This is a genomic window from Nitrospira calida, assembly GCF_976986435.1.
This window is the reverse complement of record NZ_OZ335950.1, coordinates 2,732,501-2,788,153: the sequence shown is the minus strand read 5'-3', so window position 1 is coordinate 2,788,153 and position 55,653 is coordinate 2,732,501. Positions and strand designations below refer to the sequence as shown.

The window sequence follows — 55,653 nt, the reverse complement described above, 5'->3', positions numbered from 1 at the left end:
TTCTTCTTGCTGAACTTGGGAGATGGTTCCGCCGGAACCCGGCAGGCGTAGACCGATGTGACCGTCTTTGGCGCGCCCAATGTGCTCCTGTCCGCCTTCTTGCTACCTAGGCTAGGCCTGCTACCGCCTGCTGATGGCTGACGGCCTGTAAGAATGAAGAATGATGTGTGAATATCGGGATCTGACTATGCACCTGCGCTCGGAATGGGATCAAGGCCGGTCGACCCTGCCATTCGACAATGTTCATGCGATCCCGTTGTTTTTCCCCCCGGCCGCCTACCGAAACCTGAAGTTACAAATCGCCTCCGACTTGCTTTTGCGCATCCCGTGCGTTAGAGTGAGGTCGCTCGGTTGTCATGGGCCCGGCAGCGGAGCGGGAAAGCAGGAGGGCCTGAACCGATGTTGTTTTGGTAGTGTCCGGGATCTGATTGGAAGCCAGACCTAAGTCGCCGCAGTGGTCGCGTCTTCGGGCCGTTCCTTCCTTCGTTCGTTCTCGCATCCAAGACAATATCACTTTCGCAAAGGAGGAACCCGATGGGTTCGAAGATCTATGTTGGGGGGTTGCCGTATTCCACGACCGAGCAGCAGTTGAGCGAGCTGTTCGCTGCGCACGGGAACGTGCAATCGGCGCGGATCATCACCGATAAATTTACCGGTCAGTCTCGGGGCTTCGGCTTCGTGGAGATGGCCACGGACGAAGAAGCCAGGGCCGCGATTGCTGCGCTGCACGGCACCCAACTGGGCGGCCGCACCCTGACCGTCAACGAAGCGCGCCCCCAGGAGCCGCGTTCGGGCGGCGGCCGAATGGGCGCGAACGCCGGCGGCAGACGCTGATCGAAACGGTCCTCGCAGCCTCCGGGGTCGCCTTCCGCGTCGGATGGCGGCCCCGTTTTCTTTCAAGCGTTCCGACTGGAGGAGAGAAGAACGAATGAGGCGGGCGGTGTGGGGGGTGCTCGGCGTCGCCGGCTTTCTGGGTGTCCTCCCCGGGAACAGTTGTGTCCGCGCCGAAGACGGCTTGGCCGTCGCCGACGGGCTCGTGGTCTCCCTGGAGTATACACTGACACTGCCGGATCGGACGGCGGTCGATTCAAACGTGGGCAAAAGCCCGCTAACGTTTGTCCAAGGCGCGCATCAGATCGTCGCTGGACTGGAAAAGGCGCTGGTCGGTATGAGGGCCGGGCAGAGCAAGCGGGTGGAGGTGTCGGCGGTGGAAGGCTTTGGCCCATACAGTCTGCGGGCCAGGGTGGAGGTTGAGAGAAGTCACGTGCCGACCGACGTGAAGCCTGGCACGTGGTTGCAGTCCGCTGACGGCCGGCCGGTGAAGGTGTTGGAGGTGAAGGAGAAAACCGTCGTGCTCGATCTGAATCACCCGCTCGCCGGCAAACATCTCGTCTTCGACGTCACGGTGCTCAAAGTGGAGAAACCAGCGTCTGAAGGACAGGGTGAAAAGCCTTAGCTACCCGGCCAGCCCTGATCCCTGGACGTCTGCTTAGACGCGCGCCTGAACAAGATCCTGCCAGTGCGTCGTGTAGGCAGGCGAACGGTACGCGAACTTCGCATGCCAGGATGGAGCCAGTCCGACGGCGGCATAACGGATCGTCCCCGCACCCATCCGTTGATTCAGACGATCTAGGGTCTGCATGAGGCGGTGGGATTTCTCGCGATCGGTCGGATCAAACAGGTCGAGCTGTCGTCGATCCGCAGGCGTCAACTCTGTCAGCACCACGCCCACTTTTTTGTACCGGCATCCGGACGTGAATGCGCGCTCGACTCCGTGCAGGGCGCAACGAATGAGATCGCCGGTATCCTCGGTGGGAACCGGCAGATCGAGAAACACGGACTGCGAGTCGCGCAAGTCGTCCGTGGGCCGGGTTGTCGTCAGGAATACCCACAACCCTCCGGCGAGCAAGCGTTCCCGACGCAACTTTTCCCCAGCCCGCGCCGTGTAGGCCGCGACGGCTTCGCGGAGTTCTTCCAAGGATTCGAGGGGACGCCCGAACATGCGGGAGACGGCGATGCTCTGTTTGGGCGGAGGAACGCGTTCCACCGAAAAACAGGCCAGCCCGCGCAGCTCCCGCACGATCCTGAACCCGACGACGCCCAGATGTGTTCCGATCCACCGTTCGTCCGCGTCGCGTAACTGCAAGGCCGTACAAATGCCGTGTGAGTCCAGCAGGCGGGCCATGTGCTCTCCCAGCCCCCAAATGTCCCGGACCGCCGTGGCAGCGAGAACAGGTTCTCGATTCGGCGCGTCGATGAGGTCCAACACTCCAGCGCTTTCAGCGGCTCGTTTTGCGAACCGATTGGCTAGCTTGGCCAACGTTTTCGTTTCCGCGATGCCGACCGAGACCGGCAGACCCGTCCATTGCTTCACGGTCATGAGAATTCGGCGGCCGTACTCGGTCCGGTTGATGCGGGACAAGCCGGAAAGATTCAGGAACGCCTCGTCGATCGAATAGACCTCTACCTCCGGGCTGAATTGCTCCAATGTGTCCATCACCCGTCGGGACATGTCTCCATACAAGGAGTAGTTGGAAGACAGGAGTTTGACACCGTGAGTCCGGATGAGCGCGCGAATCTGATAGACCGGAACACCGACCGTGATGCCCAAGGCCTTCGCTTCGTCGGACCGGGAGACGACGCATCCGTCGTTGTTCGACAGCCGACCACGACGGGTCGGCCTTCGAGCGACGGGTCGAAGACGCGTTCGCACGAGACGTAAAAGTTATTGCAGTCGACCAGGGCGAAGACCGGTTGCATCAAGGAGTCAAACCTTGTGGATGACGTAGGTTACCACGCCCCAGATCTCGAAATTCTGATGCTCGCACGGTCGGATCGGGGGATAGCGTCGATTGCCCGCCGTCAGCACCGGTTTACCGTCGACCCGCTCCAGGCGTTTCACCGTCAGCTCTCCGTCGAGCGCCGCGATCACGACATGGCCCTCGGTCGGCCTCAGTGCCCGATCCACGATCAAGAGATCGCCCGGATGGATGCCGGCGTCGATCATCGAATCACCGGTTGCGCGGACAAAGAACGTCGCGGCCGGGTGCGTAATCAGATGTCGATTGAGATCGAGCGTTCCCTCGACGTAATCGTCGGCCGGCGAAGGGAATCCCGCGGGAACTGCGGCGACGAACAGCGGTCGTTCGCAGGCAATGGATCGGTCTGGCTCAGACGTGTACATGGCAGCGACCTCCGGCAGCATGATGCTGCAGGATGACCTTTGACTCGAAATGGTAATCGGAACGGCGATCGGGTGCAACGGGCGTCGTCGCGCCTTGCAGGGATGAAACGCGGTACCCTATAGTGAGCCAGGCAGTGCATGGGTGACGAGACGGATGTTGACAGCCTTGCGCGGTGGGCATTGGCCGTCGCTGATTGGGGCCTGGCTGCACTTCGAGGTCAGCTTTATGACCTGGCTTCTGATCGGCGCGCTTGGGGTGTCGATCGCGGAGGAGTTCGCGCTCTCGCCGGCGCAGAAAGGGTTGCTTGTGGCGGTTCCCCTACTTGGCGGCGCGCTGCTTCGGGTGGCGGTGGGCTTCTTAAGCGATCGTTTCGGCGCGAAACGGACCGGCCTTGCGCTGCTGGTCGGCGAGTTGATTGCGGTGATCATGGGGTGGTTGGGTGCGGTTGGCTATGGACAGATCCTGGCGGTGGGTCTGCTCTTGGGCGCCGCCGGAGCCAGCTTCGCAGTGGCCCTACCCATCGCCAGTCGCGCCTATCCGCCTGCGCACCAGGGTTTGGCGATGGGTGTGGCGGCCTCCGCCAACAGCGGAACCGTGCTGGCTATGCTGTGTGCGCCCAGACTGGCGGAACTCGTCGGCTGGCGCGGCGTATTCGGGACCATGATTGTGCCCATTCTGCTTGCGCTGATCCTGTTCGCGGCGCTGGTGCGCAACGACACCGTGACCCTCTCGCGGATCGAGTGCCGAGAAGACTGCTGGGCGCCGATGAGGGAACTGCTCCGGCGGCCGTCGATCTACTGGCTATGCTTCGTCTACGCCGTGACATTCGGTGGATTTGTGGGATTCTGCAGCGTGCTGCCCATCTTCTTGCATGACCAATATGGGTTGAACCCTGTGGCGGCCGGTTCGGCGACGGCCCTGTGCGGGCTGATCGGGAGCGTGATCCGGCCGCTCGGCGGGTATGTGGCGGATCGCAAAGGAGGGCTCGGAGTCCTACGCGTGACGTTCCTGTTGATCGCCGGGTTCGTCGCCGCTGTCGGGGCACTGCCGGTCGTGTCGTGGGCCCTGCTGCTCTTCGTTCTGGCTGTGGCCGGTATGGGATTCGGGAACGGTGCCGTCTTTCAGGTGGTTTCGGATCGGTTTCCCAAACAGATCGGTATGGCTTCCGGATTGATCGGCGCGGCTGGCGGCTTGGGCGGCTTTCTCCTACCAGTCTGGCTGGGGAGCTTGAAGGAGGCGACAGGCTCCTTTCAACCCGGGCTGTGGCTCTTTGCGGTCTTGGCCGGGGGCGCGGCGGTGAGCGTGACGGAGGTCATGAAACGGCAACGGACGACCGTCCAGCCATAGGACGATTCCGGCCGGGATTCCATTGACAGAGGTCCCGTAAAGAAGGTTACTTGGAAACCGCATTTCTGGTAAGGTATGACCGCGACTCACAACTCAGAACCAGCATTCAGAAGTAGGCTTCCAGAAGTAGGCTTCCGCCATGTCATCTCCCTTCGATACCATCGAACAGGCGATTAGAGAGATCAAGAAGGGCCGCTTTGTCATTCTAGTCGACGATGAGGACCGGGAGAACGAAGGCGACCTCGTCATTGCGGCCGAAAAGGTGACGCCCCAGGCCATTAACTTCATGGCCAAGCACGCGCGCGGGCTGATCTGTCTTGCCTTGACGCCCGAGCGTGTCGAAGAGCTCCAGCTTCCGCCTCAATCCCCCGAGAACACAGCGACCTTCGGCACGGCTTTTACCGTGTCGATCGATGCACGACGGGATATTACTACCGGCATCTCGGCCGCCGACCGTGCGACCACCATTCATGTCGCGATCGATCCCAAGACCAAGCCGTCCGATCTGGCCAGGCCGGGGCACGTCTTTCCGCTGAAGGCGCAGAAGGGCGGTGTGCTCAAACGAGCCGGGCAGACCGAGGGCTCGGTCGATCTGGCGCGGCTCGCGGGACTGTATCCGGCAGCGGTGATCTGCGAAATTATGAACGAGGACGGCACCATGGCGCGGGTGCCGGAGCTAGCCCGGTTCGCCAAGGCCCACAAGATCAAGATGGTGACGATCAAGGCGCTGATCGAGTACCGCATGCGCCGCGAAACGTTCGTGAAGCGGGTTGCCAGCGCGCGGTTGCCGACGGTCTTCGGGGAGTTCGAAGCGGTCGCGTTCGAAAACGAAATCGACGGCGGGAACCATATTGCGCTCGTCAAGGGGCGGGTGGATGACGGGGCGCCGACGTTGGTCCGGGTTCACTCCGGATGTTTGACCGCGGACGTGTTCGGCTCGCTGCGCTGCGATTGCCGCGACCAGCTTCATCGGGCGATGGAAGTTATCGAGAAAGAAGGACGCGGCGTGCTGCTCTATCTGAATCAGGAAGGGCGCGGCATCGGGCTGCTCAATAAGATCAGGGCCTATCATCTGCAGGACCAGGGAAGCGATACCGTTGAAGCCAACCTCAAGCTCGGATTCAAAGCCGATCTGCGCGACTACGGCATCGGTGCCCAGATTCTCGTTAACCTGGGCCTTCGGCAGATCCGGCTTATCACGAACAATCCGCGCAAGATCGTCGGCATTGAGGGCTATGGCCTCCGCGTGGTCGAGCGGGTGCCGATCGAAATCCCGCCGCGCGCGCATAATGAACGGTACCTGCGCACCAAGAAGGCCAAGCTCGGGCACATCTTAAAGAAAGTCTGAACGGCGCGAGGCGAACGGCTGGAGGCTATGGGAAAGGACAACGCGAAGGTCTCATTTGCCCGACCTATCGCCCATTGTCTTGCGCCCATGACCCGTTGGTATGAAACGACGTGAAGGCTCGCACGATGCGACCGGCCTGCGCTTCGCGATCGTGGCCAGCAAGTTCAACAGATTCGTGACCAACCGGTTGCTGACCTCCTGCGTGCAGGCGCTGACGAAAGCGGGGGCGAAAGGCAACGCGATCGAGGTGGTGTGGGTGCCGGGGGCGTTCGAAATTCCCTTGGTCGCTCGCACCTTGGCGAAGTCCGGTCGGTTTGATGCGGTGATTTGCCTCGGCGCCGTCATCCGAGGCGACACGCCTCATTTCGACTACATCAGCGCGGAAACCAGCCGGGGGATTATGCAGGCCGGTCTTGACGCCGACATGCCGGTGGTGTTCGGCGTGCTCACGACGAATACGGTGGCGCAGGCGATCGAGCGAGCCGATCCGGATAAGCATAACCGCGGGGCGGAGGCTGCGAAGACGGCCATTGAAATGGCAACGGTGATGCGACAACTCAAAGGCAACGGCCGGCCCGCGGTCAGGGAAAGGTCGGGCGCGCGCGTCGTCTCGCGCCGTCGAGGCGGTTGATCGAAGCTATGGGTTCCCGGCGCAAGGCCCGCGAACGGGCCATCCAAGTGCTGTATCAATATGACGTTCACGGCAAGGGCGGTGAGTGGCTGGACGAATTCTGGAAGCACTATCCGGAAAAGGAAGACGTCCGGGCGTTCGCTGACCGGTTGATCGAGGGCGTGTTGAGTCATCGGGAAGAGTTGGATGTCCTCATCGGTGCGTACGCCGCCAACTGGAAGGTCAGCCGGATGCCGATCGTGGATCGGAATATTCTCCGGACCGGCCTCTTCGAGCTGCTCTGGTTGCCTGAAGTGCCGGCCAAGGTCACCATCAACGAAGCGATCGAATTGGCCAAAAGCTTCGGCGATGAGGAAGCTTCAAAATTCGTCAATGGCGTGCTGGATCAGGTCCTGAACAAGGATCCGCGTCTTGAAGCCAAGCGGACGGAAGCGGCGGCCGCGGGCGTAAAGCGTGAAGCATGAAGCGTATCTTGCAAGAATGTCCCACCGAGTCTAAGCGAACCACGCGTCACAAAATACGAGCCACGGGTTAAGAGATGATTGACCGCTACACCTTGCCGCGCATGAAAGCCGTTTGGGATCTTGCACACAAGTACGAAATCTGGCTGGAGGTCGAACTGCAGGCGTGCGAGGCGCTGGAACGCGCCGGCCGGGTGACGCGCGGCACCGCCGCCCGCATCCGGCGCGCCGCGCGGATCGATCCGGAACGAATTGCGGAGATCGAAAAGGTCACGAAGCATGACGTCATCGCCTTTTTAGAATCGCTTGCGGATTCCGTGGGACCGGAAGTCCGGTTTCTCCACATGGGCCTGACCTCATCGGACATCGTAGACACCTCTCTGGCCGTTCAAATGGCCGAGGCGCTGGACATCATTCTGGAGGATCTGGACGCGTTGCTCGACGTCTTGAAAAGACGGGCATTGGAGCATCGCGACACGATCATGATCGGGCGTTCGCACGGCATCCACGGCGAACCGATTTCCTTCGGCTTCAAGCTCGCCATCTGGTATGAGGAAGTCCGCCGCCATCGCGATCGCCTGCGGGCAGCCCGCGAGGACATCGCGGTCGGGAAACTGTCCGGCGCGATGGGAACCTTCGCCCATCTCGGGCCGGAGGTGGAGGAGTTCGTCTGCAAGCGGCTCGGGCTCAAGCCCGACCCGGTGTCCAACCAGGTGGTCCAGCGGGACCGGCACGCGGCCTACATGTCGGCGTTGGCGCTGCTTGCGGCGAGCATCGAGAAGTTCGCGACGGAGATCCGCCATCTGCAACGGACCGAAGTGCTGGAAGCCGAGGAGTTGTTCTCGGAAGGACAGAAGGGTTCCTCGGCCATGCCGCACAAGCGCAACCCGATCGCATCGGAGAATCTCTGCGGCTTGGCGCGCGTGGTTCGGGCCAACAGCTTGGCGGCGATGGAGAATGTGGCGCTCTGGCATGAGCGGGACATTAGCCACTCGTCGGTCGAACGAGTCATCCTGCCGGACAGCACGATCCTCATAGACTACATGCTGGTCCGGTTCACGGACCTCATCAAGAATCTGCTCGTTTATCCGGATCGCATGCGGAGGAATCTCGATCTGACCGGCGGGTTGGTCTATTCACAGCGGCTGCTGTTGGCACTCGTGGACAAGGGCGCGCAGCGGAAGGAGGCTTACGAGGCGGTGCAGCGGAACGCGATGGAAGGCTGGAAAGGCGGCGCCGGCTTTCAGGACTTGGTCGGGAAGGATCCGTTCATCACGAAGTACCTCAGCCAGGCGGAGATCAAGGCCTGTTTTGACCCCAGGTATTATCTGCGGCATCTGGATACGGTGTATCGGCGAGTGTTTGGACGGGCGTCGACGCGGCGGCCTCGTCGGAGAATACGGCGCGCATAGGTGGGAAGGACATGGTTACCAAAGGAGAATTGATCTACGAAGGGAAAGCCAAAAAGTTGTTTGCGGCGGATCACCCGGATCGGGTGATCCAGTACTTCAAGGATGACGCCACGGCCTTCAACGCGCAGAAGCGCGGCACGATCGTCGGGAAGGGCGTGGTCAACAACAAAGTCTCGGAGCGGCTGTTCCGGTTGCTGGAGGAAGGCGGCGTACCGACGCACTTCATCGAGCGGCTCAGCGACCGCGAGATGCTGACCAAGCGGGTGGTGATCGTGCCGATCGAAGTGGTGGTGCGGAACATCGTCGCCGGTAGCCTGGCGAAACGGCTCGGGCTGAAAGAAGGGGACACGATCGACCCGCCGCTCGTCGAGTTCTATTACAAGAACGACGCGCTAGGCGATCCGCTGATTACTGACGACCACGTGCGGTTGCTGAAGTTGGCGACGCCGGCGGTGGTGCGGGATCTCAAAGACCTGGCGCTTAAGGCCAATCGCATTTTGACGCCGTTTTTCAAAGAACGGAAGATGCTGCTGGTGGATTTCAAGCTGGAGTTCGGTGTGTACCACAATAAGCTGATCCTGGCCGACGAGATTTCGCCGGATACCTGCCGATTCTGGGACATGGCCACGGGAGAGTCGATGGACAAGGATCGCTTCAGGAAGGATTTGGGAAAGGTTGAGGAGGCATATCAGGAGGTGCTCCGCCGTGTGTGCGGGACTGAAGCAGGGTGATGAGGTTTGTTGCGTTTAGTTTGGTTGCCTTGTTCGGCCGTGGATTCAGAAACCAATAAACCGGAAACCCAAACAAACCGGATACACCGGAAAGACCATGAAAGCCAAAATCCACGTCACGCTCAAACAGGGTATTCTCGATCCGCAGGGGAAGGCGATCGAGCATGCGTTGGAGACCTTGGGCTTCAAGTCGGCGAGCAATGTGCGGGTCGGAAAATACTTGGAGTTGGATCTGAATGAGAAGGATAAGGCCAAGGCCGAAGCTGACGTGAAGGCCATGTGCGAGAAGCTGTTGGCGAACACGATCATTGAAGAGTATCGGTACGAGCTGCAATGAGTGATGGTAAAGGCACGGGGCGACAGGACTTGTCTCCGTGCTCGCAGAACGCGCACTCACGTTATTTGGATTGTTATCGATAAGGTTGGAGTGCTCGTTCGATGCGCGCAGTAGAGCCAAGTCCTGTTGCCCCGTTACCAAGGTGCCTGATCGTGGAGGCTTGGTGAAGAGGAGATGAATATCGGAGTGGTGGTGTTTCCCGGTTCTAATTGTGATCACGATTGCGCGCATGTCCTCGGTGACGTGTTGGGGCAGTCGGTCGCGATGGTGTGGCATAAGGAGACCTCGCTGGCCGGCCTCGATGCGGTGATTCTGCCCGGCGGGTTTTCGTACGGGGACTATCTGCGAACCGGCGCCATCGCCCGTTTCTCGCCCGTCATGGAGGCGGTGAAGGACTTCGCCAAGGGCGGAGGGCTGGTGCTCGGCATCTGCAATGGGTTTCAAATCCTCCTGGAGGCCGGGTTGTTGCCTGGCGCGATGTTGCGGAATATCTCGCTCCACTTCATTTGCAAGGACGTCTATGTCCGCGTTGAGAACGCCGCCACCCCCTTTACCGGCCGCTGCGAGCCCGGCCAGGTCCTGAAGATTCCCATCGCCCACGCCGACGGGAATTACTACACCGATCCCGTGACACTCGCCGCCTTGCAGGCTAACGCGCAGATCGTCTTCCGCTACTGTACGCCGGACGGCAGGGTGACGTCTGAGGCGAACCCCAACGGCTCGCTCGACAACATCGCTGGCATCTGCAACCCCGAAGGCAATGTGTTGGGCATGATGCCGCACCCGGAGCGCTGCGCGGAAGCGGCGCTCGGCAACGAAGACGGCCGGCTAATTTTCCTGTCGATGCTGGATGCGCTGAAGAAGGCGAAGATGCAGCCGAAGATGGTGGGGGCATGACGGTATGCGACCCAGACGCGAGCTAACTGTTTTCGTTCATGGAATGGTCAATTTCTCCCACAATCGTACCAAGCTGGACATTGGAGAGAAGGAGGCCCAAGAGCGATTGATTCAGGAGAAGCTTGGTTCTCATCATAATTTCATCGGGGCATTTGACGACTCGGGCAATTTTGCATTTCTGACGGAGCGCGACCCGATGCAACTGAAGACCGACGTTCTTGCGGTCCTCAATACTGCGTACAAGGTCAAAGAAGCTGTGGTTGTTGAAAGGTGCCGAGTTTAAGAGGCATTTGAAGCGGTGGCTAAGTTATGCCGCCAAATCTATGGTGAGGAATTCCGACCCCGTAAATTATCTAGTTCGGAAGGATTGCCAGCCGTGGCGACTCGGCATGGTGTTTGTCCAGGAGCTTTATGATGAGCGCATCGGTTGTGTGGAAGAGATCACTAACTGTCACGATGCTCGTATTGAAGTTCTCAGTTTGCATGACGGATTTATTGGACTTTTGAATTTGACCCAAAGAAGCCGCGAGTGCCTTGGGGCGAACCGGCGCAGACTGTAGAGGGTATCCTTGCTAGGCGCGGCGACAAATGGCTTGCTACTGGCCGGTCCGCTAGAACTATCAGAGGAATTCTAAGAAGGTTCTCTTGCCCGACAAAGTCATTACGAACTGGCTGAACTTACGTTCGCAAGGGATGACAACGACCTCAGCGCCAACCGCAATCTCGCCGGTGATCACTACAAGAAGATTGTCGAGATTTTGGAGCAGGGCAAAATCTGACGGAGTTCGGCACGTTCTCGGTGATGCGGAGAGGATGACTATGGAAATCGTTCCCGCCGCCGATGAGCGTTTCGAGGCGGTGCAGAAGGCCTATTCGATTACCCGCGAGCAGATTCTTGCCGCGCTTCGCTATGCGGCGCATGTGGCCGAGCATGTGCCTCCGGCGTCGAGCAAGCCCCTTGAAGATTCTGTTGGATGAAAACGTTCCGCTGCTGCTCTTTTATCGGCCCCGGTCAGCGGGATATGCTGTTGAGCACATCATTGTCCTTGGTCAGTGCGGGATCAAAGATTCAGAGCTTCGGAAGCGTGCGTGAGATACAATGACGCCTCAATCGCAGTTCATCACCAGAGACCTCATCGCGCAGCATAATCTCACCGACGACGAGTACAAGAGGATCGTCGAGATTCTGGGGCGGGAGCCGAACCTGACCGAGTTGGGAATGTTTTCGGTCATGTGGTCGGAGCATTGCTCCTACAAGAGTTCCCGCGTCCATCTGAAGCGGTTGCCGACGACCGGGCCTCGCGTCGTCCAGGGACCCGGCGAGAACGCGGGTGCGGTGGATATCGGAGACGGGTTGTGCGCTGTGTTCAAGATGGAGTCGCACAACCATCCCTCGTTCATCGAGCCCTATCAGGGCGCGGCGACCGGTGTGGGCGGGATTCTGCGCGACATCTTCACGATGGGCGCGCGGCCGATCGCGTTGCTGAACTCGCTGCGGTTCGGCTCGTTAAACAATCCCAAGAACCGGTATCTGTTCAGAGGCGTGGTGGCTGGAATCAGTTTCTACGGGAATTGCGTGGGCGTGCCCACCGTCGGCGGCGAGGTGGTCTTTAACGACATCTATTCGTTGAATCCGCTGGTCAACGTCTTCTGTCTCGGCATCGCCGAGAAGGACAAGCTCTTCAAGGGCAAGGCGGCCGGCGTCGGCAACCCTGTGATCTACGTCGGCTCGAAGACCGGGCGCGACGGCATCCACGGGGCGACAATGGCGTCCGATGCCTTCGATGCAGCATCCGAATCCAAGCGGCCGATGGTGCAGGTGGGCGATCCCTTCACGGAGAAACTGCTCCTGGAAGCATGTCTGGAACTGATGGCCGACGATCTGCTAGTCGGCATTCAGGACATGGGGGCGGCGGGCTTGACCAGCTCGTCGTGCGAGATGGCGTCGCGTGCAGGGACCGGCGTCGAGTTGGATCTTACCCAGGTCCCGCGCCGCGAACCGGGCATGACCCCCTATGAGATCATGCTTTCCGAGTCGCAGGAGCGCATGCTGATGGTGGCGAAAGCCGGCAAAGAAGACGAGGTCATGCGGATCTGTCGCAAGTGGGACCTGGATGTGGCCGTGGTCGGCCGGGTGACGGACGATGGCCTGTTGCGTGTCAAGGAGAACGGACAGGTGGTAGCCGAAATTTTGGCCAAGGCGCTCGCGGATGAGGGGCCGCGGTACGAGCGGCCGAGCGCGCCGCCGTCCTATCAGGACTGGCTCCAGGCGCTCAACTACGATGCGCTGCCCGAGGTGAAGGATCCGCAGGGTGCGCTGCTCGCCTTGCTGGAGTCTCCGAACATCGCGAGCAAGCGCTGGGTATACGAGCAATACGACCACATGGTGCGGACGAACACGACGGTCCGTCCCGGGTCGGATGCGGCGGTGCTCCGCATCAAGGGTACGAACAAGGCGCTGGCGGTGACGACGGACTGCAACAGCCGGTACTGTCTGCTGAATCCGTATGAGGGCGCCAAGATCGCGGTGGCGGAGGCGGCCCGCAATCTCGTCTGCTCCGGCGCCGAGCCGATCGGGCTCACCGATTGCCTGAACTTCGGCAATCCCGAACGGCCGGACATCATGTGGCAGTTCGTGCTCTCGATCGAAGGACTGAAAGACGCCTGCGAGGCGCTCAGCATTCCCGTTGTGAGCGGCAACGTGAGTTTTTACAATGAGACGAACGGCCTCTCGATCTACCCAACGCCGATCGTGGGCATGGTGGGCTTGATCGAGCCGGCCGATCGGGCGACGACGCAATGGTTCAAACAGGCCGGCGACGAAATCATCCTGCTCGGCACGACCAAGGATGAGCTGGGTGGAACCGAATATCTGCGGGTAGTCCATTCACGCGAGCAGGGCTCTCCGCCTCTGTTGAGCCTGGAGGCCGAACAGGCGCTCCATGCCTGTGTGCGGCGACTGATCCGGGAAGGATTGGTGCGTTCGGCGCATGATTGCTCCGACGGTGGGTTGGCGGTCGCGCTGGCCGAATGCACAATGTCTTCACACGCCCGGCTCTTGGGTGCTGTGGTAAGATTGAACGCGCGCAGGCTTCGCCTGGACTCGCTGTTGTTTGGGGAGAGCCAGTCGCGGATAGTACTGTCGGTCAGCCCCGACCAGAGGGATACGGTCTTGCGTGTCGCCTCGGAATCAAATGTGCCGGCCGAACTGATCGGAACGGTTGGCGGGGATCGGTTGGTGATCGAGGTGACGGCAGAAGGCGGGCGGTCGGGTTGCAGGATCGACGTGCCGGTCGAGACGCTCTATACCCGCTGGGCATTTGCGATTGAGCGGGCGGTCACGCAATCGTGATGCGGTCGCATTAGGGAAAGGGAATGGCCAACACACACAAAATTCCTCCTGCACTGTCACGCGTCACGGGTCACGCGTCACGTCTGCCTTTGATCACTCCCGACAAATTCCACGACGAGTGCGCTGTCTTCGGCATCTACGGCCACAAGGAAGCGTCCAACCTCACCTACCTTGGCCTGTATGCGCTTCAACACCGCGGGCAGGAGGCGACCGGCATCGTGTCCGGCGACGGGAACCATTTCTATGTCGAAAAGGGCATGGGACTGGTTGCGGACATCTATACCAAGTCCGTCCTCAAGCGCTTGCCCGGGCACATGGCCATCGGCCACAACCGGTATTCGACCGCCGGCGGGAGCGATTTTAAGAACGTCCAGCCGCTGATCGTCAATTTTGCCTTCGGCAATCTGGCGCTGGCTCATAACGGCAACCTGATCAACGCCACCGTGTTGCGGCACGAACTGGAAGCCTACGGGGCGATCTTCCAATCCACATCGGACAGTGAAGTCATCATCCATCTGATCGCCCACTCGCGGGCGGATACGCTGCTCGCGCGGGTCATCGACGCGTTGAACCAGGTGCGCGGGGCGTTCTCCGTGGTCCTGCTGACGGACGATGGCGTGATCGCCGCGCGCGATTCCTACGGATTCCGGCCGCTGTGCTTGGGGCGCCTGCGCGACAGTTGGTTGGTGGCGTCCGAGACCTGCGCTTTTGATCTGCTCGGCGCCGACTATGTGCGGGAGATCGAGCCGGGAGAATTGATCGTCCTGGATGAAAAGGGCATGACCAGTTACAAGCCGTTCCCACCGACCAGGCCGGCCATGTGCGTCTTCGAGTACGTGTACTTCGCGAGACCGGACAGCCGGATCTTCGGCGCGAACGCGGTCTACGCGACGAGAAAGGCGTTGGGCCGGCAGTTGGCGCAGGAGGCCTGGGTGGAAGCCGATGTGGTGATCCCCGTGCCGGACTCCGGTGTGCCGGCGGCGCTAGGCTACGCGGAAGGGTCCGGCATTCCATTCGAGAACGGCTTGATCCGCAATCACTACGTGGGGCGGACGTTCATCGAGCCGGAGCAGTCGATCCGGCACTTCGGCGTGAAGATCAAGCTGAACGCCGTTCCCGAGGTACTGTCGGGCAAGCGGGTCGTGGTGGTGGACGATTCGTTGGTGCGCGGCACCACCAGTCGGAAGATCGTGAAGATGATTCGCCATGCCGGCGCGAAGGAAGTGCATATGCGGATCAGCTCCCCGCCGATCATTTCCCCCTGCTTCTACGGGATCGATACTCCGACGAAAAGGGAGCTTATCGCGTCCAGCCATACGATTCAGGAAATCCGCAAGTACATCACCGCCGACAGCCTAGCCTATCTCAGCCTGGACGGCATGCTGAAGGCCGCACCCGGCGTGCCGCAGCAGTACTGCACCGCCTGTTTCACTGAGCGCTATCCCATCTCTTTCACCCGCGCGGAAGAGCTGCAACTTGGGCTCTTCGACCCTTCGCACTGAAAGCTGTCGATCGTCGCGGGAAAGTTCGAACGATTGGATGTTTCCGCTCGGCGACCGACATGCGTTCCGGCCTGTTGCTCCTGAAAAAAACCGCGTGCTAGGATAGGCGCGAACGGAGGAGTGAGAAACGTGGAACGCTGAGATCCGAAGCGTCTCCACACCTTGGAACTCGGAACTTCCGTTGGGTATGGAGGCCGCCATGAATCGAAAACTGACTGCTCTTCTGGTCGCTGTGGTCTGCATGGCTGGAGCGGCGATTGCCGCCGCCGCCGGGTTTTTCAAGATCGGCGAGAAAGCTCCGTCCTTTACGTTGACCTCGCTCACCGGTGAAACCGTTTCGCTGGAAAGCCTGAGGGGCAAGGTCGTCGTGCTGGGGCTTTTCCATATCTGCGAGCCCTGCATGATTCAAGGAACGAATCTGCAGAAAGTGTATGAGGCGACGAAGGGCAAGGACGTAGTGGTGATCGGCGTGAACTCCGCTGGCAACTCCAAGAAAGACGTGAGCGAGTTCGTCGCCTCCTTTCCCGTCAAGGTCACCTATCCGTATCTACTGGACCCGAACAAGGTTACGGACAAACTGTACGGTGGAGGGAAGTTCATCCCGAACGTGTACGTGATCGACCAGCACGGTGTCATCCGCTGGCAGCGGGTCGGCAACATGGATCTCGCGGGGGCGGAGGTGATCATTCAGGAAGTGGAGAAGTTGCTGGCGAGCGGGAGCAAATCGATGTGAGCGGGACCTGTCACTGGCTAGCCCGTCCGTCCTCACACCTTACCCGGTGTAGGAACTCCGCTTCGGGCGGATGCGGCGTCCAGGGCAGTGCCGCCTGCGAGTTTGCTTTCGGCTCTTAGAAAGAGAAAACGTGAAAATAGAGTAGACATGGACGAACTGGAAGCGGGGAAGCGGAAGTTTCTCGATCTCGTGAAGGAGATCGACGCCGCCGTGCAGGTGGTGATCCCTGTTGCGCCGTCGAACAGCATGTTTCTGATTTCTTTGACCAAGGGCCCCAATCGTAAATTCATCACTATTCTCGAAGACGATATCATCGATCTTCCCAACGAAGCGGACATTCTAGCGAAAGTGACGAAGGTGGTCAAAGACGCCGTGGCGGTGCTCTGAAGCGGCGTGATGTGAAACAAGAAGAGGAAGCAAGTGATTTCCGCGACGAGTCTTGTTCTTCGAACCCGTCTCGCCAGTCATGCGGTTCTACCATGAAGCAGCTCTTCCCCGGCATCTGGCAGTGGTCCTGGTTCTCGCAGGAGAAGCAACTTGACTTCAACGGGTTGTTGCTGGACGTCGGCGAACATCGGATCCTCGTCGATCCTCCCCCCCTGGTGCCGGACGATCTGGAACAGGTCAAACGCGGCGGGGCGATCGATTACATCGTTGTCACCAATCGGGACCATGAGCGCGAGGCGGCAGCCTATCAGGCCGAATTCAAGTGCCAGCTCTACGTGCCGGAGATTGATGCGCCGCAGATGCAAGTCAAGCCCACCAAAACCTTCCGGGGCGGCGAATTGTTGCCCGGCGGCATCTGGGTCGTGCATCTCAGAGATCAGAAATCGCCGGGAGAATGTGCGCTCTTTATCCCGCAGGGGAAGGGGATTCTCATTGTGGGGGATGCGTTGATCGGAAAACCGCCGGGCTCCCTCAGTATGCTCCCGGCGGACAAATATGCCGATGCCGCCAAAGCTAAGGAAGGTCTCCGCCGCTTGCTGCGCTACAATTTTGACGCGATTCTGGTCGGCGACGGCGTCTCCATTCTCGGAGGGGCCAAACCAGCCCTCGAGCGCGTCATACAGAGCTGAATCCGCCGCTATGCGCAACGGGCTGTCCGAAGAGCTGAACCGCCAGGGCAACGAGCACTTTTCGCGAGGCCATTATACCGAGGCCTATCTTTGTTACGCGAAAGCGCTGGAGTGCGACCGTCTCACCGGCGACCGTCGCGCGCTGGTGGCCACGCTCGGCAATCTCGGCAACATTTGCGCGGTCAGCGGACGGCGCGAAACGGCGCAGGCCTACTATCAGGAAGTGCTCGAACTGCAAAAGATTCTCGGCGACGAACGGGGTATCGGGACGACGTTGGCCAATCTCGGGAACCTGCGCGCGGACGCGGGGGAATGGGACCGGGCTCGCGCCTACTACCTCGAAGCCTTGGACATCATGACGCGTACACATGACGAGGCCGGCAAGGCCGTGTTGTTTTCCGACCTCGGGCTGGTGGCCAAGGAGACGGGACAGTTTGAAGATGCGATCCGCTACTACGAACAATCGCTGGTCTTGATGCGGCGTTTGGGCAATCAGGGCGGAGTTGCCGACGCGTGGCGCATGATGGGACGGACCTACCTGGCTCAGAAACGCTATGACGAAGCTATTGCCTGCTGTCAAACCAGCCAGGCCGTTGCCGAGCGGGCCGGAGATGAACTGCGGATCGGCGGCGCCCGCTATGTGCTGGCGCAGTGTTACGAAGAGTTGGGTCGGCTGCAGGAGGCTGCCGACCTGCTGGAGCAGGTTGTCCGTATGGACCGGAAGCACCGCTTGCCGAAACTCGAGGAGAATGAGACACGCCTGGCGACCATCCGGGCCCGTCTTGCCGGCGAAGTCCGATCCCACTCTGAACCGCAAGAGATCTCCCGATGACCAGCGCCTCCTCGTTCACTTCGTCCTGGGAACAGGCCCGCTCCTTGCTGTACCGGATCGCGCCGGAGTTTTACGAACTGGAACCGGGCGGAGCGCTGGTTCTGGACCTCGGCAGCGAAGGGTGGATACTGGAGGTCACGCCGGACGGGCGCCTGATCTGCCAGAACGGCCTCGCGATGGAAGACATTCAGCGCCTGATGTCCGACGGCACGACGGAAGATCTCGGGACGGACGAGTTGGCGAAACAGGCCAAGTACTATCTCCAGCCGGCCGTCGCCAAGTGCCGCGCGTTTCTCCTCGGCGCCGGCTTCCAAGAGGAAACCGAGATGACGAACCAGTACGTCGCCGTCATCTTCCACAAGACGATGGACTTGCAGAAACTGGACGATCTCAAGGAGATGGTCCTGTGGTGCCGCCGGCAATTCGCGTGACCATGCCGCGTGAACGGTGATGCCCATCCGTTCCTTTGAAGACTTCCGCGAGGCGGTGTTTGCCTACCGTTTGCCGCGAATCATCCTCACCGCGCTGGACCTTGACCTCTTCACCGTCGTCGGTTCCCGCTCCTGGACGATCGCCGAGCTCTCGAAGGAGGTGGACGCGAGTCCGCGCGGGATTGACATTCTCTGCCGTAATCTGGCCGCTGCCGGCCTGCTCCGCAAGCGGAATGGGGTTTACCGGAACAGTCGGCTGGCCGCCGACGCCCTCAATGCGAACAGCCCGCACTATCGCGGCGCGTATCTGCAACTGTTGCGTGAACAGTGGAACGACTGGTCGCAATTGACCGCCTGCGTGAAGCGTGGCAAGCCGGTGGCTCGTCAGGACCCGGATGACCCGGCGTATCGCCGCCGATTCACCTGGGCGATGCACCACCGGTCAACGGCGATCGCGCCCAAGGTCGCCGCGCAGGTGAATCTTCGAGACGCCCGGACACTGTTGGATCTGGGGGGAGGGCCGGGCACCTATGCGTTGGCGTTTCTGGCCCGCAATCCGCGCTTGCACGCGACGGTCTGCGACCGGGCGCCGGCGTTGGGCGTGGCACGGAAGATCGCAGCTTCCCACCGAGCAGGCGATCGGCTTTCCTATCTCCCTCTCGACTTCATGCGCGAACCTGTGCCTGGGCGCTATGATGTCATTTGGTACTCCAATGTTCTGCACATTTACTCGCCGGAAGAGAACCAGGCGCTCTTTCGACGCCTGCTCCCGGCGCTCGCCCCGGGAGGGAGGCTGCTGGTTCAGGATGCGTTTCTGCTGGATCGTGAAGGAATCTATCCGGTAGAGGCGAGTCTTTTCGCCGTGACCATGTTGCTGTTTACCGAAAGGGGCAACACGTACTCGATCGCGGAGACGAGCCGATGGTTGCGGGAAGCCGGGTATGTGCGGGTCCGGCGCGTGAGGATGAAAAAGGGAGCCGAAGATTGGGAGGGCGGCCTGCTAGAGGCCTCTCGTCCGGCCGCACGTCGAAAGACCAGCGCCGCCCCGGGCAATCAAGAGGAAATTCAACCGGCCGGTTGACTTGTTGAGCACGAGGACGGATGGCTGGGTTTCTGGTCTGATTGCCTCCGTGGCCGGCGACTAAACAGAAAAACCGTTCCAGATCACCTGCGTGGGTGAGCGAAAGCGCTGCGGTTGGATGTGCAACGCGTGACAGGGCGGCCAGGCTCATCAACGCGACGAGCAGCCCCAACATGAGTGATACTGATTCGTGGAGCGGGAGTCTCGCACTGATGGCCAACGCCAGCACGCCGGGGCTTGCAGGAGCGCCGGTCCGGTGCGAGGGTCGGTCGTCTCGGTCTGTCTGAAGGTTGTTTTGCTGATGAGTCGGCATCCTGCACAGCCTGAAGTGCCGTGTGTACTGATTTACGACGGCCAATGCCGTCTGTGCGTGACGGCCAAGGCGGGAATCGAGCGGCTGGATCGGAACACGGATCATCGATCGCCCGTCCGGTTCGTTCCGTATCAAAGCGAGGAAGCGGCACGGTACTTGGGCGCGGAATACCGTCCGGGCCGTCCTGATATGGCCTTCCTGGTGGAGGCCGACGGTCAGCTTCGCCGGGGGCTCGATGCCTTTCTTCCTCTCTTGCCCGGCCTGAGGGGCGGCCGTCTTTTGCTGGCTTTGATGCGGGTACCTCTGCTCAAGCCCCTGGCTTATCTGGGTTATCGGATCATCGCCCGAAATCGGTATCGCTGGTTCGGCGAAATCCAGCCACGCTGATTTCATCGATCCTGCTTCCTTCCCGAAAATGTCCTTGCTGCTCCCCCCTTTTCGAGGGGTTGGCCTGTCCTAAGCAGAATTTACTCCAGCTGCTCGCACAGCCAGAATTCCTTAACACTCACCCTTGGAGTTCGTGACATGAAGAGCTTGCCGCGCAATGTTTGGATCGCTTGGTTGATGGCAGGAATTGGACTGCTGCTGTGGGCCGGACTGGGATGGGGCGGCGAGCAGCCGTCGGGCGTTCATGCCGACGTTCCCGTGCTTGCGGCCGGATTCGGGTTTCAAGCCGGCGGCGAGTCGATCATCATGATCAGAATCTACAACGCCCGGACCGGCGAAGTGCTCTCGGAAGAGTCCTTCGACTTGGCGGTGATCGAGGACGGAGCACCGACCTCGGACCAGACGACCGGACGCATCTTTGCCGGCGGTGTCGGCGACGGGGATCACGTTGGCAGGGAGGGGCTGTCGCGATTCCTTCTACGCGTCTATGATGCTCAAACCGGAAACTTTCTGTGGGAAGGCCAATTGAATCTGACGATCAAGGGTGAAGGAGAAACAGCCAGGCCTGTCGCGCGGTTGGTCCGGCCCGCAGTCACGCTCAGGCGGGCTATACAGGAAAGCGGCCCGACCGTACAACCCTATTACCTCGTTCGAGCCCTCGATCCGAACACGGGATCCATGGTGTGGCAGGACCAATTCGTGCTCAACGGAAGCGGTCGTGGCTTCAGCAAGCCGACAGGATATCGGCTGCTGCGGCCGGCTTCGTTCCGCGACCTCGGCCAAGAGTTTGAAATGATGGTGAGCGCGTACGACCGGACAAGCGAAACCCTGTTGTGGGTGGACACCTTCGACTCTTTGGAACAAGAGGCGGCGTCGGAAGAAGAGGCGCGCGCCGGCGTGTTGCCCTCGTGGCCGGGGAGGCAACGGAATGCAGCTGTCAGCCTTGTGGTCTGGAACCACGCCGACTCTGCGCCCCGCCGGTTTTCCGCTTTGCGGTGAGATGCTCCGCCCACTGACGTTGAAATTGGTCATAGGAAAGGGACAGTTTGTCGTGCATCGCCGCAGCCAGCGTGTGTTTCGCCTTGAGCAGCGCGAGCATCTCCCCGATCCGGTGCATGCCGAAGCGGTCAATGAGATAGCGCACGGCGGAATTGGCTTCCAGGTAAGCCACCGCTGCAGCCTCTGTTGACAACCCGCCCCAATTTCCTTCCAGCGCGGTCAGAGGCAAGACCTTCGTTTCGTCCAAGATGACCTGATCCAGATCGGGCCAGGAATCGTCCGCCAATTGCATAGCCAGTCCTTCGTTCAGCCAGGTGGGAACGGTGTCGGCTTCGATGCCCATGCGTTCATGGAGCAGCGCGTGCACGAATTCATGGCGCAACACGCGGGTCAGCCAGACCTGATCGGTCAGGGCGCCCTGGGTCGGGATCTGGATGCGTCCCAGGACCGGATCGAACAGCCCGTCCGCCCACAGCGGACTGCCGGTCACGCTCTGAAAATAGTCTTTCGTATGGAGCACGACAATAATGGGCTTCGATGGAAAATAGCTGAACTTCTGGCCGATGTCCCGGTAGGCCTCCTCCAGAATCTCAAGCACGCTGAACCAGGTCGTCTGGTCTTCTCCGCCCTCGAACTTCACCGTGAAATGGGCGCTGCCGCGGGCGGTCATCTGTTGCTCCGCTTTCCCCATCCGCTTGACCTTGGCGGCGACGGCCTGCAGATAGGCGCGCAGCGTGGGATCGTGCCCGGCGCGGTCGGCGGCTTGGTCCAGGTGACGGGCAGCGGCCGCTAAGTCGTCTTGTTCCTGCAGCAGGTCGGCCATTGCCAGGTGGGGAAAGGGTTCGCCGGGAGCCAGGCGGATGACCGTTTCCAGGAAATCCGGTGTGAGCGCAGGATCACGCAACTCCCAGTAGGCATGGGCAAGATTCAGATGGGCCACAGGGTTTGCGGGGTCCAACGCCACCGCGGTTTTGAACGCCTTGACGGACACCTCGGTGCCGCCCGACTTTTCTTGCTGAACGCCTAGATTGTTCCACAGGACGGCGGCATATCGGCGAATCGGCGGCTGGGCCAACGCCTTAGGAGAAAGGGCGGCAAGCTTCGCCTCCGCTTCGGCGTAATTGGCTTTCTCCAATTCTTCGTGCGCGGCCTTGAGCGTCTCGGCGAATTGCACATCCGGGATATGGCCCGGATCAATCGTGCGGGCCTGTTGGCTTTCTCCGGGCGCCGGCGTCGCCGCGGCCGGTTCGGGCGGTCGCGGCGCCGGTGCCTCGGTTTCCTGCGCTGGGGGCAGCAGCGGCGGTTGGAAGGTCGGCTTGAACCACGCGTGATAGCCGACGAAGACCGCCAGTAGGAAGGCAAGCGGGCCGAGAATATGGGAGATGTTGCGGCGATACATGGTATTCCCTATCGTCGGGAAGTGTAGCATTGCCGATCAGAGACTCCAAAATTGTTCTAAAAATGGGCGCGAAATTGGAAACCCGCGGCGACAGGTCGGAGGCTTTTCCACCCTGACTCCTCGCCCCTCGCCTCACGCCCAGCCATCATCGGCGTCCTACGCCGTGAAAACCTATGGCTTGCGAAGACCGCATGAAATTCATGCTGAAAGGCAAGGCGTCGTCGTTGTCCCGCTCCGGGGCCTGTGTTACCATCTGATAACCTCGCAAACCTGCAGTGCCTTCGCCCCGGATCAGGGTGCGCGGTGGTCAGCGGGTATCATGCGGGGTCGGGGATGCCTGATTCATGCCCGCCTCACCTTCGGCCGCTACCGGCGCCGACCCAACCGATCGCCTGCGGAACTTCGTGCGGCGCCTCGCCCGCCCTCTTGACTTCGCCAGTCGGGATGCCTACGCGCATCTGACCACCGTGAAAAATCTTGGCTCGTTTGTCTCGGCTCAGGTGGTCAAAGCCCTGGCCGAAGCGGTCTATTCGCCCCAGGTGGAAGGGGAGCTGCTGGCCCTTCGCCAACTGTTCGCCGACTTTCACGCGAAGCTGGCCCCCGCCGAGCAGAAGCGTCGCCTGGAACAGGCACGGGCGATCCTTGCACGGCTGGCGAACGTTGAGGTGACAGGCGCGGACGTCACCCATTGCACCGAGAAACGCAACGGACACCCGGAAGAAAGTCCGCTCTCCCCTGGCCCATCCACATCCACCCGGATCGAATTGTGCGCTCTCCCCATCCGGTTCGCCAAAGGGGTCGGGCCCAAACGGACCATGGCGTTGGAACGGCTGGGTGTCAACACTGTGGAGGACGCCCTGTGGTTCTTGCCGTGGCGTTATGAAGACCGGTCGGTGGTCACGCCGATCCGACGGCTTCGCCCGGGCCAGCGGGTCACCGTGTGCGGAACGGTTATCGCCGCCTCGCTGACGCGCATTCCACACCGCCGGCTGACTGTGCTGAACGTGACGCTCGCCGACTCGACCGGACGACTCCACGCCGTGTTCTTCAATCAGGCGTATCTAGAAGAAGTGCTCGTGCCCGGCGTCCGCGCGATGCTGCTCGGACGCGTCCAGATCGGCCGGAAATCCTGGGCCGGCCTGCAGCTGGACGTCGAGCAATACGAACTGCTGGAGAAAGAGGGTGACGTTCCGCTGCATGTCGGCCGCATCGTTCCGATCTACCATGAAACCAAGGGGTGGACGTCCCGGCATATGCGGGTGCTCATCAAGTCGCTGCTGGACCAGTACGCGGCGGCCATGCCGGACATTTTGCCGGAACCCGTTCGCCGTCGGGTGAACCTGCCTCGTATGGCGGAGGCGATCCAGGAGGTTCATTTTCCCAGTCCTGGCACCGACCCCGTGGCCCTGGAACGCGGGACAACGCCGGCGCGTCGGCGGCTGGCCTTCGAAGAATTATTCGTGCTCCAGTTGGCGCTTGGGAGCCGTCAACGATCCGTCAAGGAAGAGATCAAGGGCATTCGGTTCGACACCGGAACGCCGTTGCTCGGCCGCCTGCGCGCGGCGCTTCCCTTCTCGCTCACCCCGGCGCAGGAGCGGGTGATTGCCGACATCAAACGGGACATGGCGTCGCCGCGGCCGATGAACCGGCTTATTCAGGGCGATGTCGGATGCGGGAAAACCGTCGTGGCGTTGCACGCTCTGGTTATGGCCTGCGGTTCCGGTTATCAGGCGGCGCTGATGGCCCCGACGGAGATTTTGGCCGAGCAGCATTATCTCACTCTGCGCGGACTGCTTCAGGAATTGGGATTGAAACCGGTGCTGCTGAAGAGCGGGGGACGGACCAAGGCGCGGATAGCGACATTGCAGGCGATCGCTTCCGGCGAGGCCCAGATCGTCATCGGTACTCATGCCTTGATTCAGAAGGAGGTTCGATTCGCGAACCTGGGCCTGGCGGTCATCGACGAACAACACAAGTTCGGCGTTCTGCAGCGTAAGACCTTGCTGGACAAGGGGTACCATCCCGATGTGTTGGTGCTGACCGCGACGCCGATCCCGCGGACCCTAGCCATGACCGTGTACGGGGATCTTGACGTGTCGGTCATCGACACCCTGCCCCCCGGCCGCAAACCGGTCTGCACCTGGCTGTTCACGGAATCCCAGCGCCGGAGGGCTTATCGGATTGTGCGGGATGAGATCGAGGCCGGTCGCCAAGCGTACATCGTGTATCCGCTGGTCGAAGAGTCGGAGAAGATCGATCTTCAGGCGGCCATTCAGGGGATGGAACGACTGCAAGCCGGAGAATTCCGCGACTGGCGCATCGGGTTGCTGCATGGCCGTCTCAGTACGGACGAAAAAGAGCGGGCGATGGCGGCCTTTAAGGCCGGCGAACTTCATATCCTGGTAGCGACGACTGTCATTGAAGTGGGAGTGGATGTGCCGAATGCCACGGTGATGGTAATCGAGCATGCCGAGCGGTTCGGGCTGGCGCAATTGCACCAGTTGCGCGGGCGCGTCGGGCGTGGAGGACAGCAGTCGTATTGTCTCCTCATCACCTCAGGTCGCTCTAGCGCCCCCTCTTCGGAGGCCCGGCGGCGCCTAGAGGCGCTGGTGCAGTCCAACGACGGTTTTGTGATCGCGGAAGAGGATCTGAACATCCGGGGGCCTGGAGAATTTTTCGGCGTACGGCAGTGGGGCACGCCGGAGTTTCGGGCGGCCAGCTTGATCCGCGACGCGGACCTGCTCCAGCGGGCAAGGCAAGAGGCCTTTGCGCTGCTCGAACAGGACCCCCATCTGGCCAAACCCGAGCATCATGCGCTCCGAGCGGCGATGTTGCGGCGTTGGCAGACGAAGTTAGAACTGGGATCAATTAGCTAATCAAACAGAGGGCTGGGGGCATAAGGGATTTTGAGTGATGAGTCTTGAGTTTTCAACTCAGCACTCAACTCAGCACGCGTAACTGATGCACCCGTTGCTCCTAGCGGGAAGCGAAGCGACCGTGAGCCTTCTACAACGACTGAAACATGATTTGAAAGCCGGATGGGCGACAGTGCGGCGAGGGACGGCCGAAGCGGCGAATCGCGCGATGGAAGAGGCGGAGTTGCTGCGACTGCGGCTGGACCTGCGCAAGGTGGACGAACGGATTCGGGACCTGTGCGGAGACATCGGCGAGCGAGCCGTGGGACTACACGAACGGGGCGAACCAATCGAGCGTGTGTTGAACGACATGGAGATCGGTCGGATGGTCAAAGAAGTCTGGTCGCTTCAGGAGCAACGGAAGAAGATCGAGACGGAGATGGACGCCATCAGGAGCGGCTTGTGACCGCCGTGCCTCCCAAGCAGTCGGACGGTAAAGTGCTGGCTGGGGTGGATATTGGGACCCTGACGTGCCGGCTGCTGATCGCCCGTGTGTCCAATGCAGGACGACTGAGCGAGTTACGCTCAGACCGGCGCATTCTGCGGTTGGGCGAAGGCGTCGATCAGGCTCGTACGCTGCGTCCGGACGCGATGGATCGCGTCATCAGCACGTTGCTGGAATGGAGGAAAGTCATCGAGACCTATCCGGTTGAAGGGCAGATCGCGGTGGCGACGAGCGCTGTCCGCGACGCAAAGAACCGAGACGAGTTCCTTGGACGAGTCAAACGCGAGGTCGGCTTCGAAGTGGAACTGATCAGCGGGGAAGAAGAAGCGCGCCGGACCATGTTGGGCATCAGGTCCGGACTGCCGGAGAGCGTCTCGAGCATCCTGGGCTTGGATATCGGCGGGGGTAGCACCGAGTTCATTCTGGATCGTCCAGGTGCTCCGCCATTTGTCCGCTCGATTGATATCGGAGTCGTTCGGCTGACCGAGCGGATACTGCTCCATGATCCGCCGACCGAGCAAGAACTGCGGGCGGTGCGTGAGGCGATCAAGAAGGAGACAGAGCAGGTTCAACGGTTACTGGGCGACCTTTCCGGGATAACCTTTGTCGGAACCGCAGGGACAATCACGACGCTCGCCGCGATGGCGCAACAGTTGCCGCAGTACGAACCGGCTCGCATCCACAACTATGGGCTGAAGCTGGCCACGGTGCAGAAGCTGGAACAGGAACTCCTCTCACGCACGAAGGCCCAGCGACGAGACATGCCCGGACTCGAAGTCGGGCGCGAGGACGTGATCGTCGCCGGCGTCCTCATTCTCCGCACGGTTATGGAAACGCTGGGATATGCGGATTGCCTAGTGAGTGACCTGGGCCTGCGCGAAGGTGTGCTGATTGATCTCGCGAGGCGGGCCATGAAAAGGTGAGCACTTGGCCTTGCATACGGATGTGCGTGTGCGCAATACGATACTCCATTCCGCCGTGTTGATCGGGGCGAATTGGTCGAGTACACTGGTTCACAAGCGTGTAGCGAGGGAGACCAAACGCAATGCGTGGGAGAGCCCAACAGGAGGACGATGCCCGCAAAGCCGAGAACCTACGCCGCGCCCTCGAACTGACCGAACTCTGTCTGGCGCTGCGGTGCGCCGTTGTCGGTCAGCACTCTTCCTCTCACGAGGCGCTGAAGCAGGTCATGCGAGAGATTCGGCACACAAAGGAGCGCGGATGGCGTCGGAGTCCTTCCTAGCTGGGGCGCTGTCCGATATCATCCGCCATCTGAACGAGCAATCCGCCGACTATGCGTTAGCCGGCGGGTGGGCCTTCAGCGCTCTGGTTGAGCCCCGCGCGACCACCGACATCGATCTCGTGATTCTGATCGAGAATCCCTCTGTAAGCACGCTCGCGCAACTCTTTGCCTCCATCTTCGAGTCCGTTGTTCCACATCCTGCGCCGATGGTGTTCAAAGGCCAGTCGATCTGGCGCATCGTGGGAATCCGCCAAGAATGCGAGATCGTCATGGATCTCCTGCTCGCTGAATCAGAGTTTCTTCGACACGCCCTATCTCGAAAGAAGACGGTTGAGTTTCTGGGGCTGCCAGTGCCGCTCCTCACGCTGGAAGACCTCATCTTGCTGAAACTTCTGGCCGGTCGATTGCAAGATCGCGCCGATCTCGAAAAGATCGACCAACGGCGAGCCGACCTCCAGGTGGATTGGGAGTACGTCCAACGCTGGAAACTCCAGTTGGGAATTCCCTAATGCGAACCGCGAAGGAGTAGATTCGGTCAATAGTCATGTCTGGCACCATTTCTATGACCCTCATTCTCCGCATGGTCATTGAGACGCTGGCGTACAGGGATTGTTGGGTCAGCGACCTGGACCTGTGCGAAGGTGTGGTGATTGATCTGGCGAGGCGACCAGAAGACCGGAAGGCGTGAATCGTGAGGCGTAGGCGTGAGGTGGGGAGATGGAGCATCGTTCGTGAAGCTGGTGAGCCCGTTGAGTCCGTTTAGTCGGTTGTGTCCGTTCAACGGACCAAACGGAGCACGGACCTAACGCAATAAACCATCTGGTTCACGCTTCACGAGGGCCACTTCACTAGACATGACGTCGACGTGCGCGGTTTCATAACCTGAGTCTTAGTCAGTGACCTCATGAGGAGACAGGAGTCCTAACTAAGTGCTCAATTGAGGTGAGCCATGAAACGACATTCCTAAGCCTGTGCCGTCGCGCTTCTCTTCTTCTTGATCATTCTGCAACCGATCTTCCCCAAAATGACCGGTGAGAAAGAGCAAAGCTCGCCTACCTAGCGAGTCGGACCGCCTGTGGTTGTCGCGGGAACGGACGACACCATGAAACAACAAGAGGGGGGAAGCAGTTTAGAGAGGCAAGAGAGGAATATGAACGAGAAATGGATGTGGAACAGCGGCGCGCTAAATTTGAGCATTTAATGGAGGAGAAGAAAAGCAAAGCATGTGAGGCTAAGCAGAAAGCTGTCGCTGATACAATTGAACAGTCCCGGTCTGAACCTACGAAATGGCGATTCATCGTCGTCAGGGTACAGATGGCTCTCGGTCGATTCAGATATAGGATAGGTCCCTTTGACGGGCTGCTCGATGAGAAAACCCGCCGGGCACCCCGAGAGTATCAAGCATATAACGTGCTTTCTCCTACGGGGAGGTATAAACAGAAGGTGTGGAAATAGGAATAGGAAAAGGAAAAGGGCGGTGGCCACCTTTCGGGTGACTAACCCCACCGGGCCGAGGTTTGGCTAAGAAAGGAGGTACCGCCGTGAACGAGCAGAACCCAGAGATTGGAGTGGCGTCAAGATATCTATGGGACCATCTAGAGGACTTTGTGCACGGCCACATCCAGCAATTCGTCCAGCGACTGTTAGTGGAAGAGGTCACGAGGCGGCTGGGCCGGGCGAAATCGGCGCGGCGGGCCGCAGTGGACGCACCGGAAGGGTACCGCGCAGCAATGGGTACGGTCAGCCCCGGAAGCTGGCCCTGACCTGCGGGACGATCACGGTGGCCACGGGTGCGTGGCCTGGCCGAGCGGTTCGTCAGTCGGGTCCTCCCGCTGTGCAAGCGGCGCACGAAGCAGGTGGGGGAGCTGCTCCCACAGTTGTATCTGCACGGATTGGCGCGCAGGGATTTCGAGCTGGCGCTGCGGGGGCTGTTGGGCGAGGGGGCGCCGTTGTCGCCCGCCTCGCTGCAGCGGCTGAAAGCCCAGTGGCGGCAGGAATACGTGGCCTGGAAACAGCGGCGGCTCGACGACCTCGAGGTCGTGTATGTCTGGGCGGACGGGCTGTACGTGAAAGCCGGTCTGGAGGCGGGCAAGGCGGCGCTGCTGGTCCTGATCGGGGCGCTGACGGATGGGTGCAAGGTGGTCCTCGCGGTGGAGAGCGGCCAGCGGGACTCGAAGGAGTCCTGGGGAACGGTGTTGCGGGATCTGCGGACGCGGGGGCTCAAACCCTGGCGCTGCACCATCGCCGATGGCCATCTCGGCATCTGGGCGGCGCTCGCCGAGCCGCAGCCGACGGCCGCCGAGCAACGGTGCTGGAACCATCGGATCGTCAACGTCCTGGATGCCTTCCCGAAGCAGTACCAGGCTGAGGCGAAGACCATGCTGAAAGCCATGCCGTATGCCGAGACGCACGTGGAGTGCGAACGCCTCCGGGACCAGTTCGGCCGCCGGTACCGCACACTAGCTCCGAAGGCGGTCGAACGGTTACACCACGATTGGGAACGGCTGATCACGTTTTATCAGTTCCCGAAGGACCACTGGCGACATCTGCGAACCACCAACGTGGTCGAGTCGCCCTTCGCTGCCGTGCGACTGCGGACGTCGGCGGGCAAGCGGGACCAGCGCGTGGAGTCGGCCACCGCGCGCATCTGGAAAGTGCTCCAGGTCACCGAGCGCACCTTCCGGCGATTGAACGCGCCGGAGTTGTTGGCGGCGGTCTATGCCGGCACACAGTATGGGGATGGAGTCCGGACGAATCGCGTCATCCCGCAGGAAGTCGCTGCCTGATTCCATTTCCACACTTATTGACAGGACCTCCCCTAGAGCATCCCACCTCCTTTACGGGCAGTTTTTCATGTGTCATCGTTACGGCTTTTCTGACCTGACTATTGGTAAATTCAAGATGATAGTCTTCGAGCGAGCACATTCTGGTGTGTGCTCCGGGAGCAAGGGACCGACGCGGGTGTCCTGCCAATTCTTCCCTTATCGTGGGGGCTCTGCGAGCACGAAAGGCTGTCTGGTTGTGCTGCCCCCTACCTTTGTGAATACCACCGAAACCCTTTTGCTTCAGTGAAGGTTGGCTTCGGCGTGGCACCGGGTTTCTCCAGCAGTAGCACCTTGAAATCCCACAGTCCGAACCAGGCCGGGTCGCCGATCTTGTGATAGTGACAGCCGTACAGCTTGGGCAGCATGTCGCCCAGCGCCTTGGCCAGTTCTTGTTCGGTGTAGGCGCGGATCGCGAAGGATTTGCCCTGCGCTTCACAGAATCGCTGGATGGCGTAGGCAGCGCCCGTGCACAGAACGGGAGTGTCAGGCTTGATGCCCAGGAACTGCGGCAAGGCGAAGTACCGCTCCTGAAAGCCGAGCCAGCGAACCAGGTGGCGCAAAAGCGTGTATTGGACTTCGTACTCGGTATGGCCCGGCAACTTCACGGGAGCCGGCCAACCGGTGTCAATACCGAACTCGATCAGGATGGCCCGCCCGCCCGGTTTGAGGATCCGCCACAGCTCCGAAACGAAACGGAACGGCCCTAGATTGAAAATGAATTCCTCGGGAAGGTCCTGTCCCAGCGGGAGACGGGTGCGCCTGATCCAGTCCACCGCTTCTTGGTGGATGGGTGTCTCGCCCCTGTTCGCCTGCACTTCGCGTTTTGTCAACTGGACCGGCGTCATGTCTGCGAGGTTTTCGTTGTCGATGACGAGATCGACGCTGGCGTCCTTGAGGGGCAACCATTCCGCATTGGCTTGCAGCGCGGAGCGCTTCCAGCCGGCGTGGTGGGCCATGGCGAGTTGCGATTTCAAGAACGGCTTAGTCACGTCCAGAAAGAGATAATGGACGTCTTCCATTTCGCGCGGCGAGAGCTCCTGCGCCATCTCCCGCGCGACGTATCCAAGACCGCCGCCGACTTCGAGCAACACCCGCGGTTTCGGCGACCACCAACCTAATCGCCGTAAGTGTTTGGCGAGGAGGCGGCCGTAGGTCTGGCCCTGGAGGGCATCGCAGGGCTCTCTGAACAGATGCGACACGGTGGTCTCGATCGTGTCGAAGTGCCCCTCCTCCTTGGCGATGTCATGCAGGTGAAATTCGGACAGGTGCTCTTCTCCCTCGAATCCCTCGTGGCCGGACCATTTGTCGCGAATCTGCTGGAGGAGCAGGTCCCATTTGGCGCCGAGACGATGGTCGCCGGCCGGTGGGTTCACCCCGAAGTAGCAAAGGGAGTAGCCCGGCAGGGACCAATGTGCCAGGCACCAACGGCCGGTCTGTCCGTCCGGACCGCAGACCCATCTGCCGTACTTGTTGAGCAAAGCCTCGACGGTGATGTGGCCGTCCATTGAAGTCAGCAACTCGATCCCCAACCGGTTTAGGCGGACGAGAGGAAGGTTGTCATCCAGCGGCGTCAACCACCATTCGTCCGGTCCGTGCTGGTAGGCCACCATGTCTGGCATGCGCCAAGCCCGAAGCTTGAGGACCTCATCGGTCAGCGCCAGCGGTTCGCGGATTACGGTGGTTGGCTTCATCGAACCAAACATGACCTTTCTCGACGGTCGCAACATGTCAGAGTACACGATGGTCCCGGGCCGTCGCAAGTTGTCTGAAGACCGGTGTGGGCGGGGAAATCGAGTTGCGAGGTCGGAGAAGATCGATTGAGAAAGGTTGTCTGAAAAGAGATCGACAGACGTGTCGATTCGTGTTAGGAACCTACGTCTGGGAAGAAACGGAACCGTGCTCGACGACGACGAGGATACCCTGCATGATCGGGTGGACCCGGCAATGGTAGGGATAGTTCCCCGGAGGGAGGCTGGGAATCGTGTAGCTGCCGTCAGGTTCCATAATGCCGGAGTCAAACGCGCATGCCATTCCTTCCTCGATGCAGCCGTTGTGTGTGACGGTGTGATGCGTCGGGGTGGGGTTCTCCCAACGAATCGATACGCCCGCGACAGCAACAGCCTTCGCCGGCACAAAATAAGGAGACCCGTTCTCGATTGTGATGTGAAGCTGAGGCGTCGCAGCGACACTGGGCCAAGCGGCCGCAAGGGCCAGAAAACAAGTCACTATGGCGATCAATCGCAATGCTCGCATGCTGCGTCTCTCCGGTGTTAGCGGTCGTCCGCTCTTTAAAATTTAGAGCCTTGGAAAGGCGGAAAGGATTCGTCACCGATGGGACGACTTCTGTTCGGTGCCCTCGTCGCAGCGGCTTCGTCCCAGACTGTGATCCGCCCTCCCGCCCGCGCATTTTGGCTGCCCTCGCTGGCCGGGACCGAATGGGGCTGTGAGCTCATTGTACCATTGCTCCTGCAGCAGCTTCCTGGTCGGCGAGAGAAGACAAGTGGGTTGATCGGGGTATTTCTGGGGCTGGTGGTCTGCGGTCTGCCGACGTAACTGGAGAGCCGAAATTGGTAGCGGTCAGCCCTTCCCCTTTGGTGCTAAGCGAGTGGTTAACTGGTGCGCGAGCTCCACAAGTGCTCATGCGAACCGTCGTCTACATGTTCAAGGAAGGAACTGAGCTTCAGATGATATGTATCGGTCCGCTAATTCCTTCCCGGCCACGCTGGGGAGCAGTGCCGTGTCGGCCAAGGCGCCTTGCGCTGTCGTCTTGCACGGCGGGTCTTGGCAGGTCAGCCGTCTGGCCGAACAGGGCTGTCTGAATCCCTACCCGGCCGCTCGCGGCTATGGGGTAGTTACAGTCGATGATCGACTCGCTCCCCAATGGCGCTTTCCTGCCAACAGAGATGAGGTCACCGATGCGATCAACTCCCTCAAGACGCGTGCGACTGAGTTCGGTATCGATCCCGAACGCCTCGCGTTGGCTGGCCGGTTGGCCGGAGACCAATTGGACCTCTTGACGGCCTATGCCTCCGGAGATCCTGCGATCAAAGGCGTTGTGGCATGGTATGCTCCGACCGATCGTGCGGTTGCCTGTCAGCCTCCCGGCGACCCGGCGGTCATCAGTGCTCGGGGATTCTTCAAAACCTATCTCGCTCTGTCTCTTGACGAAGCGCCGGCGTTGTACGAAGCTGCTTCTCCGCTGAATGCTGTCGCAGCGAAAACGGTGCCGATACTGTTGGTCCACGGTGAGCAGGACGAGTTTGTCTCACCGGCACAGAGCGCGCCCTTGGCCGCCAAGCTGGCAGTCCCCGCTTGTCAATCGATTGCCCTGGGCAACCCATGGCTGTGACGCCAATTTTCAACGGCCCGTGCGGGTAGATCAGTTCGTATGCGATCGAGCAGTTTTTGAGCGCCGTTCTGCGGTAAGACGAGCGTAGCGATGCAGGGCAGATCTCGGTGCGCATTCCTGGTTCTTCAGACGGTGGCGGCCTGCGTCATCGCTCCTTCGGTCGCCGTGGCGTTTTCGATCACCTCGCCTCGCTCCGATGCGGTATTGCAATCCGGGCAGGATGTGCTGGTCTCCGTCGATGTCGGGTCCGAGATCGGCCTCCGCCGCGTCCAGTATTTATGGTTTCGTCACGGGGAAGAACCGGTGTCGATGCAGCAGGCCGCTCCCGCTCTGGTAGCGACCTCCGCCTCAACTCCGCCGTTCGGCGGACTGCTCCGCGTGCCCGTGGACGCAATTGGCACAATGCGTCTTCTGGCGGTGGGCGAGGTGGTGCGGGGCCGGCTGGAGGGCCGGGAAGAGTTCGATGAAATCCTGGTGCAGGTCGAGCCGGCTGCGGAGTTGTCAACCATCGAGTTTGCGGTGGAGAAGCCGTGGCGGCTGGAGACGATCGGGAAGATCGTCGAGATTCCCGTGGTTGGACAGTTCGCCGACGGGGTCTTGCGACGCATCAGCGGGGCGTCGGCTGGGAGCGCGTACCGTTCGTCGGACGAGCGAGTTATTCGGGTATTCCCGGAAGGTTTGGCCCAGGTCGTCGGCAACGGGCGGGCCGCAATCACCGTGACCAATCGCGGCAAAGTCGGGATTCTGGAGGTTGTGGTGGACGGGAACTTGGCACCTAATCGATCCCCCATCGCCCGAGCCGGCCCGGATTTGACGGTTAAATCTGGGGCAACCGTGGTGCTGAACGGTCTGCACAGCACCGATCCGGATGGAGATCCGTTGCGGTACGAATGGAAACAGATCCGAGGTCATAAGGTGACTCTCTTCAACGTGGACGAGGCCAAAGCGATGTTTGTGGCGCCGAAGGTTTCCCGCAAGCGGCTGTTGCAGTTCAGGCTGAGAGTCACTGACATGGCAGGACCCGATACCGTCAAGGGGGCTGACAGTTTTCCTTCGGTGGTGAACGTGTGGGTGGAACCGTGACGCCGAAGACGGCTGCTGCTTTTGGGCGGGGTTCGGTCGAGAGAACTGGTGCTCTCTACGTAGAGAGTGTTCGCCATGGACGGTTGCATCGCGATGCTCATTCATGCTAGATGGAGACCCCGAAAAATTCCTGCCGCGCAGCGGCTTATTGAGGAGGACTGCCGATGGCGACAAAGAAAAAGGCGATGAAGAAAAAGGCAAAGGCCGCCGCGACGAAGTCGCGAGCCAAGGCGAGATCGAGACCGAAGGGAAAGGTGGCCGCGAAGAAAGCGGCCAAGCGACCATCGGCCAAAGCGGCCGAGACCGGGAAAGCGAAGGCGTCGAAAAAGAAAGCTCCGGCGAAGGCCCCAAAGGCCGCCCAACCTGCTCCGGTGTCGGCTGAGCCAAAGGCGGCGGCCAAGCCGGAGAAGATCGCCACGGAGCCGAAGCTGCCCGATCTTGATCAGGTGATGGCGGAGGACATGGAGATGCCCGAGGATGTGGACGAGGTCGAAGAGGACATGGAGGAGCATCTCTCGCTTGAGGATGAAGATGACGACGTGGACTATCTCGAGAAACCAGAGGACCTGCTCGACGACAACGACGACTATCGGAATAATTAGCTCAAAAGCTTCTTTCCACAGGCGACAACCGCCTCGGTTATGTTGAGGCTTTTCAGCGGATGCAAAATTGGGTCGCGGCGAGGAGCTGATCGTCCGCCGGATTGTCGGCAGGGACGGCTCCTCGCCAGCGTTCTTCAACGCGGCTGTTGACGATTTTCCCAGCTCGACGCCAACCTCCCGGCTTTTCGGCATCAAAAGATGCTTCGCTCCGATGATCCATTTTCTGTTTGTGGCCGGTGCCCTGCGTGAACGAAGCTCCGTCGAAAGCGCGGAACTGCAATTGACGCATGAACTCTGGGGGCTCAGGACCGCGCTGATTCGGGACAACCTGCAAGGCCTTCTGACCGCGGGGTCCTGCGGTCTGGTCTATGTCCTCAAGGCGGGGATCTGCGCCCATTTTCGGATCGTCTCGAGCATTCTGCCATTCGACCAGCTTGACGATCTGCTCAAGGACGAATTGCGCAATGAAACGCGCTTCGGCTTTATCCGGATTCAACTCCTGAAGCGGTGGGAGTCGTCGCCTGGCGAGAGTCAGGCGCTCTTGCAAAAGGTGCTTCGGATTCCAGATCAGGCGGAGTTAGCACGGCGGTTGAATCTGGGAATGCACGCGCTGACACAAGAGGAATACGAGGCGATTCTCAAGGTCTTGGGGTGAAAAGGAACACTCCTTACAGTTTGCGGCCAGTCATGAGCTCATAGGCTTCTTCGATCGTGTGCACTTCCTTGATCGTCACGTTCAGTTCCACGCCCAGTCCAGTCAGATTCCAGTGCGGGTCAAACAGTTGACCGGCCGGGATGAGCACTGTTCGATATCCCTCGCGGACGGCGGCACGAACCTTGTCGGGAATCGACCCGACCGGTCCGATGGAGCCGTCCGGCCGGATCGTGCCGGTCAGGGCCACGCCGCGTTGAATCGGGTCCCCTTTGAACATGGCGATGAATCCGACCGCCATGGCGGCTCCGGCGCTGGGACCGTCGTTGGTGGTCGGAATGTACGTCACTTCTTGAACTGAGACGGTCCCGGTATGCGGGACGGAAGGGGTTCGTTCGACTGCGTAGCGAAAGGCGACCGCCATCGCGTCCGCATGGGTTCGCCCCAGGGTGACACCGGCCTTGAGCCATTGCAAGGCGACCGGGTTCGGTTCGGGTTTCTGATCCCAATGCAGCAGCAGGATCGCGAAGACGCCACGATCGTTGGATTTCAAGGAGGCCAACACCGGCAGCTCGACGACCGATTCGGCCGCAGCGTCGGTCGGCGGTGCGCAGAGAAAAGCAAGGCAGAGGAGAATGCGAGGTGCAAGACCGATCGTGAACAAGCGGATCCTGTGGCGCAGCATGAACGACGGCTCGTCGGCTGCACGAGTTCGGCGAAGGTATTGTATAAACGGTGTTGGAGGCTCTGTAAACGATTCGTGCGTCTTGTGCACGATCCTGCGATTGGCGTGGAAGGTCCCCGCGTGAAACGAACCGCGTTCCGGTCTTTATCCGTTTTCGGCGGTCGGTGGCTACCGCTGCTCGTCGTTCTCCTGGACCCGAATCCTCTTCCAGCAGTCTGCACGGACGAATCGCTTGCCGGAGGGGGGGGACAGGTTTTCGTGAAGCATCTGACCGGCTGCTCGGAATGGGAGCGGGAGGCACGTGCCGTCATGGCCAGGGAGTTGCTCGCCGCCATCCAATCGGGGAAGGGCATCGATCTCGCCGGGGTCGTCGTCAGCGGTGACCTCAGGCTCGATGAGTTGACTCCTTTACCGGTCGAGGCGATCCCCGGTCTGTCGCCGGATGAGCGGAACGCCGTCTTGGCGCTGAACGTGGAGAAGGTCCGGCTGATCTCCGGACCTCTGACGATTCGAGATTCGGTGGTCAAAGGCAGCATCAGCACCGGCATCAAAGAGGGATATATCGTGGTGCGCGGACCTGTCATTTTGACCGGCACGGTCTTTCAGGCAATGCTGGATCTGTCACGCGGTGTCTTTCTTGGACCGGTTGATCTCTCGAAGGCCGTGATCCTTCGGGAAGGGTACTTTGTTCATAGCCGCTTTACCCGCCCGGCCCAGTTTGCCGGTACCGCCTTCGGCGTCCACTCCCGGTTCTTCCGTGCCGTCTTTGCCGAACCCGTGACCTATCGTCAAGCCGCGTTCAGCGGCCTGGCCGAGTTTCTGCAGGTGACGTTCCAAAAGGACGCCGACTTTTCACGGGCGACCTTTAAACTGGGCACCGGCTTTTCCGGGAGCGAGTTTCTCAAGAGGGCCGACTTTTCAGAGGCCGTCTTCGAACGGGAAGCGTATTTTCTCTTCTCCGTGTTCGGAGGAGACGCCTCCTTTCGCCAAGCTATCTTTCGCTCGGTTGCGGACTTTTCGGACAGCCAATTCAAGGGAAGCGAAGATTTTACGGAAATCCGGTTTGAATCCCGGCCCCGTTTCGAGAGGGCCAAACTGGTCGGGGATCGCTCCACGCCCTTCCGAGCCCAGGGTTCGACCCCGCAGCTCGTTTTTACCGCTGTCTTGTTGTTGGTGGCGGCGGTTTTGGTGATCTACCTTGTCAGGGCCAAATGACGGGCTGGAGAGCTACGTCCCCTATATGTAGCTTTTGAGCTTGCCCGCACCACTATAAGCTGATATAAGGGGCGCGTTACGGTTTCTATGAGAGAGGTATTGTGGAACAGATGGAATTGGCCTATCAGGTGCGTCTAGAGAAGTTTGAAGGGCCGTTGGATCTACTGTTGCACCTGATTAGAAAGAATGAAATCAACATCTATGACATCCCTATCGCCCTCATTACCCAGCAGTATCTTGACTATCTGAACACGATGAAATCTCTGAACCTGACGGTGGCCGGCGAATTTCTGGTGATGGCGGCGACCCTGTTGCATATCAAGTCCCGCATGCTGCTGCCTTCGGAGGAAACGCAAGCCGATGAGGAGGACGGTCCGGATCCACGGGAGGAACTGGTCCGGCGCTTGCTCGAATATAAACAGTTCAAGGAGGCCGCGAATCAATTCGACGGACGGGAACGCCTGTGGCGCGATGTGTTTGTGAGAGAACAGGGGGGCCCGATGAGAGTCCGCTCGGAAGAAGCGCCGCTGGAGAATATCACCTTGTTCGACTTGGTCGATGCGCTGCAGGAGATCATCGCCAGGACACCAGGCCGGCGGCTGATTGAGATTGTGCCGGAGAACCTGACGGTTCGGGACCGCATGAACGCCATTCTGGATGTGCTGGAAGGCAAAGACGCGGTGACCTTCTCGTCGTTGTTCGGGGAAGCGTGTCATCGCTTAGTCGTGATCGTGACGTTTCTGGCGCTGTTGGAACTGATCCGAATCGGGGTGGTGCGGGTATTTCAGGCCGAGACGTTCGGGCCGATTCTCGTTTCACGCGCGTTCTCGCTGGTCAACGAGACCGAGCCGGCGGAGATGTTGGAGGAGTCGGAATGGAGAAACCTATGAGCATGACATTGCTTCTTACCACGGATGACGCGACTCGTGACACGGAATCCGACACGCCCGGAGAAAACGGGCATGAGCATTCCGCCACCGAGAGGCGGGCTGAGCACTGCGATAGAACCGGCTGCTCGGCCAACCGCCTTCCGGAATTGCGGGAAGAGCGGGAGCTTGAGGCTATCCTGGAAGCGTTGTTATTTGTGGCGCACGAACCCCTTTCGCTTGATCGCCTCTGCGCCCTGGTGGGCGACGCGAAAAGCGCCGAGGTTGTGCAGGCGCTGGGACGGCTACACGACGCACTGGAGCAAGGAGGGCGCGGTCTGCAGCTTATCGAAGTGGCGGGAGGATATCGTCTGGCCACCAAGGCCGAGTACGCGCCCTGGGTTCGCCGGCTCGAAAAGATCAAGACCGCTCCCAAGCTCTCGCGATCCGCACTGGAAGTGTTGGCCATCATCGCCTACAAACAGCCAATCGTTCGGGCGGAGATCGAAGAGATTCGCGGCGTTGAAACCTCCAGCGTACTCAGGACACTCCTCGAACGCAAGCTCGTGCGGATCGTCGGGCGCAAAGAGGTGCCCGGGCGGCCGATCATGTACGGCACTACCAAATTCTTTCTGGAACACTTCGGCCTTCGCGACCTGTCGGAATTGCCTCCGCTCAAGGAATTCAAGGAATTGGGCGAAGCTGAGCAGACGTTCCTGCCGATGGAAGAGGAGCTTGCGCAAGGCGATCGTTCTACCGGCCACGCGAACGTCGATCCCCGTAGCGAGCCGTTCGGGGTGGATGGAGGGTCATGGGCGACCGCCGTCGGCTGTTCATCGACGCTCAATCTGGAGCCGGCGGAATAATTCCTGTCCATCTCCTGTCGGCCGGTGGCTTTCGAGGGACTCACTTGAGCGCCTTTTCCTGACCACGTGTTTAACTTTCTCAGGGGCGGCGTGCGCAAGCAAAAGAGAAGAGCAGAGAGCGTCCTCGCCTCGCCTTGACTCCCTTCTTTTTGCTTTGTTAGACTGCTCGCTTATCTACTCGAAAAATCCGCGCTTTCCCGTTGTTCAGAACGGGCATGAATCGCATGAGGCAACAACCATGATCAAGGCTTGGTTACTTGACGAGATGTTCAGATTCAATCGGTTCGCGTTGTGGGTGGAAGGCAGCCGGGACGAGTGGGGTGCGGGCGATTCGGTTACCGAGGAAGAAGAACAGCCACCGCCGCCGCCGACCGGGTTGACCGCCAAACCAGGAAACGGTCGGATCACCTTGACTTGGGATCCTGTCCCGGACGCCATGTACTACAACCTCTATTTCATGACGTCCAAGGGTGTTCAGATCAAGTTTTCGGAGCTCACCCGTCCGATCGCCGGTCCCGAGGATTTCAAGCACACCATCGGCGTGACCAAGGAAAAAGGCAGTTGCATCGAAGGCGCGACGTCGCCGTTCGTGCACGACGATCTTGCCAACGGCACTTGTTACCACTACGTCGTCACGGTGGTGACGCCGAAAGGAGAGAGCCCGGAGTCCCAGGAAGTGATGGCGATCCCGTCGCCGTATCTGTTGGCCATGCAGTTCGGGCAGGAGGGCGTCGATGACGGAGAATTCAGTTCGCCCACCGGTATCGCGCTGGACAAAGACGGTAACATCTACGTTGCCGACACCGACAATCATTCGATCCAAAAATTCGACAAGGATGGTAAGTTCCTCGCCCGTTGGGGCGGCGAGCCGAGTCAGGAGGAAGGACTGTTTTACTATCCGCGCGGACTGGCGATCGGCCCCGACGGCGAAGTCTATGTGGCGGACAGCGGCAACAACCGGGTGCAGAAGTTCGATGCTGACGGCAACTGCATGCATGCCTGGGGGAAGTTCGGCTTTGCGTGGCGCGGCGCCGACATGGGAAAGTTCGATGTACCCTGGGGCATCGCCACCGACAAGGACGGCAACATTTACGTCTCGGACACCAGCAATTCCCGCATTCAGAAGTTCAAGTCCGACGGGACGCCGTTGCTGAAGTGGGGCCGCGACGGCAGCTTCGACGGCGCGTTTTTCTTCCCCCGGGGGATCGCTGTTGATTTCGTCGGCAACATCTTCGTGGCCGACGAAGGGAACAATCGCATCCAAAAATTCGACGCCAGGGGGAGCTTTCTGACCAAGTGGGGCCGCGAAGGCAGCGGCCCCGGCCAGTTTAAGGCCCCCTGGGGCGTCGCCTGCGATGCGCTTGGCAACGTGTACGTGGTGGACAGCGGCAATCACCGCATTCAAAAATTCGACGGCAACGGCACCTTCTTATGTGCCTGGGGCAACCGGGGAAAAACCGAAGGGCAGCTTAATTTCCCATCCGGGATCGCGGTTGACCGAGAAGGATGCGTCTATGTCGTGGACAGCGGCAACAACCGCGTCCTGAAGTACGTGCCGACCGAGGAACAGTTGGCGCAGGAGCAAAAGGCCGCGCCCAAAGAATCGGGCGAGCATGCGCCGCCCAGGAGCCTCGTTGTCAAGCCCGGAGACACAGAAACCCATATCAGTTGGATGGAGGTGCCGGGCGCGGTCTCCTACAACCTCTACTTCAACACCTCGCCGAACCTGACGATGCAGACAGCGACCAAGATCGAAGGCGTGACCAGCCCTTTCACCCACACCGGTCTGACCAACGACATTCCCTATTACTACGCGCTGACGGCGGTCTATGAGGATGGGGCCGAGAGTCCGCTGTCGGAGGAGGTGACAGCGACGCCGGTTCTCATCGACATGACGGCGCCGCAGAACGCCAACGCCTTGATCAATCACGGCGCGTTCATGACGAATTCCCCGGAGGTGATGGTTACGATTTCAGCGGTGGATGTGGATACGGGCGTCGCAGCGTATTACATCTCGGAGAATCCCATGACGCCCATGGCCGGTACGCCGGGCTGGGTTGATGTCGAGCCGGCGCAAAAGTTCGGCGCCACGATTCCATTCGTGCTCTCTCCCGGGGACGGACAGAAAACCATCTATGTCTGGTTCAAGGATGTGGGCAACAACGTGTCGACGCCCGCCTCGGCCAGTATCCTGGTTAACACGTCGGGCTATCTGTGCGTGTCGAAATGGGGAAAACCGGGCCGCGGCGCCTCCCTGCTGCACGGTGGTGAATTCATGCCGCCGATATACGGGTTGGCCGTGGATCCGCAGGGCTGCCTCTTTGTGGTCGACAACGGCAACAACCGCGTGCAGAAATTCGACAGCAACGGCAACTTCATCATCCTATGGGGAAGCTTCGGATCGGCCAACGCCAATTTTCACAATCCGACCGGCGTCGCCTGTGACGCCAAGGGCGATGTGTACGTCGTCGATACAAACAACCACCGGGTGCAGAAATTCGACGGCAAGTTGGGCGGGTACCTGATGAAGTTCGGCTCGCGAGGCAACGGCGAAGGGCAGTTCAACGCGCCCTGGGGAATCGCAATCGATCGCGTGCGCGGGTACATTTATGTCGTGGACAGCGCGAATTTCCGGGTACAGAAGTTCGACATGACCGGCGAGTTCATCATGTCATGGGGCAGTTTCGGCAACGGCGACGGCCAGTTCTATTTCCCGCGCGGTATCGCGGTCGATCAGGCGGACGGCTCGGTCTATGTCGTGGATATGGGCAACCACCGGGTGCAGAAATTCGACACCAGCACGAACGTGCTGCCGCAATTACTGACCAAGTGGGGCGGAAGTTCGGAGGCCGGCCATGCTAGCAGCCCGCAGGCCCAGGAGGCCGGCCAGTTGCGGTCGCCATGGGGGATCGCGGTCGACAGCCAAGGCGACGTGTATGTCACCGATACCGGCAATCACCGCGTGCAGAAGTTCGACCGTGAGGGCAATTTCATCACCCAGTGGGGCGGCTTTGGCAATGGCGACGGGCAGTTCAACTTTCCATACGGGATCGCCGTGGATGCCAAGGGCAGCGTGTACGTGGTCGACAGCGGTAACACGCGCGTGCAGCAGTTCATGCCGGCTGAGGAAGGTAGCGAGCGGTTGAAGGAGGAAGCTGAAGCGGCTGCGGAACTCGCAAAGGCACAGGGCGCAGCGCAAGTGTAAGATCCGAATGGGAGCCGACGAAGAGGCGTCATGCTCGATAACGAGGTCCGTATAGGGCTCACCTACGACGATGTGGTGCTGGTGCCGGCCAAATCGCAGGTCCTACCGAGCGAAGTCGACACGCGGACCTTGGTGACCCGCCAGATCACGATCAACATTCCAATCGTCAGCGCGGCAATGGATACGGTGACCGAAGCGCGTCTAGCCATCGCCCTGGCCCGGGAAGGCGGACTCGGCGTCATTCACCGCGTGCTCGCGCCGGCGGACCAGGCTGCTGAGGTGGACAAGGTCAAAAAATCGGAAAGCGGGATGATTCTTGATCCCATTACGATCTCGCCGGATCAGACGATCCGCGACGCGCACAACCTGATGGCGAAGTATCGGATTTCCGGCATTCCCGTGACGAAAAACGGAAAGTTGGTGGGCATTCTCACCAATCGGGATCTGCGCTTTGAGACCCGTATGGATCTTAAGGTTTCACAGGTGATGAGGCGGGAGAAACTGATCACGGCACCGGAAGGTACGAGCCTGGAAAAAGCGCGGGAGATCCTGCACGAGTATCGGATTGAGAAGCTGCCGGTCGTGAACAAGAACTTCGAGTTGAAAGGACTGATCACGATCAAGGATATTGAAAAACGGATTAAGTACCCGAACGCCTGCAAGGACGCCCACGGTCGGTTGCGGGTCGGCGCCGCGGTAGGCGTCGGGCCGGATACCGAAGAGCGGGTCGCGGCGCTGGTGAAGGCTGGCGTCGATCTCGTGGTAGTGGATACGGCCCATGGGCATTCGCAAAGCGTGTTGGATACCGTGAAATTTATCAAGAAAAAGCATCCGGACCTGGCCGTTGTGGCGGGGAACATCGCGACAGCCGAGGCGGCGAAGGATCTGGTGAAGGCCGGCGCCGACGCGGTGAAAGTCGGCGTGGGCCCCGGCTCCATTTGCACCACCCGTGTCGTGTCGGGGGCCGGGATGCCGCAACTCACGGCAGTGGCCGATTGCGCGAAGGCGTTGCGCGACACCGGTATCCCAATCATCGCCGACGGTGGAATCAAATACTCCGGCGATATTACAAAGGCCCTGGCGGCCGGTGCGTCGGCTGTGATGCTGGGGGGGCTCCTGGCCGGCACCGAAGAATCGCCCGGCGAGACGGTGTTGTTTCAAGCCAGGACGTACAAGGTCTATCGCGGCATGGGCTCGATCGCCGCCATGGAACGGGGCGGAGGGGATCGGTACGGACAGGGCGGGCGCGCTCCACAGAAATTGGTTCCGGAAGGGATCGAAGGTCGGGTGCCGTACAAGGGCCCGCTTGCCGGCGTTGTCTATCAGTTGGTCGGTGGCGTCAAGGCCGGAATGGGTTATTGCGGTTGTCGGACCATTCCGGAGTTACAGCAGAAAGCGACGTTCATTCGCCAGACCCTGGCCGGACTGCGCGAGGGCCACGTCCACGACGTGATCATCACCAAAGAGGCGCCAAACTACCGCACGGATTGGGAGTAACGCGAATAGCGAGTAGCGAATAGCGAATAGCGCGGGGAGAAAGTTCGTACGAGTCGGCTGCTAGCTACCAGCTATTTGCTACTGGCTGAGACATGGAATTCGGGCACGACCGCATCCTCGTCCTCGATTTCGGATCCCAGTACACGCAGCTTATCGCCCGCCGCATCAGAGAAGCCCGGGTGTATTCCCAGATCCTTCCGTATTCGGCGCCGCTCGCCACCATCTTGGCGTACCGTCCCAAGGGGCTCGTGCTGTCGGGAGGTCCCGCCAGCGTCTACGAGCGTCGCGCGCCGCTGATCTCCGAGCGCTTGCTGGATCTGGGCATTCCTGTTCTCGGTATCTGTTACGGCATGCAACTGGTCACGCATCTGCTGGGCGGGGAAGTGGCGAAAGCGATCAGGCGGGAATACGGCCGGGCGGAACTGATCATCGACGATCGCACCGATCTGTTCAACGGTGTCGGCGAAGGATTGTCCACGACGGTGTGGATGTCCCACGGAGACCGCATCGAGCGCATGCCGAAGGGATTTCGTTCGATTGCCCATACAGCGAATTCGCCTGTGGCTGCGATGAAGATGGAGGGAGGCGGGCGCAAGATTTATTGCCTCCAGTTCCATCCGGAAGTGGCGCATACGGTCGAAGGACCCCGCATCCTGCGCAACTTCGTTTACGACGTTTGCGGCTGTAAGCCGACATGGACGATGCGGTCCTATGCGGACACGGCGGTTCAGCAGATACGCGACCAAGTCGGAAAAGAAAAGGTGATTTGTGCGTTGAGCGGGGGCGTCGATTCCTCGGTGGCCGCGGTGCTCACCCATCGCGCGATCGGCAACCAGTTGACCTGTGTCTTCGTGGACAACGGGGTTCTTAGGGCTGGTGAGGGCGAGCAGGTGCAGAAGACCTTCGCGTCGCATTTGAAACTGAACCTCCGGTTCCTCGACCGCTCCGCGCAGTTTCTGGCTGCGCTCGAAAACGTGGTCGATCCGGAGCGCAAGCGAAAGATCATCGGTCGGCTGTTCATCAACAACTTTGAGGCAGAGGCGAAGAAGCTGGGGACGATCAAGTTTCTGGTGCAGGGTACACTGTATCCGGACGTCATTGAGAGCGTGAGTTTCAAAGGGCCGTCCGCGACGATCAAGACGCATCACAACGTCGGCGGGTTGCCCGCCCGGATGAAACTGAAACTCATCGAACCGCTGCGTGAGCTGTTTAAGGACGAGGTGCGGGTGCTGGGCAAAGAATTGGGTCTGCCGGATGACATCATCTGGCGGCAGCCGTTCCCAGGCCCTGGGCTTGCCATCCGTGTGCTGGGAGCGGTCACGGAAGAGCGGTTGGCGATTCTGCGCGACGCGGAGGCGATCGTGGATCAGGAGATTCGCGCGGCCGGGCTGTATCGCGAGCTGTGGCAGGCCTTCGCCGTATTGCTGCCGATCCGGACGGTCGGCGTGATGGGAGATCAACGGACTTACGAACACGTGGTTGCCATCCGGGCCGTGACCAGCCTCGACGGCATGACCGCCGACTGGGCGAGGCTGCCGCCCGAGTTGTTGGGCAGGATCTCCACTCGCATCATCAACGAGATCAAAGGCGTGAATCGGGTGGTCTATGACATCAGTTCGAAGCCGCCCAGCACGATCGAATGGGAATAGCAGAGGGACGTGAAGCGCGAAGAAAGAAGGCAGACTACTTCCTAAAGATGCTTCACGAAATGCGAGCAGTGCTTCAAGAAATGCAACGGTTCGCCAATACGAGATACGCTTCACGAACGACCAGATGCCGCTTATGGAAGTGAGGCTTCAAAAACTTATCGCCGGCACCGGCTTGACCTCGCGCCGAAAGGCGGAACGGATGATCGCCGAAGGGCGGGTCACGGTGAACGGGAAGGTTGTGCGCGAACTCGGTACGAAAGTCGATCCGACCCGCGACCATGTGAAGGTGAACGGCCGGCATCTCAAGGCCGTGCAGCCTTACGTCTATCTTTTGCTGAATAAGCCCAAGGGGGTCGTCTCCACCTTGGAGGATCCCGAAGGCCGGCCAACGGTCAAGGATCTGCTGCGCGGCGTCGGTGTGCGGGTATTTCCGGTCGGCCGGCTGGATTTCGACAGCGAAGGCCTGATGCTGCTGACGAATCACGGCGAACTGGCGCAGGCCTTGTTGCATCCCCGCTATCATGTACCGAAGACCTACCTAATCAAGGTCAAAGGCGTGCTGACTCGGGAAGAACTGGAGCGGCTGGCGCGGGGAGTCGTGCTGGAAGACGGGCCGACCGGGCCGGCGACGGTCAAGCCGGTTCGGAAAGCGGAGCAGAATTCCTGGCTGGAAATCACGATTCACGAAGGGCGGAAGCATCAGGTAAAACGCATGTTGGAGGCGGTTGGGCACCGGGTGCTCAAACTCACGCGGGTCCGGTTTGGTCCCTTGTCGCTAGGCGACCTCCAACCGGGCGAGTTTCGGTATTTGACGGATCGGGAAGTGAATGCGATCCGTGTTCTCGTTCGAGATCGCGTGACCAAAGGCGCGAGGCAAACGGCTGGCGGCGCAAATGTCCATGAAGCCCATGAGCCCGTTCCCGGTCGTGTTTCTCGTCCCTCTCTCCTCGCCTTGCACCTGCACCGGAGGCGGGCATGCTGATGCGGACCCATCACTGCGGCGAGCTGACCAAGTCCCACGTGGGGCAGACAGTCGTGTTGAACGGCTGGGTGCAGCGGCGCCGGGATCACGGCAGCCTGATCTTCATCGACCTCCGCGATCGGTACGGGATCACGCAGATCGTGTTCAACTCGGAGCGGAACCCCGTCTCGCATCGGGACGCCCACGACCTGCGCAGCGAATACGTGGTCTCGGTCCGCGGGCAAGTGGCGCTGCGGCCGGAAGGTTCAGAGAATCCCGACCTCCCAACCGGCGCGATCGAAGTGCTGGGCGACTCCGTTGAAATTCTCAACGAGGCCAAGACACCGCCGTTCCTCATCGAAGACGAGGTCGACGTCAGCGAGGCGATCCGGCTCAAGTACCGGTACCTGGACCTGCGTCGGCCAACCATGCAGCGCTTGATCGCGCTCCGCCACGCGGTCACGCAACACGCCCGGGCTTTTCTCAATGCGCAGGGGTTCCTGGAAGTCGAGACTCCCATGCTGACCAAAAGTACGCCGGAAGGTGCGCGGGACTATCTCGTGCCCAGCCGCGTCAATCCCGGCTCGTTTTACGCCTTGCCGCAGTCGCCGCAACTGTTTAAGCAGATCCTGATGGTCGGCGGGGTAGATCGCTATTATCAGATCGCCCGCTGCTTCCGGGACGAGGATCTGCGGAACGATCGGCAGCCGGAGTTCACGCAGATCGACTTGGAGATGTCCTTCGTGGACCGCGAGCAGGTCATGACGTTGACGGAACTCATGATCAGCACGGTCTTCAAGGAGGCCGCCGGCGTTGAGCTGCCGACACCGTTTCCGCGAATGACCTATACGGAAGCCGTCGCTCGCTATGGCTCCGACAAGCCGGATCTGCGGTTCGACATGCCCCTCTACGACGTGACGAGCTTCGCGGCGAAGAGCGACTTGAAGGTGTTCAAAGACGCGGTGGCCAAGGGCGGGATCGTGAAGGCGTTGATCGTCAAGAACGGTGCGGCTATTTCGAGGACCCGCATCGACGGGCTGGGGGAAACCGCCAAGCGTTTCGGCGCGAAGGGGTTGGCGTGGGTCAAGATCGTTGGCGAGGGGCGGCTCGACTCCCTCGTCGCGAAATTTCTGGACGCCAAAGCGCTGTTGGCCGCCTTGCCGGATGCGGCGGTCGGCGATCTGGTGCTCTTCGCGGCGGACACGCCTGGCGTGGTGCACGACGTGCTGGGTCGGCTGCGCCTCCTGCTGGGCGAGGAACTAAATCTGATCGACCGGTCCGCCTGGCGGCCGCTCTGGATCATCGAATTCCCGTTGTTGGATTACGATCCGGAAGCGAAACGCTACGTGTTCATGCACAATCCTTTCGCGGCGCCGTTGGATGAAGACGTGAAGTTTCTGGATTCCGATCCCTTGAAGGCGCGAGCCAAGGCCTACGATATGGTCTTGAACGGGAATGAAATCGGCGGAGGAAGCATTCGCAACCATCGCCGCGACGTGCAGATGAAGATCCTTGACCTGCTCGGTATCAACAAGGAGCTGGCGGAGGCCAAGTTCGGGTTCTTGCTGGAAGCTCTCGAGTACGGCGCTCCTCCGCACGGCGGGATTGCCTTCGGGCTTGACCGGCTGATCATGCTGCTGGGCGGCGCCGACTCCATCCGGGATGTCATCGCTTTCCCCAAAACCCAGAAGGCTCAGTGTCCTCTGACCGAGGCTCCCTCGCCGGTCGGCCCTGATCAATTGGAAGAGTTGCGGATCAAGCTCGATCTCGTCGAGTAATGATCGGTTCGGCCCGCCGTTACTGGAAGGCGTATCCCACAAACACGCCGCTCTGGACCAATTTGGCGTCCGGGTCCTGAAACCCAAGCGATTTGTAGAACAGGCTGATCGTCAGGGTGCGGATACGGATTCCACCTTCAATCGTGAACCCGTAACGCGCTCTCGGGTCCGGACCGCCGACGGCATTGACGGTGAACGGTCGGAGAAGCCCGGCTGACATGTACCCTTGGTTATAGTCGAGACCGGCGCCTACATGCCAACTAAGAAAGCGCAGGCTATCCCAACCAGCTGGCGCGCCGCGGTCTTCCCACGCGTCGTAGCCCAAGCCGGCAGACGGAGAAAGCCGGACCGATCCGAATTTGAAACCATACCCGGCGTCGCCGGAAAGGCTGAGGCCTTCCTTGGGAATAATCCCTCGGTCGTCGTCCAAGCCCTCGGCCACCCACCATTTCTCAATGAGAAGCCTGGTCCCGACGCGTTCCCAGTTCACGTTCGTGGCGAACCCGACGCCGACCAGCGACTTGTGCCCGCCGACGCTTCACAATTGATCCCAGGCGATGGTGCCGACCTTTAGATATGGTCTGACTTCCGCCTCTGCTCCGCCCAGCGGGAATCCATGGCTGAGACCAATGGTTGTCAGAACGTTCAGCAAGAGCACAATGATCTGCAAAAGTCGAACGGTCGTGCTGGAGACAGACACGGGACCTCGTCTCCTTTCTGCCGGCTGAAGGTTCAGACGGTGGTAGGACCGATAGTGCCGGCTGTACGGCTGAAGCGCAAGAGCCGGGTGGACTTCCTGTCGAGCTGCGGTGGAGTTGATGCGGGTCAGCGGCTCTTACTTGAGAGCCTTGCCGGGCAAGGCCCCGTAAGGACGAACACGAAGGAAGCGTAGACAGCCTGATTCCCCGACGGAGGGCCAAGGTGTAGAATGCTAAAAAACGAACGAGAAGGACATTCCGTATCCGGGAGGTGTCTGTTGAGTATGAGCCGTGTGGGCATCCTGTCGGTTTCGGCGCTGCTAGCCGTGGGCTGCGCGTGGGTTGAGCCGACAGAAACCGCCTACTTGCGAACCGCTCAAGATCGGGCGACTCAGGAGGAAGTCCGGCAGCAGCTCGGGGTGCCAACCTTGACGGCTGCCACGCGGACAGGGGAATCGGTCTGGGTTTACCAGATTCGGACGCAGCAGCCGGGGAACCGAGTCACGGCGCCGGGTACGTGGTGCGACGAATATGTGCTCACGTTCGACAGCCAAGCCATTCTACGGCGGTGGACTAGCCGGTCCTATTTCCACGGTGGCGAGTATGCACCGACCTACTGCGTGCCCGGTGGCTATCAAGCGGCATCATCGGACATGCGCTAAGCAACTCGGAGGTGCGCCATGAAGACCATCCTGCAAATCGCTATCCTCGGTCTGTTCGTCCCGATGGCCGGATGCGGTCTAGTGATTCCCAAAGAGACCCGGTATCTGGAATTAGCGCAGGATCGGGCCACGCAGGAGGATGTTCGCCAGGAACTGGGGGACCCGCAACGAATGGCCGTCACTCAAGATGGGGAACTGGTCTGGGTGTACGAAGTTCGGCAACTGGAGCCCGGAAGTCAGAACACATGGGCGACAACGGGGTCTTGGTGTGATGAGTACACGCTCAGGTTTGACGCCGACGGGGTGCTCAGGCAGTGGACCCACAAGTCGTTTCTCCATGGCGGGGAATTGATGCCGCTGACGTGTAATACCACGGTGGGCGTACAGAAGCCGGCGTTATAAGGGGCGTCGGATTCAGCCGGTTCAGCCCCCATCAACCGTTTCTAGTGGTCGGCCCGTCCGACTTGTGGCAAACTGGAGCGTCCAATTCAATTCCTGAAGACGTTGGTCCGACTGAGCGAGATAGGGGGGTGGGCACGATGGGTTTTCTTCTCAAGCTGTCTCTTGCACTCTGCGCATTCTTTATAGGTGCGGCTCCAATCGTTTCACCAGCAGCGCCGGAAACGGATAAATCTCCTGAACGAGCCCCTACTGCCGAACTGCAGGAGATTAAGAAATTCGTCTCCGTTGAGGTGCAGACTCAGGGCAGTGCGGAGAAAATCGGACTCAGGAGTACCGAGTTGACCGACCTCACCCGCCTGGCCTTCTTGAACAATTTTCCCGGGGTAGCGTTGGAAAGTTCCGGAGGACCGTCGCTCGATGGTGTCGAGCGGCCGAACCAGATCGGCTTTATCAATTGTGAAGTGTGGACGGTCGGAGAAGAGTACATCGTGGCCTATCATGTGGATTGTAATGCGGGGCCCTACGTGACACCCAGAACGCCGAATGCGGTGTGGGGTCATGCCCTGCTTGGTTATGGGCCGAAAGACCAGGTTCCCGATAGCATCCGAAAAGGCCTGCGAAGCCTGATCGAAAAGTTCGCGCTCGTGTTTTTCAGATCCCGCGGCGTGGTCGAAAGCGCGGCGACGGCGAAATAAGACGACGTCCTTCATCGTGTGGATGGCTGCGGTGTGGGCAGAGCCGCTGTTCTTTGCCTTCCCGAGTATGAGAGGAGGTGCGCGTGCGCCTCAACCTGCCGATCATTGACCAGCTTGCGTCTTGCGAAAGTCTCCTGATCGCCGGAATGGGCGGTGGGTTCGATTTGTTCTGCGGATTGCCGATTTATTTCGGGCTGCGGCATCGAGGGAAAGAGGCCTGCTTGGCCAGCTTCACTTCTCGGATATCGCTTCGCTGGAGGACGGCATCCGTGTGTCGCCGACGCTGGTCGGTGTGGATGCCGGTCTCACGGATTTTTGCTCCATTTCCCCGAACTCTCCCTGACGCAGTGGTTTGAGAAGCGCAACCAACGTGTCACAATTTGGTCCTTCCACAAGACCGGCGCCAAACCATTACTGGAGAACTATCGGTTGCTGATCGAGCGGTTGTCTATTGACGGCATCGTCCTGATCGACGGCGGGGTGGACCGTCTAGTTCGAGGGGATGAGTCGGAGATGGGCACATTGGTTGAAGACGCAATCTCACTCTTTGCAGTCAACGAACTCGGACAGATTCCTGTGCGAATTCATGCCAGCGCGGGACTGCCCATCGAGCCAGATGTCGCGCAAACGCAGGTGCTGGAAAACATGGCGGCACTCATGCAGGCCCGTGCCTTTCTGGGAGGCTGTGCGTTGGCGCCACCGATGGAGGCGCACCAAACGTCTGAAGAAACAGCCGTATCCAGCTCGACACCCTGCCATAGCTCGGATAGAGTCTCCCTTCGGATTAGATCCCCGCCATGATCAAAATGGGGGGAACATAAGTTTCCTTCAGTTCCTTCCAAGGTGTTCAAGATCACCTATGACCGACGCAGATTTCATGCGCTTGGCGCATCCAGGCAGCCTGGCAAGGGCTTGAGAAAGGAGAAATGCCTTTCGTCGCCTGTGTCGTGAAAAACGGCCGCATCCTTTCGGTTATGCACAACAGTGCCAGGGCCAATATGGACACGACCGCTCATGCCGAGGTCCAGGCGATCAGAGGAGCGAGCCGCGAGTTGAACACACTGGAATTGTCCGGATGTGTGCTCTATTCGACTTGCGAACCATGCTCGATGTGTTTCACCGCATGCCTATGGGCAAAGCTTGGCAGGATTGTGTATGCCTGTCGCATCGAAGACGCGGAGAAAGCGGGCATCTGGCAAATTCCCATTTCACCCCATCGTATGAAGCGACTGGGACACAGCAGTGTGCAACTGGTTGGTGATGTTCTTCGTGAGGAGGGTCTAAAGCTCTTTGAGTTCTGGTCGCGCGGTCAGACTCGGCCGCGAACATAGGGCGGGGTTCGGGTAACCGGCAAGCGTCTCTCAAGAAGGCACTTCAGCAATCGGCGCAAACCTGAAGAGGAGGCATGGAAGCAAAAGTCAGGCAGGAACTCTTCAACCTTCTCGCTCTAACCCGTGCCGAGCCTGGCTGCATCAACTTCGATATGCATGAAGCCCCAAGCGACCCGTCGCTCTTCCTTTTCCATAAGGATTGGGCGAGCGAGGAGGAGCTCAAGTGCTGCTTTGAGACGCCGCATATCCCGCGGTGGATCCAACAAAACCTTGTTTCTGGAATCCTGGACCTGACGCACCTGCGGAAGGTGAATGAACAGCAGCTCCATGTTGTTTCTGGCAGATGAAACAATCCGAACGCCTTTGTCAGGCACAGAGAGGAGTGATCGATGAAGGTACACGAAGTCCTGAAAGTTCTTCTATGGGCCGGTCTGATGGGCGCATCGTTGCCCGCAGTGAATGCCCACGCAGGTTCCAATTTGGTGACCAAGCCGAGCAACTATACCGTGAGCGAGACGATCGACAGGATCGAGAAGGCCGTGACCGCGAAAGGGATGAAAATCTTCGCCCGTATCAATCATAGCGGAGAAGCGAAAAGTGTCGGACTGGAAATGAAGCCGACAGAGCTTCTGATTTTTGGCAATCCCAAAGGCGGAACCGCCCTGATGACGGCCAAGCCAACGGTCGCGATTGATCTCCCCATGAAAGCGTTGGCGTGGGAAGACCAGGACGGTAGGGTCTGGCTCACCTATAACTCACCCGAGTTGCTGCAAGAGCGACACGGTCTGCCGGCGGAACTCGCCAGTAGGCTCGAGCCGGTGGGGAAGTTGCTGGAGCAGGCAGTGGAGTGAGCTCCTCTTCGTATCTTCACAGTGAGGCGGTCAGTATTCTATCCTAATGCTAATGTCACTCTTGGTGTTATTCTCACGGGGGGATCGGCTCCTTATTCGGTGATATCCTTCCACCAGCCTTGCCTGGTGGTTTTGGCATCGGCCTCAAGCCGGATGATCTCGGTCTCTGGCATTATTTTCGGGGCTCTTCCGGGTTCTGTGTGGATACACCGTTGTCACAGGGTTCGTAGCATCTGCTGTTTCTGACAGGGAGCCAGGTCGGCCTGCGCCGTTCAGACGCTCCGGCGCGACCGCACGAAGCGGGCCTCTCCTGGCCTGAGGAACTTGCTGGCTTCGGCGCTGTGCGCGAACCCAGCGGCGAACAGTCCTCGGCCTGCGCTTCGCGCACCGTCGCTGCCCGCCAAGTTGCGGTGCCCGCGCCTCCGCGATTCGCAATGCAGCCCGACCCGGCCCCAGGTTGGACACACACAATTTCCGGAGGAGCCGTTTTTTGTTGACCCAGGTGAACCCGCGTCTCACCAGTTTATGAGTCAGGTTGAGGTGACTGCTTACCCAAACCTCTCCGGGGATGTGGTCTTTGCGCAAAGTTCTATAGGCTCTGATGAGGACCACCCGGTTTTTTACCAAGGCGACCACCATTCGCCGGGCTTCCTTTCCGTAAGGTTAGTCCAGCTCAGGAGCATCTACGCCGGTGACTTCAACGCTGCAGCGAGTCTTGTTCCGCAGACCTGTCAGGGTATCCCCGTCTTCGACGCCGACTACCATACCCTTGCTTGAAGGTACGTGAATCAGTTGCGGAGCCCGCAGAGTATCGGGCGGATAGCCCAAAGCCAAGGACGGGCTTCCATCGTCTCCAGGGATCCATTCTCTTCATCGGTTGGTCTCTAAAAGTTTAGAAGTTAGTGATATTGGTGAAACGCAGGTCGCCTGCCTCTAGCCTGTAACCGGTAAGACAATCCATCAAAAAAGAAATCGTTTGTTTTGAAGGAAGAAACGAGATCCGGAATGACCGGCGGACGGACTTGCCGGCTGCTGCCGGTGTTGCAGTGGCGATGCACGTTCGTAAAGAACACGACGGGCATGTTTATATCTCCTTCATTATTTTCAGATGAGACAATGAAAGGGTCCTGGCGCGTTTCCGTCGAAGGGCATGCGATGAAGGTGACAGACCCTTGGAGTGCCGGTAAACGCGTGGGCCAGAAGGGCGGACCGTCTAGATTTGTTCCACGTCCGCGATAATGGTGTGATACCCAGAAGCGCCGTTCGGTTGCGGGCGGACGAGTTCGGCAGTCTGCAGTTGACCCCTGGTATCCGTTGCGCGAACGACGACCTGGTACTTGCCAGCCTTCGGTGGGCGCCAGCGATAGCTCCAAATCACCCAGGTGTAGGGCGAGACCGGAGGCTGGAGCTCTGTCTCGTTCCACGTCTTGCCGGCATCAAAGCTGATCTCGACTTTACTGATCGAGTTCGGCCCGCCGAACGCGATACCACGGAACAGATGCTCAGGCCCCGCCAGCGGTTGATAGTGGCCAGGGCTGTCGATGCGGGAGAAGATCTTGATTGTGCCGTCATCGGTCCAACCTTTGCGCTGCCAGTAGCCCTTGTAATCTCCGGCGTAGACCTCAATTTCGATGATCCATTTCACGTTCTTGATGCCGTAAAGTCCGGGTACGATCAGCCGCAGTGGAAAGCCGTGCTCCTTCGGCAGTTTCTCGCCATTCATCAGATAGGCAAGCATGACATCGTCCTGCATGGCTCGGGCGAAGGGAATGCTGTCGTCGTAGCCGTCAGCGGCGCGGAACACGACGTCGCGGGCCATCTCTTCGTCGGCTCCGGCATCCTGTAACAGTTTCTTCAGTGAGATGCCGCGCCACATGGCATTGCCGAGGCTGTCACCACCCGGCAGGGTATCGATGCACTCCAGTGTGACGGCCTGATCAAAGGCATCACGATTAAGAATGTCGCGCCAGCCCAGTGTCATGGGACGTTTGACTTCGCCTTTGATGATAAGGCGCCATTGTTCCTGGTTCAAATCGCGGGTGAGGTTGGCGCCGAACGGAGAGTCGGAGTAATTGACGACGTAGAACTTATCGTTCGGCGTGAAATACGTGGTTTCCCGCGGAGGCACCGCGAACATCCGGCCGAAGAGCGAACCGATGGAATCACATCCGCCGGTTAGGCTGGCCAAAGCGGTCAATCCGCCGAGCTTGAGGAGCGTTCGTCGGCGCAGCGAGAAGTGATTGTTCATGGCCGAGGAATTGCCAAATGAAAAAAAGAAGATCGTCGCCATTATACACCGTTTGTCCGACTTGACTCTGAACAAAAGCGCTGGTATGTTGAGCAACGTTCGCGATCCTACCTGTGACCACGCCGCCAATAGCGACGTAGGCTCCAAGGGAAGACTCGATCGCAAGAAAGTTTTTTGGAGGCCCTTGACAGGGCTTGACGCGCGTCGTATAGTACACGGCTCGCGCAAGGCATGCTGTTCTTTGACAACTGAATAGAGTGAGCGAGGTAAGGTGTATTGAAGAGGTGGCCCCTGGATCAGATTCCTTAACATTTTTATGAGAGTTTGATCCTGGCTCAGAACGAACGCTGGCGGCGCGCCTAACACATGCAAGTCGAACGAGAAGGCGTCGCAAGACGCTTGTACAGTGGCGAACGGGTGAGTAATGCGTGGGTAACCTACCCTTGAGTGGGGAATAACTCGCCGAAAGGCGGGCT

At 60.0% G+C, this 55,653-nt stretch carries 57 protein-coding genes, 1 rRNA gene and 1 pseudogene (1 of these 59 running past the window's edge); 49 read left to right on the top strand and 10 right to left on the bottom strand.

What is annotated here, in order from left to right; translation table 11 throughout:
• Positions 1-534: 534 nt before the first annotated feature.
• A complete protein-coding gene (locus ACWHTU_RS13740; protein ID WP_447859941.1) occupies positions 535-834 on the top strand; it encodes an RNA recognition motif domain-containing protein in 300 nt (99 codons plus the stop codon).
• Between the two features lie 94 nt (positions 835-928).
• On the top strand, positions 929-1,456 hold the full coding sequence (locus ACWHTU_RS13735; protein ID WP_447859940.1) for an FKBP-type peptidyl-prolyl cis-trans isomerase: 528 nt from the start codon (positions 929-931) through the stop codon (positions 1,454-1,456).
• A 33-nt stretch (positions 1,457-1,489) separates the two neighbouring features.
• Here the strand turns inward: ACWHTU_RS13735 and ACWHTU_RS13730 are convergent, their stop codons facing one another.
• Genes ACWHTU_RS13730 through ACWHTU_RS13720 form a run of 3 tightly spaced genes read right to left on the bottom strand, consistent with a single transcriptional unit; the run spans position 1,490 to position 3,184 of the window.
• Positions 1,490-2,611: a Y-family DNA polymerase gene (locus ACWHTU_RS13730; protein ID WP_447859939.1), complete on the bottom strand. Its 1,122-nt coding sequence runs from the start codon at positions 2,609-2,611 to the stop codon at positions 1,490-1,492.
• Positions 2,497-2,760, bottom strand: a complete 264-nt coding sequence (locus ACWHTU_RS13725; protein WP_447863367.1) for a Y-family DNA polymerase — start codon at positions 2,758-2,760, stop codon at positions 2,497-2,499. Before ACWHTU_RS13725 ends, ACWHTU_RS13730 begins: the two co-directional genes overlap by 115 nt.
• Before the next feature lie 7 nt (positions 2,761-2,767).
• Positions 2,768-3,184: a LexA family protein gene (locus ACWHTU_RS13720; RefSeq protein ID WP_447859938.1), complete on the bottom strand. Its 417-nt coding sequence runs from the start codon at positions 3,182-3,184 to the stop codon at positions 2,768-2,770.
• Between the two features lie 154 nt (positions 3,185-3,338).
• On the opposite strand from ACWHTU_RS13720, the gene ACWHTU_RS13715 reads away from it, so the two are divergent.
• The 20 genes from ACWHTU_RS13715 (at position 3,339) to ACWHTU_RS13620 (ending at position 21,055) form a co-directional block, all read left to right on the top strand.
• Complete coding sequence (locus ACWHTU_RS13715) at positions 3,339-4,532, top strand: MFS transporter (protein WP_447859937.1); 1,194 nt, start codon at positions 3,339-3,341, stop codon at positions 4,530-4,532.
• A gap of 139 nt (positions 4,533-4,671) precedes the next feature.
• Complete coding sequence (locus tag ACWHTU_RS13710; RefSeq protein WP_447859936.1) at positions 4,672-5,880, top strand: bifunctional 3,4-dihydroxy-2-butanone-4-phosphate synthase/GTP cyclohydrolase II; 1,209 nt, start codon at positions 4,672-4,674, stop codon at positions 5,878-5,880.
• 100 nt (positions 5,881-5,980) lie between these two features.
• Positions 5,981-6,511 (top strand): 6,7-dimethyl-8-ribityllumazine synthase, encoded by a 531-nt coding sequence (gene ribH, locus ACWHTU_RS13705; RefSeq protein WP_447859935.1) that lies wholly within the window; start codon positions 5,981-5,983, stop codon positions 6,509-6,511.
• An 8-nt stretch (positions 6,512-6,519) separates the two neighbouring features.
• Positions 6,520-6,975 carry a transcription antitermination factor NusB gene (gene nusB / locus ACWHTU_RS13700; RefSeq protein ID WP_447859934.1) on the top strand — a complete coding sequence of 152 codons (456 nt, stop codon included), beginning with the start codon at positions 6,520-6,522 and terminating at the stop codon, positions 6,973-6,975.
• A 74-nt stretch (positions 6,976-7,049) separates the two neighbouring features.
• The gene (purB, locus tag ACWHTU_RS13695) at positions 7,050-8,384 is read left to right on the top strand and encodes an adenylosuccinate lyase (protein WP_447859933.1); all 1,335 of its coding nucleotides are present in this window, start codon (positions 7,050-7,052) and stop codon (positions 8,382-8,384) included.
• An 11-nt stretch (positions 8,385-8,395) separates the two neighbouring features.
• Entirely contained in the window at positions 8,396-9,115 is a 720-nt protein-coding gene (purC, locus tag ACWHTU_RS13690) for a phosphoribosylaminoimidazolesuccinocarboxamide synthase (RefSeq protein ID WP_447859932.1), read from the top strand.
• Between the two features lie 97 nt (positions 9,116-9,212).
• Positions 9,213-9,452, top strand: a complete 240-nt coding sequence (purS, locus tag ACWHTU_RS13685) for a phosphoribosylformylglycinamidine synthase subunit PurS (protein WP_447859931.1) — start codon at positions 9,213-9,215, stop codon at positions 9,450-9,452.
• Positions 9,453-9,626: 174 nt separating this feature from the next.
• A complete protein-coding gene (purQ, locus tag ACWHTU_RS13680; protein ID WP_447859930.1) occupies positions 9,627-10,349 on the top strand; it encodes a phosphoribosylformylglycinamidine synthase subunit PurQ in 723 nt (240 codons plus the stop codon).
• Between the two features lie 43 nt (positions 10,350-10,392).
• Positions 10,393-10,632 carry a hypothetical protein gene (locus ACWHTU_RS13675; RefSeq protein ID WP_447859929.1) on the top strand — a complete coding sequence of 80 codons (240 nt, stop codon included), beginning with the start codon at positions 10,393-10,395 and terminating at the stop codon, positions 10,630-10,632.
• A 536-nt stretch (positions 10,633-11,168) separates the two neighbouring features.
• On the top strand, positions 11,169-11,327 hold the full coding sequence (locus ACWHTU_RS13670) for a hypothetical protein (protein ID WP_447859928.1): 159 nt from the start codon (positions 11,169-11,171) through the stop codon (positions 11,325-11,327).
• Between the two features lie 121 nt (positions 11,328-11,448).
• Positions 11,449-13,701 carry a phosphoribosylformylglycinamidine synthase subunit PurL gene (gene purL / locus ACWHTU_RS13665; RefSeq protein WP_447859927.1) on the top strand — a complete coding sequence of 751 codons (2,253 nt, stop codon included), beginning with the start codon at positions 11,449-11,451 and terminating at the stop codon, positions 13,699-13,701.
• A gap of 23 nt (positions 13,702-13,724) precedes the next feature.
• Positions 13,725-15,203, top strand: coding sequence for an amidophosphoribosyltransferase (gene purF / locus ACWHTU_RS13660; RefSeq protein ID WP_447859925.1), 1,479 nt, complete (start codon positions 13,725-13,727; stop codon positions 15,201-15,203).
• A 199-nt stretch (positions 15,204-15,402) separates the two neighbouring features.
• Complete coding sequence (locus ACWHTU_RS13655; RefSeq protein ID WP_447859924.1) at positions 15,403-15,936, top strand: peroxiredoxin family protein; 534 nt, start codon at positions 15,403-15,405, stop codon at positions 15,934-15,936.
• Positions 15,937-16,083: 147 nt separating this feature from the next.
• Positions 16,084-16,323 (top strand): hypothetical protein, encoded by a 240-nt coding sequence (locus ACWHTU_RS13650; RefSeq protein ID WP_447859922.1) that lies wholly within the window; start codon positions 16,084-16,086, stop codon positions 16,321-16,323.
• A 92-nt stretch (positions 16,324-16,415) separates the two neighbouring features.
• On the top strand, positions 16,416-17,012 hold the full coding sequence (locus ACWHTU_RS13645; protein ID WP_447859921.1) for a hypothetical protein: 597 nt from the start codon (positions 16,416-16,418) through the stop codon (positions 17,010-17,012).
• A 10-nt stretch (positions 17,013-17,022) separates the two neighbouring features.
• Complete coding sequence (locus ACWHTU_RS13640) at positions 17,023-17,844, top strand: tetratricopeptide repeat protein (protein ID WP_447859919.1); 822 nt, start codon at positions 17,023-17,025, stop codon at positions 17,842-17,844.
• A complete protein-coding gene (locus ACWHTU_RS13635) occupies positions 17,841-18,275 on the top strand; it encodes a hypothetical protein (RefSeq protein WP_447859918.1) in 435 nt (144 codons plus the stop codon). The genes ACWHTU_RS13640 and ACWHTU_RS13635 overlap by 4 nt, the downstream gene beginning before the upstream one ends.
• Positions 18,276-18,294: 19 nt before the next feature.
• Complete coding sequence (locus ACWHTU_RS13630) at positions 18,295-19,356, top strand: methyltransferase (RefSeq protein ID WP_447859917.1); 1,062 nt, start codon at positions 18,295-18,297, stop codon at positions 19,354-19,356.
• Between the two features lie 301 nt (positions 19,357-19,657).
• A complete protein-coding gene (locus ACWHTU_RS13625; protein ID WP_447859916.1) occupies positions 19,658-20,056 on the top strand; it encodes a thiol-disulfide oxidoreductase DCC family protein in 399 nt (132 codons plus the stop codon).
• Positions 20,057-20,194: 138 nt separating this feature from the next.
• Positions 20,195-21,055, top strand: coding sequence for a hypothetical protein (locus ACWHTU_RS13620; RefSeq protein ID WP_447859915.1), 861 nt, complete (start codon positions 20,195-20,197; stop codon positions 21,053-21,055).
• Here ACWHTU_RS13620 and ACWHTU_RS13615 read toward each other — a convergent pair.
• Positions 20,994-22,454 (bottom strand): peptidase MA family metallohydrolase, encoded by a 1,461-nt coding sequence (locus tag ACWHTU_RS13615; RefSeq protein WP_447859914.1) that lies wholly within the window; start codon positions 22,452-22,454, stop codon positions 20,994-20,996. The genes ACWHTU_RS13620 and ACWHTU_RS13615 overlap by 62 nt on opposite strands.
• Positions 22,455-22,798: 344 nt before the next feature.
• On the opposite strand from ACWHTU_RS13615, the gene recG reads away from it, so the two are divergent.
• The 6 genes and pseudogenes from recG (at position 22,799) to ACWHTU_RS13585 (ending at position 29,843) form a co-directional block, all read left to right on the top strand.
• Positions 22,799-25,330, top strand: a complete 2,532-nt coding sequence (recG, locus tag ACWHTU_RS13610) for an ATP-dependent DNA helicase RecG (protein ID WP_447859913.1) — start codon at positions 22,799-22,801, stop codon at positions 25,328-25,330.
• An 85-nt stretch (positions 25,331-25,415) separates the two neighbouring features.
• Positions 25,416-25,775, top strand: a complete 360-nt coding sequence (locus ACWHTU_RS13605; protein ID WP_447859912.1) for a hypothetical protein — start codon at positions 25,416-25,418, stop codon at positions 25,773-25,775.
• Positions 25,772-26,737 carry a Ppx/GppA phosphatase family protein gene (locus ACWHTU_RS13600; RefSeq protein ID WP_447859911.1) on the top strand — a complete coding sequence of 322 codons (966 nt, stop codon included), beginning with the start codon at positions 25,772-25,774 and terminating at the stop codon, positions 26,735-26,737. The genes ACWHTU_RS13605 and ACWHTU_RS13600 overlap by 4 nt, the downstream gene beginning before the upstream one ends.
• A gap of 298 nt (positions 26,738-27,035) precedes the next feature.
• Complete coding sequence (locus tag ACWHTU_RS13595) at positions 27,036-27,566, top strand: hypothetical protein (protein WP_447859910.1); 531 nt, start codon at positions 27,036-27,038, stop codon at positions 27,564-27,566.
• Between the two features lie 652 nt (positions 27,567-28,218).
• Positions 28,219-28,512 (top strand): peptidoglycan-binding domain-containing protein, encoded by a 294-nt coding sequence (locus ACWHTU_RS13590; protein WP_447859909.1) that lies wholly within the window; start codon positions 28,219-28,221, stop codon positions 28,510-28,512.
• Between the two features lie 86 nt (positions 28,513-28,598).
• A pseudogene (locus ACWHTU_RS13585) lies at positions 28,599-29,843 on the top strand (IS256 family transposase).
• Positions 29,844-30,088: 245 nt separating this feature from the next.
• Here ACWHTU_RS13585 and ACWHTU_RS13580 read toward each other — a convergent pair.
• On the bottom strand, positions 30,089-31,585 hold the full coding sequence (locus ACWHTU_RS13580) for a class I SAM-dependent methyltransferase (protein ID WP_447859908.1): 1,497 nt from the start codon (positions 31,583-31,585) through the stop codon (positions 30,089-30,091).
• Positions 31,586-31,754: 169 nt separating this feature from the next.
• Positions 31,755-32,135, bottom strand: a complete 381-nt coding sequence (locus ACWHTU_RS13575; RefSeq protein ID WP_447859906.1) for a cupredoxin domain-containing protein — start codon at positions 32,133-32,135, stop codon at positions 31,755-31,757.
• Positions 32,136-32,213: 78 nt separating this feature from the next.
• Here ACWHTU_RS13575 and ACWHTU_RS13570 point away from each other — a divergent pair, with 78 nt between their 5' ends.
• The 5 genes from ACWHTU_RS13570 to ACWHTU_RS13550 all read left to right on the top strand — a co-directional run bounded on the left by ACWHTU_RS13570 (position 32,214) and on the right by ACWHTU_RS13550 (position 35,571).
• Positions 32,214-32,435 carry a hypothetical protein gene (locus tag ACWHTU_RS13570; protein WP_447859905.1) on the top strand — a complete coding sequence of 74 codons (222 nt, stop codon included), beginning with the start codon at positions 32,214-32,216 and terminating at the stop codon, positions 32,433-32,435.
• 184 nt (positions 32,436-32,619) lie between these two features.
• Positions 32,620-33,231: an alpha/beta hydrolase fold domain-containing protein gene (locus tag ACWHTU_RS13565; protein WP_447859904.1), complete on the top strand. Its 612-nt coding sequence runs from the start codon at positions 32,620-32,622 to the stop codon at positions 33,229-33,231.
• Positions 33,232-33,321: 90 nt separating this feature from the next.
• Positions 33,322-34,314, top strand: a complete 993-nt coding sequence (locus ACWHTU_RS13560) for a PKD domain-containing protein (protein WP_447859903.1) — start codon at positions 33,322-33,324, stop codon at positions 34,312-34,314.
• Positions 34,315-34,478: 164 nt separating this feature from the next.
• Entirely contained in the window at positions 34,479-34,916 is a 438-nt protein-coding gene (locus tag ACWHTU_RS13555) for a hypothetical protein (protein ID WP_447859902.1), read from the top strand.
• Positions 34,917-35,127: 211 nt separating this feature from the next.
• Complete coding sequence (locus tag ACWHTU_RS13550; RefSeq protein WP_447859901.1) at positions 35,128-35,571, top strand: hypothetical protein; 444 nt, start codon at positions 35,128-35,130, stop codon at positions 35,569-35,571.
• A gap of 13 nt (positions 35,572-35,584) precedes the next feature.
• On the opposite strand, the gene ACWHTU_RS13545 is transcribed toward ACWHTU_RS13550, so the two are convergent.
• Positions 35,585-36,253, bottom strand: a complete 669-nt coding sequence (locus ACWHTU_RS13545; protein ID WP_447859900.1) for a S16 family serine protease — start codon at positions 36,251-36,253, stop codon at positions 35,585-35,587.
• 120 nt (positions 36,254-36,373) lie between these two features.
• On the opposite strand from ACWHTU_RS13545, the gene ACWHTU_RS13540 reads away from it, so the two are divergent.
• From ACWHTU_RS13540 to aspS, 8 genes are all read left to right on the top strand, one after another.
• Positions 36,374-37,468 carry a pentapeptide repeat-containing protein gene (locus ACWHTU_RS13540; RefSeq protein ID WP_447859899.1) on the top strand — a complete coding sequence of 365 codons (1,095 nt, stop codon included), beginning with the start codon at positions 36,374-36,376 and terminating at the stop codon, positions 37,466-37,468.
• A 110-nt stretch (positions 37,469-37,578) separates the two neighbouring features.
• On the top strand, positions 37,579-38,358 hold the full coding sequence (locus ACWHTU_RS13535; protein WP_447863366.1) for a segregation and condensation protein A: 780 nt from the start codon (positions 37,579-37,581) through the stop codon (positions 38,356-38,358).
• Entirely contained in the window at positions 38,355-39,200 is an 846-nt protein-coding gene (gene scpB, locus ACWHTU_RS13530; protein WP_447859898.1) for an SMC-Scp complex subunit ScpB, read from the top strand. The genes ACWHTU_RS13535 and scpB overlap by 4 nt, the downstream gene beginning before the upstream one ends.
• A 238-nt stretch (positions 39,201-39,438) precedes the next feature.
• On the top strand, positions 39,439-42,405 hold the full coding sequence (locus ACWHTU_RS13525; RefSeq protein WP_447859897.1) for a 6-bladed beta-propeller: 2,967 nt from the start codon (positions 39,439-39,441) through the stop codon (positions 42,403-42,405).
• A gap of 30 nt (positions 42,406-42,435) precedes the next feature.
• Positions 42,436-43,902 carry an IMP dehydrogenase gene (guaB, locus tag ACWHTU_RS13520; protein WP_447859896.1) on the top strand — a complete coding sequence of 489 codons (1,467 nt, stop codon included), beginning with the start codon at positions 42,436-42,438 and terminating at the stop codon, positions 43,900-43,902.
• Between the two features lie 92 nt (positions 43,903-43,994).
• Positions 43,995-45,551: a glutamine-hydrolyzing GMP synthase gene (gene guaA / locus ACWHTU_RS13515; protein ID WP_447859895.1), complete on the top strand. Its 1,557-nt coding sequence runs from the start codon at positions 43,995-43,997 to the stop codon at positions 45,549-45,551.
• Between the two features lie 133 nt (positions 45,552-45,684).
• Complete coding sequence (locus tag ACWHTU_RS13510) at positions 45,685-46,533, top strand: pseudouridine synthase (protein WP_447859894.1); 849 nt, start codon at positions 45,685-45,687, stop codon at positions 46,531-46,533.
• Positions 46,527-48,290 carry an aspartate--tRNA ligase gene (aspS, locus tag ACWHTU_RS13505; protein ID WP_447859893.1) on the top strand — a complete coding sequence of 588 codons (1,764 nt, stop codon included), beginning with the start codon at positions 46,527-46,529 and terminating at the stop codon, positions 48,288-48,290. Before ACWHTU_RS13510 ends, aspS begins: the two co-directional genes overlap by 7 nt.
• A 19-nt stretch (positions 48,291-48,309) precedes the next feature.
• Here aspS and ACWHTU_RS13500 read toward each other — a convergent pair whose 3' ends face one another.
• Both ACWHTU_RS13500 and ACWHTU_RS13495 read right to left on the bottom strand, forming a co-directional pair.
• Positions 48,310-48,780 (bottom strand): hypothetical protein, encoded by a 471-nt coding sequence (locus ACWHTU_RS13500; protein WP_447859891.1) that lies wholly within the window; start codon positions 48,778-48,780, stop codon positions 48,310-48,312.
• A 48-nt stretch (positions 48,781-48,828) separates the two neighbouring features.
• On the bottom strand, positions 48,829-48,990 hold the full coding sequence (locus ACWHTU_RS13495; RefSeq protein ID WP_447859890.1) for a hypothetical protein: 162 nt from the start codon (positions 48,988-48,990) through the stop codon (positions 48,829-48,831).
• A 282-nt stretch (positions 48,991-49,272) separates the two neighbouring features.
• On the opposite strand from ACWHTU_RS13495, the gene ACWHTU_RS13490 reads away from it, so the two are divergent.
• From ACWHTU_RS13490 to ACWHTU_RS13460, 7 genes are all read left to right on the top strand, one after another.
• Entirely contained in the window at positions 49,273-49,650 is a 378-nt protein-coding gene (locus tag ACWHTU_RS13490; protein ID WP_447859889.1) for a hypothetical protein, read from the top strand.
• An 18-nt stretch (positions 49,651-49,668) separates the two neighbouring features.
• Positions 49,669-50,052, top strand: coding sequence for a hypothetical protein (locus ACWHTU_RS13485; protein ID WP_447859888.1), 384 nt, complete (start codon positions 49,669-49,671; stop codon positions 50,050-50,052).
• Between the two features lie 137 nt (positions 50,053-50,189).
• Positions 50,190-50,747 (top strand): hypothetical protein, encoded by a 558-nt coding sequence (locus ACWHTU_RS13480; RefSeq protein WP_447859887.1) that lies wholly within the window; start codon positions 50,190-50,192, stop codon positions 50,745-50,747.
• A gap of 315 nt (positions 50,748-51,062) precedes the next feature.
• Positions 51,063-51,548 carry a DUF1152 domain-containing protein gene (locus tag ACWHTU_RS13475; protein ID WP_447859886.1) on the top strand — a complete coding sequence of 162 codons (486 nt, stop codon included), beginning with the start codon at positions 51,063-51,065 and terminating at the stop codon, positions 51,546-51,548.
• Between the two features lie 125 nt (positions 51,549-51,673).
• A complete protein-coding gene (locus ACWHTU_RS13470; protein ID WP_447859885.1) occupies positions 51,674-52,078 on the top strand; it encodes a nucleoside deaminase in 405 nt (134 codons plus the stop codon).
• Between the two features lie 74 nt (positions 52,079-52,152).
• Positions 52,153-52,425, top strand: a complete 273-nt coding sequence (locus tag ACWHTU_RS13465; protein WP_447859884.1) for a putative quinol monooxygenase — start codon at positions 52,153-52,155, stop codon at positions 52,423-52,425.
• Positions 52,426-52,467: 42 nt separating this feature from the next.
• Positions 52,468-52,929 (top strand): DUF302 domain-containing protein, encoded by a 462-nt coding sequence (locus ACWHTU_RS13460; RefSeq protein ID WP_447859883.1) that lies wholly within the window; start codon positions 52,468-52,470, stop codon positions 52,927-52,929.
• A 1,213-nt stretch (positions 52,930-54,142) separates the two neighbouring features.
• Here the strand turns inward: ACWHTU_RS13460 and ACWHTU_RS13455 are convergent.
• Entirely contained in the window at positions 54,143-55,219 is a 1,077-nt protein-coding gene (locus ACWHTU_RS13455) for a molybdopterin-dependent oxidoreductase (protein WP_447859882.1), read from the bottom strand.
• Positions 55,220-55,489: 270 nt separating this feature from the next.
• Between ACWHTU_RS13455 and ACWHTU_RS13450 the strand changes: the two genes are divergently transcribed.
• A 16S ribosomal RNA gene (locus ACWHTU_RS13450) occupies positions 55,490-55,653 on the top strand (it continues 1,377 nt past the right edge of the window).

Excerpts from the sequence above, each read along its gene's own strand:
- ACWHTU_RS13465 (WP_447859884.1), top strand. The coding sequence starts at position 52,153 with ATGGAAGCAAAAGTCAGGCAGGAACTCTTCAACCTTCTCGCTCTAACC.
- ACWHTU_RS13720 (WP_447859938.1), bottom strand. The coding sequence starts at position 3,184 with ATGTACACGTCTGAGCCAGACCGATCCATTGCCTGCGAACGACCGCTG.
- ACWHTU_RS13570 (WP_447859905.1), top strand. The coding sequence starts at position 32,214 with ATGGGACGACTTCTGTTCGGTGCCCTCGTCGCAGCGGCTTCGTCCCAG.
- scpB (WP_447859898.1), top strand. The coding sequence starts at position 38,355 with ATGAGCATGACATTGCTTCTTACCACGGATGACGCGACTCGTGACACG.
- ACWHTU_RS13545 (WP_447859900.1), bottom strand. The coding sequence starts at position 36,253 with ATGCTGCGCCACAGGATCCGCTTGTTCACGATCGGTCTTGCACCTCGC.
- ACWHTU_RS13710 (WP_447859936.1), top strand. The coding sequence starts at position 4,672 with ATGTCATCTCCCTTCGATACCATCGAACAGGCGATTAGAGAGATCAAG.
- ACWHTU_RS13580 (WP_447859908.1), bottom strand. The coding sequence starts at position 31,585 with ATGTTTGGTTCGATGAAGCCAACCACCGTAATCCGCGAACCGCTGGCG.
- ACWHTU_RS13670 (WP_447859928.1), top strand. The coding sequence starts at position 11,169 with ATGGAAATCGTTCCCGCCGCCGATGAGCGTTTCGAGGCGGTGCAGAAG.
- ACWHTU_RS13525 (WP_447859897.1), top strand. The coding sequence starts at position 39,439 with ATGATCAAGGCTTGGTTACTTGACGAGATGTTCAGATTCAATCGGTTC.
- ACWHTU_RS13470 (WP_447859885.1), top strand. The coding sequence starts at position 51,674 with ATGCCTTTCGTCGCCTGTGTCGTGAAAAACGGCCGCATCCTTTCGGTT.
- guaA (WP_447859895.1), top strand. The coding sequence starts at position 43,995 with ATGGAATTCGGGCACGACCGCATCCTCGTCCTCGATTTCGGATCCCAG.
- ACWHTU_RS13575 (WP_447859906.1), bottom strand. The coding sequence starts at position 32,135 with ATGCGAGCATTGCGATTGATCGCCATAGTGACTTGTTTTCTGGCCCTT.
- ACWHTU_RS13510 (WP_447859894.1), top strand. The coding sequence starts at position 45,685 with ATGGAAGTGAGGCTTCAAAAACTTATCGCCGGCACCGGCTTGACCTCG.
- ACWHTU_RS13675 (WP_447859929.1), top strand. The coding sequence starts at position 10,393 with ATGGTCAATTTCTCCCACAATCGTACCAAGCTGGACATTGGAGAGAAG.
- ACWHTU_RS13620 (WP_447859915.1), top strand. The coding sequence starts at position 20,195 with ATGAAGAGCTTGCCGCGCAATGTTTGGATCGCTTGGTTGATGGCAGGA.
- ACWHTU_RS13735 (WP_447859940.1), top strand. The coding sequence starts at position 929 with ATGAGGCGGGCGGTGTGGGGGGTGCTCGGCGTCGCCGGCTTTCTGGGT.
- ACWHTU_RS13715 (WP_447859937.1), top strand. The coding sequence starts at position 3,339 with ATGTTGACAGCCTTGCGCGGTGGGCATTGGCCGTCGCTGATTGGGGCC.
- ACWHTU_RS13560 (WP_447859903.1), top strand. The coding sequence starts at position 33,322 with ATGCAGGGCAGATCTCGGTGCGCATTCCTGGTTCTTCAGACGGTGGCG.
- ACWHTU_RS13650 (WP_447859922.1), top strand. The coding sequence starts at position 16,084 with ATGGACGAACTGGAAGCGGGGAAGCGGAAGTTTCTCGATCTCGTGAAG.
- ACWHTU_RS13605 (WP_447859912.1), top strand. The coding sequence starts at position 25,416 with ATGCACCCGTTGCTCCTAGCGGGAAGCGAAGCGACCGTGAGCCTTCTA.
- ACWHTU_RS13655 (WP_447859924.1), top strand. The coding sequence starts at position 15,403 with ATGAATCGAAAACTGACTGCTCTTCTGGTCGCTGTGGTCTGCATGGCT.
- recG (WP_447859913.1), top strand. The coding sequence starts at position 22,799 with ATGCCCGCCTCACCTTCGGCCGCTACCGGCGCCGACCCAACCGATCGC.
- aspS (WP_447859893.1), top strand. The coding sequence starts at position 46,527 with ATGCTGATGCGGACCCATCACTGCGGCGAGCTGACCAAGTCCCACGTG.
- ACWHTU_RS13485 (WP_447859888.1), top strand. The coding sequence starts at position 49,669 with ATGAAGACCATCCTGCAAATCGCTATCCTCGGTCTGTTCGTCCCGATG.
- guaB (WP_447859896.1), top strand. The coding sequence starts at position 42,436 with ATGCTCGATAACGAGGTCCGTATAGGGCTCACCTACGACGATGTGGTG.
- ACWHTU_RS13590 (WP_447859909.1), top strand. The coding sequence starts at position 28,219 with ATGGATGTGGAACAGCGGCGCGCTAAATTTGAGCATTTAATGGAGGAG.
- ACWHTU_RS13535 (WP_447863366.1), top strand. The coding sequence starts at position 37,579 with ATGGAATTGGCCTATCAGGTGCGTCTAGAGAAGTTTGAAGGGCCGTTG.
- ACWHTU_RS13640 (WP_447859919.1), top strand. The coding sequence starts at position 17,023 with ATGCGCAACGGGCTGTCCGAAGAGCTGAACCGCCAGGGCAACGAGCAC.
- purB (WP_447859933.1), top strand. The coding sequence starts at position 7,050 with ATGATTGACCGCTACACCTTGCCGCGCATGAAAGCCGTTTGGGATCTT.
- ACWHTU_RS13480 (WP_447859887.1), top strand. The coding sequence starts at position 50,190 with ATGGGTTTTCTTCTCAAGCTGTCTCTTGCACTCTGCGCATTCTTTATA.
- ACWHTU_RS13725 (WP_447863367.1), bottom strand. The coding sequence starts at position 2,760 with ATGCAACCGGTCTTCGCCCTGGTCGACTGCAATAACTTTTACGTCTCG.
- ACWHTU_RS13595 (WP_447859910.1), top strand. The coding sequence starts at position 27,036 with ATGGCGTCGGAGTCCTTCCTAGCTGGGGCGCTGTCCGATATCATCCGC.
- ACWHTU_RS13645 (WP_447859921.1), top strand. The coding sequence starts at position 16,416 with ATGAAGCAGCTCTTCCCCGGCATCTGGCAGTGGTCCTGGTTCTCGCAG.
- ACWHTU_RS13615 (WP_447859914.1), bottom strand. The coding sequence starts at position 22,454 with ATGTATCGCCGCAACATCTCCCATATTCTCGGCCCGCTTGCCTTCCTA.
- nusB (WP_447859934.1), top strand. The coding sequence starts at position 6,520 with ATGGGTTCCCGGCGCAAGGCCCGCGAACGGGCCATCCAAGTGCTGTAT.
- ACWHTU_RS13625 (WP_447859916.1), top strand. The coding sequence starts at position 19,658 with ATGAGTCGGCATCCTGCACAGCCTGAAGTGCCGTGTGTACTGATTTAC.
- ACWHTU_RS13630 (WP_447859917.1), top strand. The coding sequence starts at position 18,295 with ATGCCCATCCGTTCCTTTGAAGACTTCCGCGAGGCGGTGTTTGCCTAC.
- ribH (WP_447859935.1), top strand. The coding sequence starts at position 5,981 with ATGAAACGACGTGAAGGCTCGCACGATGCGACCGGCCTGCGCTTCGCG.
- purQ (WP_447859930.1), top strand. The coding sequence starts at position 9,627 with ATGAATATCGGAGTGGTGGTGTTTCCCGGTTCTAATTGTGATCACGAT.
- ACWHTU_RS13550 (WP_447859901.1), top strand. The coding sequence starts at position 35,128 with ATGATCCATTTTCTGTTTGTGGCCGGTGCCCTGCGTGAACGAAGCTCC.
- ACWHTU_RS13555 (WP_447859902.1), top strand. The coding sequence starts at position 34,479 with ATGGCGACAAAGAAAAAGGCGATGAAGAAAAAGGCAAAGGCCGCCGCG.
- purC (WP_447859932.1), top strand. The coding sequence starts at position 8,396 with ATGGTTACCAAAGGAGAATTGATCTACGAAGGGAAAGCCAAAAAGTTG.
- purF (WP_447859925.1), top strand. The coding sequence starts at position 13,725 with ATGGCCAACACACACAAAATTCCTCCTGCACTGTCACGCGTCACGGGT.
- ACWHTU_RS13635 (WP_447859918.1), top strand. The coding sequence starts at position 17,841 with ATGACCAGCGCCTCCTCGTTCACTTCGTCCTGGGAACAGGCCCGCTCC.
- ACWHTU_RS13455 (WP_447859882.1), bottom strand. The coding sequence starts at position 55,219 with ATGGCGACGATCTTCTTTTTTTCATTTGGCAATTCCTCGGCCATGAAC.
- purS (WP_447859931.1), top strand. The coding sequence starts at position 9,213 with ATGAAAGCCAAAATCCACGTCACGCTCAAACAGGGTATTCTCGATCCG.
- ACWHTU_RS13460 (WP_447859883.1), top strand. The coding sequence starts at position 52,468 with ATGAAGGTACACGAAGTCCTGAAAGTTCTTCTATGGGCCGGTCTGATG.
- ACWHTU_RS13740 (WP_447859941.1), top strand. The coding sequence starts at position 535 with ATGGGTTCGAAGATCTATGTTGGGGGGTTGCCGTATTCCACGACCGAG.
- purL (WP_447859927.1), top strand. The coding sequence starts at position 11,449 with ATGACGCCTCAATCGCAGTTCATCACCAGAGACCTCATCGCGCAGCAT.
- ACWHTU_RS13490 (WP_447859889.1), top strand. The coding sequence starts at position 49,273 with ATGAGCCGTGTGGGCATCCTGTCGGTTTCGGCGCTGCTAGCCGTGGGC.